Source organism: Oscillatoria salina IIICB1, from assembly GCF_020144665.1.
Taxonomy (GTDB): Bacteria; Cyanobacteriota; Cyanobacteriia; order Cyanobacteriales; family SIO1D9; genus IIICB1.
In genome coordinates this window covers 1-57671 of record NZ_JAAHBQ010000117.1, presented here as the reverse complement: position 1 = coordinate 57671, position 57671 = coordinate 1, and the positions used below count along the sequence as shown (strand labels likewise).

Below are 57671 nucleotides of genomic sequence, written 5' to 3'. Positions count from 1 at the left end.
CCGCTAGTTCCTGAAGAATTACCGAAGTACGGACGGCACATCGATAAGGTGTTGACAATTAGACCAGGAATTACCGGATTGTGGCAAGTTTCTGGACGCAATGATATTCCTTACCATCGTCGCATTCAAATTGATGTTTATTACGTGAATTCTCGGAATTGGTTGTTGGATTTATGGACGATCTTCAAAACAATTGGGGTGGTTATTTTTCCCGGCAATAACGGCGCTTATTGAGCGAGACCGATCTCGCTTGGCTGTTTGAACAAGTGATGGGTAAGGTGAAAATTGATTTACCTTACCCATCACTTGTGTTTGAGTTAGTCGGAAGATTTTCGTTGATAAATTTTCTGTGGCGATCGTAGCTGATTGATGGTACTTCAGGTTAACTTAAAAAGGAATTTACACGCCTTAAGTGTAGCAGTAGGTAAAGATACCACCAGAATAAGCGAGGAAGATTAAATATGACCCAAGTTAAACGAGCTTTGATTACTGGCATTACTGGTCAAGATGGTTCTTATTTAAGCGAGTTTTTGCTAGAACAAGGCTATGAGGTTCATGGGATCATTCGTCGGACTTCGACGTTTAATACTGACCGGATTGACCATATTTATGTCGATCCGCATAATGAGAAAGCTAAGTTGTTTCTTCATTACGGGGATTTGACTGATGGTACGACTTTACGGCGGATTTTGGAGGAAGTTAAACCAGTAGAAATTTACAACCTCGGCGCACAATCTCACGTTCGGGTTAGTTTTGATTCGCCGGAATATACGGTGGATACTGTGGCAATGGGGACGCTGCGCTTGCTGGAGGCAATTCGCGATTATCAACATCGGACTGGGATTGAGGTGCGTTTTTATCAAGCTGGTTCTTCGGAGATGTTCGGTAAGGTTCAAGAAGTTCCCCAGAAGGAAACAACTCCTTTTTATCCTCGCAGTCCTTATTCTTGTGCTAAAGTTTACGCTCACTGGCAAACGATTAATTATCGCGAATCTTATGAATTGTTTGCTTGTAATGGTATTCTTTTCAATCATGAAAGTCCTCGTCGTGGGGAGACGTTTGTCACGCGCAAGATTACTAGGGCAGTGGCGCGCATTGTCGCTGGACAGCAGAAAAAACTGTTTTTGGGGAATTTGGACTCGAAGCGCGATTGGGGCTATGCCAAGGATTATGTCCGGGCGATGTGGATGATGCTTCAGCAAGAGCAACCGGACGATTATGTGATTGCGATGGGTGAAACTCACTCGATTCGCGAATTTCTCGATTTGGCTTTTAATTACGTTAATCTTGATTGGCACGATTATGTGGAGTTTGACCCCCGTTATTTGCGCCCTGCGGAGGTGGATTTATTGATTGGTGATTCGACTAAGGCACGGGAAAAACTTGGTTGGAAACCTTCGGTAACTTTTGAGGAATTGGTTGCTTTGATGGTAGAAGCAGATTTGAATGCTTTGGGGCTTTCTTCGCCGAATGGTAAGGGTCAAGAATTGTTGAAAGATAATGCCTATATTCGTCACAATGTGGGCAGCACGGTGGATTAGGTTGAACCTCTTCGTGAAAGGGTGCATCCTAATTTCAAGGTTTAGTAACACAAAATGGCGAAAATGGCAAGAAAATGACAACTATCGATCTGAGCGAAAAACGAATTCTGGTAACAGGTGGGGCTGGATTTCTCGGTAAACAGGTAGTTAATCAGTTGGGTGAAGCAGGAGCGCAAGCAGATAAAATTACGGTACCGCGATCGCGCGATTACAATTTGACGCAAATGGATGCTTGTCAGCGAGCTGTTGAGCAACAAGATGTGGTGATTCATTTGGCTGCTCATGTCGGTGGTATTGGTTTAAACCGGGAAAAGCCAGCAGAATTATTCTACGATAACTTGATGATGGGTACGCAACTGATTCATGCTGCTTATCAAGCAGGGGTGGAAAAGTTTGTTTGTGTGGGTACGATTTGTGCTTATCCTAAGTTTACGCCTGTGCCTTTTCGGGAAGATGACCTTTGGAATGGTTACCCGGAAGAAACTAATGCACCTTATGGAATTGCGAAGAAGGCTTTATTAGTACAATTGCAAGCTTATCGTCAGCAATACGGTTTTAATGGTATCTATTTGTTACCCGTAAATTTATACGGCCCTGAAGATAATTTTGACCCTCGTAGTTCTCATGTGATTCCGGCTTTAATTAGAAAGGTACATGAAGCACAACAACGGGGAGATAAAACTTTACCGGTTTGGGGCGATGGTAGTCCAACTCGCGAGTTTTTGTATTCTACTGATGCAGCGCGGGGTATTGTCATGGCTACTAAAGCTTACAATGAATCAGAGCCAGTTAATTTGGGTACTAATTACGAGATTTCGATTAAAGATTTGGTCGAAACGATCTGTGAATTAATGGATTTTCCAGGCGAAATTGTTTGGGAAACTGATAAACCCAACGGTCAACCTCGTCGTTGTTTAGATACTCAAAGAGCAAAAGAGAAGTTTGGTTTCACCGCCGAAACTGAGTTTAAACAAGGGTTGAAGAATACGATTGACTGGTATCGTCAGCACGCTGAGTAGCTGGTGTATTGGTGATTGGGGAAAAGGCGATCGCTGTTTCACCAGAAGGCGATCGCGTTTTCCCATTTTCGACTACATCTGTTAAAACTATGAAACTACAGACCAGGCTGGAATTAGTAATAATTATTATTTTTTTACTGGGTTGGCTGGTTGCGGGAGTCGCCGCTTACACACTTGAGCAAAGAGATGCTCGACAAGAGATCGTTCATAGTGCGGAAGTGCTTTTAAGGACGGCAGTAGCAACGAGAAGATACACTTTGAATCGAGTTCAACCTTTGTTCGCCGATCGCATGGAAGAGGAGTTTTTGCCGGAAAGTGTCCCTTCTTATGCGGTTCAACAAGTGTTTAGCGACTTGAGTAAAGATTATCCAGGTTACAATTATGTCGAACGCGCTCTGAACCCAACTAATCCGAAGGACTTAGCTGAAGGATGGCAAGTTGAACTTATTCAAAGTTTTCTGGAAAACCAGGATTTGAAGGAGATTATCGGCGAGCGAATTACTCAAGGAGGAAGAGAAATTCTCTATGTCGCCCAGCCAATTCAAATTAAAACTCAAGCTTGTTTAGAATGTCATAGTACCCCGGAAGTAGCTCCACCTTCATTAATTAAAATGTATGGTTCGGCTAATGGTTTTGGCTGGAAATTAAATGAAATTGTCGGGACGAGGTTGATGAGTGTACCAACTTCGATTCCGAAACGGCAGGCACAAGATGCTATTAGTTGCTATATGTTACTGATCGGGAGTATCTTTTTAATTGCCTATACGGCGGTAAGTTTAATAGTTAGACATTGGCTGGTTAGACCTTTAGACAATATTGCTCATTTAGTTGAAGAAATTAGCTTGAGCAAGGTGGAAATGTCTCAACTTCCAGAGGAACGTGCTGATGAGTTAGGCAAGTTGAGCAAATCGATTAATCGACTATTAGTTAGTTTGAGAAAATCGCTGTCAAGGTAATTTTTCTAGGCTGGAATCTCCCATGAATGCTTATAACTTGATTCTCCTTGCTCTGACGGGTTTGCTCCTGTTTGTTTATTCTTTTTTACAGCATAATCAAGATTTAGTATCGGCAGCAGTCTTAGATTATCTGTTGGTAATTTTGCTACTTTGTGGCAGTATCGCAGTTGTTAATGTTATTTCTTTTTTAGTAGTTGAGGTTTGGTTTCCCCGGAAGCAAGGTAAGCAACCTTCAGCTTTGCTGAAATTAGTTATTTCTTTAATCCTTTACGGGGTTTGCGCGATCGCTATTTTGCTGCTGTTGGGGAAAAATATTGCGACGATCTTTACAACTTCGGCGGTGCTGTCGGCGGTGTTGGGTTTTGCTTTGCAGTCCACTTTAGGTAATTTCTTTGAAGGGGTAGCGCTGCGGATCGATCAACCATTTCAAGTAGGCGATCGCATTATTCTTGAAGATGCTGAAGGTTGGGTGGAATCGATTACTTGGCGCGCGACGACAATTCGTACTTGTGAGGGTATGCTGGTTCATATTCCTAATGGTTCAATGGCGCAAGAGCTAGTTAAAGTTATCCCTCCAGGAGGACAGGTGCGACGCTGTGTTGAGTTTATAGTTTCTGCTCGCGTCCCTCCTCAAGATGTTATTAATACTGTGGATCGAGCTTTACTAAATCAGCCTTCTGCTAATGTTAATCTCGACAAACCGCTTCGAGTTAAACTCGGCGAGTATGAATTTGCGGAAGAAGTTTTGGCTCACTATAAAGTTCTCTATTATCCGCTTAATTACTCTGATGCAAATAATTATACTGATGCAGAAATTTTGCAGCGAGTTTGGTATGCTTTGCATCGTCAAGGCTGGTTTCCGGAATACATTCCTGGTTCTTCAGAAAAGCATCTGAATTTGATTAGTTCTGTGGAATTCTTTCGTGAGTTAAGTCAGGAAAACCGAGAAATTTTAGTTGGCAATTGCCAATCTTTCCTGTTTGATGCTGGGGAACAACTTAGTTGCGCTAATCTACCTTCGTCAACAATGTTTATTGTCGCTGAAGGTTGTATCAATGTTGAACAGGAGTTAATTACTAATTTGAGCGAAAATACATTTACTGTTAAAGTATTCAGTCGCCGTCCCAAAGTGCAACCTCCTGTTCCTTTGTCTGAAGAAACTGTCGAAAAAGTTGCTTATCAATTAGCTTTCTACATTGGTCCGAGTGCTTTTGCGATTACCAACCAGGTGGCAAAAGAGGTATTTTTCCTATATTGGATTTATCAACGATTAGCAGCAGAAATTAACGATCCTCGCGCTCGCGCGGAATTTCTGAGCAACTGTCCACTTGCTCCGATAGAACAGTTGCAAAGAGGGGATTTTTTCGGCGAGATGTGTTTGTTTTTGGGTGCAGATTTCCCCGATGTCAAGATGACTGCTGCGGTAGCCACGGAACTTTTAGCGATCGATCGCCAGGCGATCGCGCTAGTGTTAAGTGAAGATGAATCTTTTCTCGCTCTCCTTAGTCACCGACTCGCTAAACATCAACAAGACTATCTCACCGAAACAATGCAAATGCCTCATTCAAATCCCCTATCAGCAAATAATTTCGCCCAACAAATTACTACATTTGCTCGCGATTACCTCAACAAATCGAGTAATTTTAACCTTGATAAAAAACCGAATTCTGGCGCTGATTAATTGTCCAATCTTCATTTTCTCCACCAATAATTAACCGCTTAATTTGCACCAATTCTTTACTAAATTCTCGTAAAGCATTAATCAAAATATCCAAAGCAATTAAATCGCTAGTTCCTAGATCGAACCAGCAGCGACCCCAAACTCCTTGATACTCAAATTCACCCATATTGTGCATTGGTGACATCATCGCGCTGCTAGCTGCGACATTATCGTATTCCATGTAGCTAATCTCAATCCCAGAATCTTGTACCTGAAGATTTTCCGCATTAAATGCTCCCAGTTTACCAATATAAAACCAAGAGTTAAAGACTTCTTCAATGTACTGTTTTTCCCTTGGTGAGGGGACAGTATCAAATTCTAACCAAATCCACAGGTCAAAAGGATTAAATTCGCGGAATTGTACTTCCATTACCTATACTTTTACTGAGAAAATCATTAAGGATTGAAACCAAGGTAACTCTTATTTTTTGAGTTAATTAATTTTGCTTGATTCTTAAATATTTTATCTAATTATACTACCTTCTGACTAATCTAATCCGATCTCAGATAAAACAAAGGGAAAGCCCACAGCTTCCCCTTAATTCTCGAGTCGGTCTGACAAATTATTCTTGGGCTGAAGGGTATACTTCACGGGCAATCATCACAGGTTTTTCTTGATATTCTGCTTCAATCTTTTCTTGGACGTCTAAATCCCAAGTTAGATCGTAGTCTCTTTCGAGATCCGCAAGTATAAAAGGACGAACTTCTCCGACAATAGTAACTACTTCGTCTTCTTGAGTAAAGTCCGAACCGGGAACGATAACTAACAAGTCTTCTCCCTCAAGTTTAAAGGAATTAGGACTGTAAACTTCATCAACTTCGCCCTGTACGGCAATGGGATAATTATAGTATTGGTCGGGATTGGCAGCGATTTCCTGTGGCTCAGGTGCTAGAGCTAGTGACTGGGCGACGATCGCGGGTTGTTCTTCGTATTCGGCATAAACTTGTGGATCGAGGTCTAAGCCGTAGCCTTGCTCGAATTCGACGATGTTAAACTGTTGGACTTCTCCGGTTACTTGCACTTCGGTGTCGTCTTCTGGCAGTATAAACGGCGCTCCAGTGGCGTTAATTACCAGTATTTCATCGCCATTAAAAAATCGGCTGTCATTCAGGGTAAAGGCGGCTTCGTCAACTTTTTGGTTAACTTCGCTTCTCACGGTGATTTCTTGACCGAGATAATCTTCGGTGTTTTCAGCCACTTCTTCGGTGGTGACATTCTCTTCGTCTTGAGTGATACCTACTTCTGGCTCATTGGTGCAAGCGGGAAGCAGGAATGCAGAGATTGCTAAGGCGATCGCGCCTGTACGAAATTTAATGTTAGTCATTTAACTACCTCTATAAAATTAGATTTACAATTACCTTGCTTCGAGGACTATTTTCAGTTCGTTTGTACCGAACCCGAAGCAAAACTCAACTTTCATTAACCACAATAAAAGCAACAGAGAGGATCTCGCTTCTATCTTTGGAGTAGCGAGATCCTCTCTCTCAGTGAAGAGATTTCTGCGGTAAGGACAAAACACTTAGACGACTTGACTCAGTTTAGATGTATTTTCCACTAGACTTTCAGCAAATTTGTCGAAACGTTGGGAAAGCTTCTCATCGACGATTTTCCCATCTTCGCTAAAAGCTTGCCAAGCTTGACCCACTGCAATCTGTTCGGGAATAACCCAAGCGTGTACCCAACGCATAATCGTGCGGAGATCGTTTAAGGCGTTACTATTCGATTGTCCTCCTAATACGCTGATTAACCCTGTCACTTTCCCCGATAATTCGTCAAAACTCATTAAGTCTAAAGCATTTTTCAGTACCCCACTCACGCTACCGTGATACTCTGGAGTCGCTAAAATTAAACCATCTGCGGCTTTGACTGTTGCTTGTAGCTGCGCAACATCTGGGTAATCGGGGTAGTCGTCACCACCATCGCACAAAGGTAGCTTCATTTCCCGCAAGTCAAGAATTTCTACCTCTGCACCTAGGGCTTCCACTCGCTGAACAGCTATTTTTAAAGCTTGATAGCTGTAGGAGTTGGGGCGCAAACTTCCCCCAATGCCAACTATTTTTACCATAGGTTATATTTCTCCATCAAAATATGGATTTAAACGATCGCTCGGTTCGAGTCTTGAATAAGTCATACTCATAACGACTACATATAAGCTAGCGTAAAAAATTACTAACTGTCAAGGGAGAGCAGGGGTAGATCGAGGTGAACTCAAGTCGGGAACTTAACGATCCTTAATAAAATCAGCTCCTAAATGCGGAAAAGCCAGGAAACAACTTGAATTTATACTCAAGCCGAACGAGCGAGCAAAAAGCATTTTATCTTTCCTTCAAATTACCCTCGTAGTAACACTTACGCCTCAAGTCAGTAATTATCATAATCTTTCACATCAATGAAGAAGAGAAAACCGAGGGTTTTTGCGGATTAACTAGTCGATCGCTCAGATAAATAGGGGAAAAATTTAGTGAAATTACTTGTTAAGTTGAGCTAAAAGATACCAAGCCCAAAAACGTATTTTAAGAAATATTTTGCTTTGCCAAAATAATAAAATATCTAGACTAGACCCTTCACAAAGTTAGCCAAGATCTACATCCAAACTTTAAGTAGAAACTTAGGAGATGTTGTTAGTATCAAAGCAGTAGAACAGAAGGAACTTCAAACCAATGACTCTTCTAAATAAATTAGTATTTACTGCTGCAACTTCCGCATTAATAGCTTTAGGAACTAGCCAATCAGCCCAAGCTTTTTCCTGGAAATATACAGCAGATAGCTTTAATGATGGTGTCACCAACGGTGTAGTTGGCAATCTCGCTGACCCAGGTTTTGAACTCTTTGGTGTAGCTTACGCTCAAGAAGGCGATCGTTTATATGTGGGAATTAATAGTAACCTTCCCCAAGGCGGCATAGCCTATAATCGCGTTCTCAATGGTACGATTGATTATGGCGACTTTTTCTTTAATTTTTCCGGTAAAGATTTTGATACCGCAATGGCTGACGGTGATTTATTTGCTGTTAATTTTGCTGAAGGAAATGACTCTAATGCACCTGGTATAGGACTTTATAGTGGAGTTGTTGCTAAGAGTGTCACGACGAACAATTCTGGATTCAACCACTTAAACCATTACAAAAATAAAGTTAGAAATGCAGGGAAAACTGCTTCTTTAGGAGATATCGATATCAATGGAAACTACTTTGATTCTTCCGCTCCGATTGGTAATGTAATCGACACTTACCAAGCCTTTGTTGGTGATGTTGAGTTGATTAATGATTTCAGTGGCTTAGGACTAGATTTTGCTAGTAACATTGGTCAAGCTGGTAGCTTCACTTATGGCTTTAGCTTTGATACTGCTAATCTTCCTAAAGGTGACTTTATTGCCCATTTGTTTGCAGAATGTGCTAACGACGGAATTGGTATTAATGGTACCATCGACAGCGAAAGCGTACCTGAGCCAGCAGCAGTAGCGAGTTTAGTGGTTGTAGGATTGGGTTTACTTAGCAGTCGTCGTCAGCGCCGTCAAGCAGAAAGCAAATAATTGAGAGCGTTTCAATTAGAAGGTAAGATCGGGGAAAAGTTCAAGATTTCCATCTACTTAGCTAACTATTCGCGAGCTAATCAAGTTCGCGAATTATTTCTATGTTGGTAAAAATATTTAATTGTCTGCTGTAGAGACATTGCATTTTAGTCTCTACAAATTTCACTAAGTGTTAACTGTTAAGAAAGTGGATGGATGGGAATTTCGATCGCGAATTCAGTCCCGACTCCTAACTCAGAGACACAACGCAGACTACCGCCATGTTTTTCGACGATAATTGAGTGAGAGATAGACAAACCTAAACCCGTGCCTTTACCGATGGGTTTAGTAGTATAAAATGGGTCAAAGATTCTGGCGATCGTTTCCGGATTCATCCCATTTCCATTATCAGCAATCCGAATTTGGACGCGGTTGCTCGGTAGAACCAAAGTTGAGATGCTAATGGTACTGGGTTTGGCTTTTATTTCGTCAGTGGTACGATCGCGAGATCGTTCTTCGAGAGCGTCAATAGCATTACCGATCAAATTCATAAAAACTTGATTTAGTTGACCTGCACAACATTCTACTTTTGGCAAGTTACCGTAATTTTTTTTAATAATTATTTCTGGGCGATCGGATTTGGCTTTGAGCCGATTTTGCAAAATCACGATCGTGCTGTCGATATTTTCGTGGAGATCGACAGCTTTCATTTCTGCTTCATCGAGACGGGAAAAAGTACGCAAAGATTGTACAATTTCTTTAATGCGCACGGCTCCTACTTTCATCGAATCCAAGACTTTCGGCAAATCTGCAACTAAAAAATCCAAGTCAGTAGCTGCAATTTCAGCTTCAATTTCTGGGGTAGGTTGAGGATAGGTATCTTGATAAAGTTCGATAATTTTCAATAAATCAGCAGTATATTCAATCGCGTGGGAAATATTGCCGTAAATAAAACTTACTGGATTATTAATTTCGTGAGCGACACCGGCAACCATTTGTCCGAGGGAGGACATTTTTTCAGTTTGTACGAGTTGAGCTTGAGTGCGTTGTAACTCGATCAAAGTTTGTTCGAGTTGTTGAGTTTTAGCTTCTGCTTGTCGAGTAGCTTCCCGGGATTGATTGTAGAGAAAAGCTTGATTAATAGCGATCGCCAATTGAGTAGCCACTGCTTGCAATAATTCTAAATCCTTGGTTTGCCAAGGTTGATTTTCGCCACAGCGCAAGCAATGTAACGAACCGAGACAACCAGATGTAGTGGCAATTGGTAAAGAAATAAAAGCTGTGGCGCCGAGAGAAGTTAATAATTCCCGGAGTGCTAAATCTCTTGCTGTGTTAATGTCATCGAGCTGATAAGTTTCTAGCTGTAATAATTTGACCGATGTTTCTCGATATAATTCGACTGGATAAGTACCTAAAACACTATTTGTTGCAGGATGTTTAGCTTCTTTAAAGATTTCCCAAACAGGTTCGACGAGTTCGTAACGATACCAGCCAAAGGCGCAAATATCGACCTGCAAATGATTATAAATTTCGCGGACAGTAGTTTCGAGAATAGTATCTAAATCGAGGGAATTACGAATCAAACAGCTTAAGCGATTGAGTAAGGCTTCTCTTTGGGCTAAGTCTCGATATCTAGCTTCAGAGCGCGCGATCGCTAATTCTCCTTGTTTGCGTTCGGTGATGTCCATTCCTGCGCCAAACAAGCGCACTACAGTACCTTCAGCGTTAAGGACAGGTTCTCCCCAACCAACGATGTATCTTAGTTCGCCATCGCTGCGATAAAAACGCAAATCAAGTTGATAAGGTTTACCTTCAGTAATCGCTTTTTCGACTTTTGCTTGAAAGATGCTACGATCTTCGGGATGATATTTTTCAATTAGTTCCGAGTAACTAGGTGCGCCTTGTTGGGGATCTAAACCAAAAATGCGGAAAAGTTCTTCACTCCAAGTAACTTGTTCTGTAGTGAGGTCATATTCCCAGTTACCAATGCGGGAGATTCTTTGGGCTTCTTCTAATTGGTGTTGGCTGTGACGCAAAGCAAATTCAGCAGCTTTGCGATCGCTAATATCGCGCTGAGTACCAATTATCCGGACGGGTTTACCTGTAAAGTCTGATTCAACTACTTTACCGCGAGCTAAAATCCATTTCCAGTCGCCCGATTTAGTCTGCATTCGATATTCGGCTTGGAAATCGGGGGAATTTCCGGCTAAATGATCTTCAAGTAAGTTGAGAACTACTTGCTTATCTTCAGGATGGAGTAATTGTTGCCAAGAATCCATGCTATTGACAATTTCTGATTGGTTGTAGCCCAAGATTTGTTTCCAGCGATCGCTTAAATACAGTTCTCCTGTAACTAAATTCCCATCCCAGAGTCCATCGTTGGCTGCTTCTAAAGCTAATTGCAAGCGTTCGGTGCTGATTTTTAAAGCTTTTTGGGCTTGATGCAGTTCGGTGATATCTTTAATCGAAGCGACAATTCCGGAAAATTTTTTGCTCCCAGGAGATAATAAAATCTGGGTATTGACCAAAATCCAGGTAATAGGACGATCGGGTTTGGCGATCCCCATAACAGCATTAGTAATTGGTTTACCTGTTTTACGGGTAACGGTAAGGGGTTGTTCTGCTTCGGAAAGGGGCGAACCGTCTTCGGCGATCGCGATTCCACCTGCGCTGAGAGTCTTCATCCCCATAATTTGTTCCCCAGTCAAACCGAGAATGCGTTCGGCGCTAGTATTACATTCGAGAATTAAGCCTTCCGTATCTTGCACTATTATCCCATCACTCATGGCACTTAAGACCGAACGATAACGTGCTTCACCTTTTGCCATCGAGACGATTAATTCATTACGTTCTTTTTCGATCTTTTTGCGATCGCTAACATCAATAAAGATTCCATCCCAAATAATCTCTCCGTTAGCTTGCTTTTCTGGTTGGGCTACGCCCGATAACCATTTCAGTTTCCCAGACTGAGTAATAATCCGCCACTGACATTGCCAAAATTGTAACGTTTCTGCGGAGATGGCGATCGTTTCTTGCAAGTTATTGATATCTTCCGGATGAACTATGTCCCAAATTAAATTGATATTTTCCTGGATTGCTTCTGGCGCTATTTCATATATTTCTTGACAACTAGGACTAATATAAGAAATTTCTTGTCTTCCGTCGAGGTGAAGTATATATTGATAAATTATTCCTGGTAAATTAGCAGTTAACTTTTGGAAACGCAGATGCTCTTCCTGATACTTGACATTTTCGGTAATATCTTTTACCAGACTGATAATCCGTTGCGCTTTGCCTTCTTCGTCGGCGATCGCCCAAGTTTTATCTTTTACTATCCGTATTTCTCCTGATGGTTTAATTATCTGATATACTGTCTCAAGTTGATTTTTTTCTTTTCCTACCCGAGCCACATAATCCCTGACGCGATTTCTTGCTTCTGGAATAATAACTTCTAATCTTAATTCTGGGTTACTATAAAATGCTTGAATTTCTCGACCGTATAATTTTTCAGCCGCTCTGTTAAGATAAACTATCTCGTTAGTATTTGCATCTATAGACCAAACTACTTCGTCCATTTCGTCGAAGATGCTGGCATACCATAATTCTTCTCCAAGAGGGATTTGACGACCAACCTCTAAAGAGTTTGTCTGGACTTGAAACATCTCACAGTCCTCAAATTTGATATTATATACAGAGACTTTGTAGTTAAGATAGCATTATTTTTTGTTTTCGGCTCTTGTTAGGGGATAACATCTGCCAATTAAGTAGGCGATAACGTTAATCTATCGATCCAGAAGTGGATAGTATGCCAATTCTGCAATTGTCCTGACGAAAGCGAAATTTAGGTTTCTTTACAATAGTTGTCTCCACATATTCGGCAAATTTTTCTCTGGCGAAAATTAATTAGTCTTACCTCGCTAAGTCCAACTTTTGCGAAACTTAAATCAAGAAAAAATAAATTGTTAGTGAAGATTTCCGATCGAGTTATTAAATAAAACTAAAAAAGAAAATATCTTTGCGCCATAGGTAAAACTGAAGCAGGTTCGCAAGTTAATAATTCGCCATTTGCCCTAACTTCGTAAGTTTCGGGATCGACTTCAATTGTTGGTAAAGCTTCATTTAATTTCAAATCTCGCTTGCTTAATTGACGGGTATTTTTAACAGCAACGGCGGTTTTTTGTAAGTTAATTTGGGTAGGAATTTCGCGCTCCAATGCTGCTTGAGAGACAAAAGTAAGAGAGGTAGCAAATCTGGCGCCGCCAAAACTAGCAAACATGGGACGTATATGAATCGGTTGCGGTGTAGGAATAGAAGCATTTGCATCGCCCATTTGCGCGTAAGCGATCGCACCTCCTTTAATCACAATTTCGGGTTTAACCCCAAAAAAGGCGGGTTTCCAGAGACACAAATCGGCTAATTTACCCGCTTCTACCGAACCGACATAATCGGAAATTCCATGAGTTATTGCCGGATTAATCGTATATTTCGCCACGTATCTTTTTGCCCGAAAATTGTCGTTTTCAATGTCTAAATCTTCAGGAGAATTAAGCTGTCCTCGCTGTACTTTCATTTTATGTGCTGTTTGCCAAGTCCGAATAATTACTTCGCCAACTCTTCCCATTGCTTGAGAATCGGAAGCAATCATACTAAATGCACCTAAATCGTGCAAAATATCTTCAGCCGCGATCGTTTCGCGACGAATTCTCGACTCAGCAAAAGCAACATCTTCAGGTATGCTTTTATCGAGGTGATGACACACCATCAGCATATCTAAATGTTCTTCTAAAGTATTTGTAGTATAAGGGCGAGTGGGATTAGTTGAAGAAGGTAAAACATTAGCTTCCCCACAAACTTTGATAATATCAGGGGCGTGTCCTCCACCTGCGCCTTCAGTGTGGTATGTATGAATAACGCGATTTTGGAAAGCGGCGATCGTATTTTCGACAAAACCTGCTTCGTTGAGTGTGTCGGTATGAATCGCTACTTGAATATCATATTCATCGGCGACTGTTAAACAAGTATCGATCGCTGCGGGAGTGGTTCCCCAATCTTCATGTAATTTTAAACCCATTACGCCCGCTTGGATTTGTTCGACTAAACCTTGAGGTTGGCTGCTGTTACCTTTTCCGAGGAAACCTAAATTGACGGGGAAAGCATCAGCCGCTTGTAACATTCGGTAGATATTCCATTCCCCAGGAGTACAAGTAGTAGCATTTGTACCCGTCGCGGGACCCGTACCACCACCAATCATAGTCGTAATTCCCGAGGCGATCGCGCATTCGATTTGTTGGGGACAAATAAAGTGAATGTGGGAGTCGATACCACCCGCAGTGAGAATCATTCCCTCTCCCGCGATCGCTTCTGTCGCAGGACCGATAATTATGTCAACATTATCTTGAATATGAGGATTTCCCGCTTTCCCAATTTTGGCGATTTTGCCGTCTTTAATGCCAATATCAGCTTTAACAATGCCCCACCAATCTAAAATTAAAGCATTAGTGATGACCAAATCCACCGCCCCATCAGCGCGAGAAATCGGCGATTGTCCCATCCCATCACGAATTACTTTACCACCGCCGAACTTAACTTCGTCACCATAAGTGGTAAAATCTCGTTCCACAGCGATAATGAGATCTGTATCCGCGAGACGAACGCAATCGCCCACCGTCGGACCAAAAGTTTCCGCATAGGCGCGGCGATCCATGCGATAACTCATTTATTTTACTCCTCACAAACAGCAACCTGCAACGAGTATGACACCACACAGTCATTAAAGCAATCTTCGGGAAAATTTGGCGATCGAGTACAAACGGTAGATTCTTGTTTTGTTTCAGACTACATTAACACCAAAATACTTTCTGTTTCGCGATCGGCAAATTTCAGGATAGTCTCAAAATTATCTCTCAAAATCTGTACAATTTTGGAAGTTGGACTATTTCCTATCCGAAGATAAATGAATTTTGGTGGATGTCCGTAAAGCAAACTACGTTGATGAAAGTCCGAATCTTTAGAAACAATCACAAAATCATTCATTTTTGCATACTCCCAGATAACAACATCATCAGTATTAGTCATTCCCAAGCTTTTAACGTGGTGGGAATCTGGATACAAATCAATAATTCTGTTAATAATCCGATCGGAAATATTTTCGTCTAGTAGCAGTTTCATAACGATGCTAAAAATAACTTTTTCTCACGATCGGCGGCAAAAGCAAGACAAGCTTTGATATCTTCTGAAGTAAGTTCAGAAAAATCTTCGAGAATTTCGGCTTCAGTCATACCACCTGCTAAATACTCTAAAATATCATACACAGTAATACGCATTCCTCGAATACACGGTTTGCCACTACGTTTTCCAGGCTCAATTGTAATAATATTTTGGTAGTCCATCGCTCGACTCAAACTAATTTTACTTTAGACAATATTAACATTATACTTTGCTCAATAAACTCAACCTCTTATCTAGCGATTGAAATTCCCCTGCCAATAGCTACAAATTATTCTGACTTTAATAACTTTTCGGCTTCGCGATTTCCTTTTTCAGTTATATCAAACCAAACTAGATCGCTACTTTATTAAGCTAGATAGCCACCATCAATAACTATTTCTGTCCCCGTAACATAACTAGATTCATCACTAGCGAGATACAAAATCGCCGCAGCAACTTCTTCTGGTTGAGCGAATCTTTTTAAAGGTATAGTAGTAGAAATCGACTCCCAAGCTTGGCTTTCTCCACCTGATTTTGCTTCTAAATCTGCCCACCAATCTTGATTTTTCCACATCGGCGTAGCTACTGCTCCCGGCACTACAGTATTAACGCGAATGTTATCATTATTTTGGGCGCATTCGAGGGCTATTGTCTTAGAAAATAAACGCACTGCTGCTTTACTAGCACAATAAGCAGAAGCATTCGCACTGGCTTTTATTCCCGAAGCTGAGGAGAGATTAATAATACTACCTCCCCCAGTTTTTCTCATCGCAGGAATTGCCGATTTTGTCCCTAAAAATACGCCATCTAAATTGATTGCTATTACCTGTCGCCATTCAGTTAAACTCATCTCAGTAACAGGTTTAGCAAAAGATATTCCAGCATTATTAACTAGGATATCAAGACAGTTCCAAGTTTGGCATATTTTCTCGATCCCGCTTTCCCAAGCTGCTGCGGAAGTCACATCCAAAGCGAAACCAATAGCTTCATTTTCTGTGTCAGCAATTTCCTTAGCGGTAGTTGCTACTTTTTCCCCATCAATATCGGTTAATGCTACTTTTGCACCTTCTTTTGCTAATAGTTGTGCTGTCGCTTTACCTATTCCGGAAGCCGCACCTGTAACTAAAGCAATTTTGCCTGCAACTCTACCGCTTTTGTTCATTTTTTTCTTAGTTAAAAATTCCAGCCGAGGCTTCTAATTTTTTCGCATTCGCCGACTAATAATTCAATATCATTTTCATAAACTGCTCTAATTTTATCAGCAATAAACTCGAAAAGTTCATCTAATTTATTCATGTTTTTGCTGGGAATTGTGAATTCACTACCATAAGGAAGCACTGCCACCAAAAAATCTTCACATTTTTTAATAATTGATAAATCTATGGTAATCGTTTCGCAAGCAGAATTAGCTGTATCTTGGGGATTTTCGTATAAAGTGAGAGAAGTTTGGAGGTGTAAATTACCATCCTCATAAAAGCGTATCTCTCCCGTAGCGATCGCGCAACCAAAGTACATACTCATACGATGTACCAGGAAATCGGCAAAATCTTGACAAGAATGCTTATATTTGACGGCTTCCTTCCTAGCATTAGCAAAAACTTGACAAAGTTCCTCATATTTAGACATTTAAACCCCCCTCAATTCTCAGAAAAATCCCGACATAATTATATTATTAAATGCGTCACTTTTATATCAATAATTTCGGCAGAGGGTAACAGCGAGATTTACATCTTAAAAATTGGCTCTTCAGTTGATTTTAACCGATATCTCAGCAGTTTTTGCAATTTAGGACTAGCTTGCTCTAGCACTTCTGGGCGCACTTCGTATAAATTATCTTCGAGAGGATGGATAAATTTGGGCGTATAGTTACCCAGGATTGACACCCTTGGCTCTTGAGTAGTATTAGTTGAGGTATCATGCCAACAAAGACCATGAGAAATGACTACCGAGCCGGCTTTTCCAGTAATTTTCTCAGCTATTTGGTGAAATTGTTTGATGTCCGGTTTGCAAGATAATTTCTGACTACCAGGGGCAAAAAAGGGCGCACCATTGTCTTCAGTAAAGTCTTCAACTAACCAAATAGTTTGTACTTCTAAGATGGGATGAGCGGGAAAAGGTGGCTCCATCGCCCAATAAGGATAATCTACATGAACTCCCATATTTGTAGCACCAGGATGGAGAATATGAGCCGAAAAACCACCGAGAGTTATTTCTGAACCTAAAATAGTTTCAACTACTTCGAGAACTCGCGGATGTTGTACCATTAATTCAAAGATTTCACCTTTGAAAATTAAACCATAAATTCGTTCCCGATGTTTACCTTCGGTGAGGAGAGTTCCTGTTTTGCGGGCTATTTCAGCCTGTTGCAGAAGCCGCGATCGCGCGTTTTCTGCCTCTTCCTTAGTTATGACTTCAGGAAGCAACACATAACCCTGACCTTCAACAATTTCCTTGACAATTGACCCCGTATTTGCTAAGTCTATCATTCGTCTAACTTACCATTAATTTTACCATTTAAACCATAGACTTCCCGACTGCCAACAAAAGGAACTAACTCCACTTCTTTTTCATCACCAGGTTCAAAACGGACTGCGGTTCCTGCGGGAATATTTAAGTGCATTCCTTTAGTAGTTTCACGAGTAAAATTTAAGGCTTCATTTGCTTCGTAAAAGTGAAAATGAGAACCCACCTGAATTGGGCGATCGCCAGTATTTCCTACTAACACTTTCACCGTTGGACGACCAGCATTTAATTCTATTTCGCCCTCAGCAATAAACATTTCTCCGGGAATCATTTTGAAATTTTCCTCCTAAAAATGACAACAACAAAACTTTTTAACGAATAGGATCGTGAACTGTAACTAACTTAGTTCCATCAGGGAAAGTCGCTTCTACCTGCACTTCTTTCACCATTTCCGGTATACCTTCCATCACATCATTTCTCTTAAGTAAAGTTGTCCCATAACTCATCAATTCAGCTACAGTTCTTCCTTCTCTCGCTCCTTCTAAAATTGCCGCCGAAATATAGGCTACGGCTTCCGGGTAATTCAATTTCAACCCTTTTTCTTTGCGTCTTTCTGCTAGTAAAGCTGCCGTAAAAATTAGTAATTTGTCTTTTTCTTGTGGTGTCAGTTGCATTTTTAGTCAGACTCGATAGTAGAAGCTAAAAAAAATTAGTTTGTCAACACTTTAAGATTAATCAGGAAAGGGCTAAAGCCCTTACTACGAACAAAAATTTCTCTGAAAGTGGTTAATTAATCAGGGCATTGCCAAACTTCAAGCTATTTCTTGTAATTATCAGTAATTATCTTTTCTAGTTCGATAATTAGCGGTGGTAAATCGACGGTAGCAGTTCGCCAAATTTCATCTAAATTAATCTCAAAATAGGCATCAATAAAGTTAGCCCTCATTTGGAGAATTTTTCGCCAAGAAATTTGAGGAAAAGCATATTGACGATGAGTAGTAATCCTCGAAGCTGCTTCACCGAGAATTTCCAAATCTTTCAGCAAAGCTAAGGTTAACATCCGATCGTAATCTAGATCGGTTCTGCTGCGATTATAAGTGAAAGAGACAGCTTCTTGGGCTGCATCCAACATATGATTCAAGGCGGTTCCTTCGTCGATAAACATAAGTTTTACAGTTGCCAAATACGTGGTTTGATAGGAGGACGTTCTAACTTATAGAGACGTAGCAAATGCCAAACCTCCCTAAACCAGTGTCTCACTTCTGCGATCGCCGATCCACGGTAGCGACATAATAATCCTTCTCCTTGGGTAGTCGTAACTCCTGCATCGCTTGCCGTCTCTGGGTTCCAAAGATTTCTTGCTTTCGTAACAATTTCTTCAGTTACGGGTTTTCCTAGCCAAATTAACGTCCCGACGATGGGTTTCCCGGCTAAACCGTGAGGATGATGAAACGTTGCTTCGCTTCCCGGTAGCCACTGTCTGTCAATCCACAAAGGCTGTCCATTTTGCCAAACTTCGGTATGACTTCGCCATTCTCCCTGGACAAATTTCTCACCTCTCGCAGTACGTCCAAAACGCACAATTTCCCATCCTAACCAACAAGCTTCTGCTGCTAATTCTACCCGTAAATCTTGGCGATAATTTGCTCGATTAAAAACAATTGTTTCTTGAGGCAACCATTCTAAAACAGCACCAGCTTCTAAATTTATTTTAATACTTTGTCTCGCTTGTTGTCCGTTACTACGATAAATTTTACTAGCCGCCGCCGTAGTAATTAAACTCTGAGAATTACCTTCTAAATGGATGTTTTGGCTGAGCCTATCTCCGCCGACAATTCCACCAGCAGTGTGTAAAATTATGCTGTGACAAATTTGTTTTCCTTCCGGATAAAACGGGCGTTGCACTTTCAAAGGTGCTTGTTGTTGAGAATAAGTTACTAAAGTAGTATCTTCGCGTTTGCTATAAACTAAGTTTAAACTTCCGTGCCAGTTTTTCCGAGAATTTATCTCATTGTTTTGATTCATCTTTTTGCCAAAATAACATAATCGTCAATAACATAATTAGCATCAAATCCTAAGTTTAAATATTTTCGCTTTAAAGGATTCATATACTTTAAATCTGGTAAGTTTTGTCTAGCAAAGTTATAAAAATTAGTTCCACATATAGGTATCCGGCGATCTGTTGAAGTAAGATATTTATACCACTCTAACTGTAACCCCAACTCAGTCAGAAACATTTGAATCAAGTCTTGTTCTCGGTAAATATCTTCAGTTTGGGGAATATTATAGCTGTTAAATAACTTTCTTCCTTGAACAATTAATAAAACATATCCTTCTTGTGCCAGTTTTTCTTGAAAAACGCTTTGATAAATTTTGTTAGCTTTTATTCGTCTTTCATGGTCGTAAAAAAAACAGTGAGAAATCACAATAAAATCAAAAAAGTTATTAGGAATTTTATTTTGGTTACTAGCATAATCGAAAATGTCTGCTGTATCAAAACGAAAGTAAGCATTGGTAGCTTTTTGCTGAGGTTCAATATAGTGTCGCCAAAATTGAAGTCCTCTGAATTGTAGCTGGGGTTGTTGTTCTAAAGAATAATAAGAAATATGGGTTTGTGGTAAATTTTCAAAACTACTCATACTTTGTAATAACAAAGCGAGTCCATAAGCGACTGTACCCGGACCCGCAGCTATATCGAGAATTCTCATATTTTTGGGTAATAAACCTGTTTCATAAATGAGAAACCATGCTAGATAACTACAGTAAACATTTTCTAAAAAATATTTCATTAAATACACATGAGGACTCAAACTGAGATCGTATTTAGGATCTCCACCTCGCTTCAGTTGTTCTAAATCTTGAATAGCTTTATTCAATTTGTTTTTTAAAGCATCTGGTTTTCTTTTCTGAAAATCTGCTAGTAAAAATTGAGCTAAGTTATCTTCAAAATCATCAAAAACCTTTGCTTCGATACCAGTACATTGTAAAATAGCTTTGTCATGTTCGATAAATTTGAAACTATTACGAATAAACTGGATAAAATTTTGATCGGGAATTAAATAGTTGTCTTCTTGGAGAGTTGCTTGTAAACGATTACCTACTGCGGCTAATTCTCGCTGATAAAAAGCTAAACTTTGCTCAGTTTTAAGCTGTTTTTTATAGAGTTTTTGTAACAGAGAAAGTTTTGCACCAGAAGTTTCAATTATTTGTAAAATTTGTTGTGCTTGTCGTTCATTTCCGCGTTTGAGTGCTGCTTGAAATTGCCGCGATCGCCACCAGTTCACTAAAATATTACTCATAGGTGAAACCTTCTTTACCTTCCTTAATCTCAACCCCAGTCAACAACTCGTGTAACTGTTGCTTAAACTGGTGATAACTTTGTTGTTCGTTATCATACCACCAAGCATACTTTTTTGTTAATGTCAAGGCTTCTTGACGAGTCGAAGCAATTAGCGATCGCCCTTGATTCTGGGCGTGAAATTCCTGGATGACTACGCGATCGGCAACAGCTAAACTATTAATAAAATCAGCTTGTTCCTCTGGAAAAGTAGGAAGCAAAGGCGTCACAGTAACCGAAATTTTAGGTACATAACCTTTCCAAGGATCGATTTGCTGCTTAATCTTTTTTACCGCGTGTAATCTGGCTTTAATACTTGGCGACATCGGTTCAAAATCTTTCCTCACTCGTTCGCTTCCCGTGAGAATACTCATATTAATTCGCAAATGTTTAATTCTTTGTAACAAATCGATATCTCTAGTAATCATCGGACTGCGAGTTTGAATAACTAATTTTGGCTTGTATATTATCATAATTTCTAGCAACTGTCTGGTTAATTTTTCTTGAGCTTCGATAGGTTGATAAGGGTCAGTCACACTACTCATATAAATGCTAGGAGAACGAGAATTTGACTGATACCATTTGACTAATTCTTTTTCCAATAACTCAGCAGCATTAGCTTTAACAATCACCCATTTCCCCCAATCATCGCGCATTTTAGAATTAGGACTAAAAGCCGCAGCATAACAATAACTACATCCATATTGACAACCGCGATAAGGATTTAAAGTAAAGTCATAAACATTAATAAAACCCGTTGCTTTACTCAAAATCGATTGAGAATTCTTAGCATAAATATTTGCCTGAGCAAACTTTTCCCGAACTGCAAAATCATACTTACCTGAAGAATAACCTTCATAGAGAAGTTTTCCCATCATTAAAACCTCAAAACTACTATTAGTAATATTTTAAACTGAAGCGAAATTATTTACTTATTTTTAGATAATGATTATCATTATTTTAAAAAATAGCGATCGGGGTTTTTGTAGTCAAAGTTACAATTTGCTCGCCAACAAATAAGGCAAAATGCGCCTATCTACAGGCTGAAATAACGCCAAATTAGTTAGTGAGGAGTGCAAAAGATGCCAGAAGTTCTTTTCAAAGTTGACCTGACTAAACCGATGACAGAACAGGAAGTAGTCGGTCATAATCGTTGGCATCCCGATATACCAGCCATTGCTTCTGTCAATCCGGGAGATATATTTAGGATTGAGTGCAAAGATTGGACGGACGGACAAATTAAAAATAACGATAGTCCTGACGATATTCGCGACGTAGATTTAACAGTAGTTCATGTTCTCAGTGGACCTATTCATGTTAATGGTGCGGAGCCAGGAGATATCTTAGTAGTAGATCTCTTAGATATTGGCGCTTTACAAGGAGATGAATGGGGTTTCACGGGAATTTTTGCGCGAGACAATGGCGGTGGTTTTCTAACAGATCATTTCCCGAAAGCAGCGAAAGCAATTTGGGATTTACAAGGCATTTATACCAGTTCTCGCCATATCCCAGGAGTGCGTTTTGCGGGGATTACTCACCCTGGTTTAATCGGTTGTGCGCCTTCAGCAGAATTATTATCTATGTGGAACAAACGGGAAGCAGAATTAGTTAAAAAAGGAGGTCCAGCCTGGAAACCAGAAATTCCTCCTTTAGCCGCTTTGCCTAATCCAGAAAATGCGATTTTAGGTTCTTTAAAAGGGGCAGAATTTAAGCGAGTTGCGGCGGAAGCGGCGAGGACAGTTCCACCTCGCGAACATGGCGGAAACTGCGATATTAAGAACCTTTCCAAAGGTTCGCGGATTTATTTTCCGGTCTATGTTGATGGGGCAAAACTATCAATGGGAGATATTCATTTTTCCCAAGGAGACGGCGAAATTTCTTTCTGCGGTGCGATCGAAATGTCTGGTTATATCGATTTGCACGTCGATATAATTAAAGGTGGTGTCGAAAAATATGGTTTAATTAACCCAATTTTTAAACCGGGTCCTGTTGAACCTCGCTACTCAGAATATTTGGTCTTTGAAGGAATTTCTGTTGACGAATTTAGCGGCGAGCAATATTATTTAGATGCTCATGTTGCTTATCGTCGGGCTTGTTTAAATGCGATTGAATATTTGAAGAAGTTTGGATTTACTGGCGAACAAGCTTATCTATTAATTAGTTCTGCGCCAGTGGAAGGTCGAATTAGCGGTATAGTTGACATACCCAATGCTTGTTGTACTTTAGCTATTCCGACGGAAATTTTCGAGAAAAGTATTTTACCAACTTAAACCACAGATAAACACGGATGAACACGGATATCTTATCTGCGTTTATCTGTGTTTATCTGTGGTTATCAACAAAAATTGGAGTAAAAAATTATGCCTTTATACGAATTTCGTTGCGAAAGTTGCGGGAATTTTGAAGTTTGGCGATCGCTAGCTGAATATGACAATCCTACTTATTGTCCCACCTGCGAAGCTGCTGCCAAGCGGATTTTTTCGCCACCAAATATAAATTTAAATTCTGGTGGTGTAAAACGTAGGGAAATCAAGGAACCAGAACTAATTAAACGTGAGGTTAAAGCTAAAAAAACTAGCTATAAAAGTCAAGCTTGCGGACGACCTTGGATGATTAGTCATTGAATCACCAGCGCATTCTAGTAAAATAGTATTTTCCCCAACAAATTTCTAGGATGCTAACAAGCGCAATCTTAATTTTACTACTAGGCTATTTTAGCGGTCAGTTGGTGCGCCGTTTCGGTGCGCCACCCTTGATTGGGATGATTTTAGCTGGTATTCTCTTAGGACGAGAAGTTGGAGATTTACTCGCTTCCCAAGTTTATGAATTAGCTGATGATTTGCGTACCTTTGCGGTAATGGTAATCTTGATGCGGGCTGGTTTGGGCTTGGATCGCGAAAAGCTAGTTCAGCAGGGAAGTGTGGCGATTCGCTTAGGTTTGCTTCCGGCAATGACTGAAGCTGTGGTTGTGGCGATCGCGGCTATCTTCCTCTTCAATTTTGATTTTCTCACAGGTTTGCTCCTTGGTTGCGTCGTGGGTGCAGAATCTCCTGCGGTTATCGTCCCCGGAATGTTGCGTCTGAAAAGTTTAGGTTGGGGTGTAACTAAAGGAATTCCTGATGTTATTCTCACCGGAAGTGCTTTATCTGATGTCTTAATTCTGCTACTTTTTAGTTTATTACTCAATTTTTTATCTCAGTCAAATTTTGACAGCAACGCCTTACAATTATTACCAATTCAAGTAGCAATTCAAATAATTTTTGGGATCATAATTGGTTATTTAGCCGCCCGTTTACTTGACTGGCTTTTGCAGCAAAAAACTTGGGCGCAAAATGTAGTCCAAGAAGTTTTAATTGCTGCTTGTTTAGCCTTGTTTCTCGTTATTTTTGCCGAAATTTTACCTTACTTTTCTGGCTATTTAGCAACAATGGCGCTAGGATTTTTTCTCATAGAATTAGATGCGCCTTTAGCCCGCAGATTACGCTTGGGCTTCAACACTCTCTGGGTAATTGCGGAAATTGTTTTGTTTGTTTTACTCGGCGCAAGTGTACAACTAAAAGTCTTAGAAAATGTGCTATTACCAGGCTTATTGCTGTTGACAATTGGCTTAATTTGTGGTAGAAGTATTGGCTGGTATCTCTCCACATTAGGAAGTAATTGGAATTGGCGAGAACGACTATTTTTACTACCAGGAAATTCCGCCAAAGCCACAGTACAAGCGGCAATTGGGGCAATTCCCTTAAGTTTAGGAATCGCAGGAGGAGAGATAATTTTAGCGATCGCCGCCCTTTCTATTTTAACCACAGCCCCGTTAGGTGCTTGGGCAATTCCCACTTTTGCACCCAAATTATTAGCCAAAGGTGAAGTCGATCCCACCAAAGTTACTGTCACAGCCCGAACATTATTACTAACTGCCGTCGATACTTCTCCTTTAGCTGAAAAAGTATTAAAAAAAGCAGCAGATTTAGCTCGAAAAAGTAATGGTGAAGCAATAATTTTACACGTAATTAGTAGCAGTAACGACTTAGAAATTGAGCAACTAAAAAAACAAACCAAGCGCTTACTTGCCGACATTCACCATCAATTTATTACCGTCAATGGTTCCGTTGCCGAAACAATTGTCAGCACCGCCGAAGAATATCAAGTCACCGATATAATTATGGGCAAACGCGGACATCAACCGTGGGAAAAGGTGTTAGTTGGTTCGGTTTCCCAAGCAGTTTTAGAAACAAGTTCAATTCCCGTAATTTTAGTTGAAAATAAAGTTTGTTCAGTGAATTAAATTGTTTTTAGGTAGAAAAGATTATATTTTTGCTATAATTATAGTCAAAGAAACTTTCAATATACTATGGCAGAAATATCTATTTACTTATCAGATGAATTGCTAGAGTATCTCGATAAAAAAGTCGAAAATCCAAGTGCGCTAATTGAAAAACTCCTGAAACAATGGCAAAAGCAGCAAGAAGATGCCAAACTTGCAGAAGCTTGTGCGCTAGTTGATGAACTTGAATTAGGATGGGAAAGTGAATGGGAGAAAGCGGCAATTACCGATTGGGAAGCATCTGGGTGGTAAATTTTGACCCATCTATAGCTAGTGAAATTCGCAAAACTCGTCCAGCTTTAGTTATTTCTGGTACTGTATTTAATACTCAACGCACGAAGGTAACAGTATTGCCTTTTACGTCTGTAAAAGTTAGCGATCGCCGCCTGTCACCTGCGGTAGTCAAAGTACCCTCATCAACGCAAAATAATTTGTCCGTTGATAGTTTATTAGTATGCGTGGAACCGATGACTTTTGATAAAGTGCGTTTAGTGAAATATTTAGGTGAACTTGAATCCGAATTATTACAGCAAGTTCAAAATATTTTACGTCAATACTTAAGCTTGGAATAGAGAAATATTCTAAACAGCCAAAAATCTTTGAATTACTTCTTGAGATAATTCGCTAGTATCGCCAGAAGCAACAATTCCACCTTTTTGCATTGCGTAATATTTATCAGCTTGGCGGACAAAATGTAGGTGTTGTTCGACTAATAAAACCGAAATTCCGGTAGCCGCAATAATTCGCTTCACAGCCGCTTCAATTTCGAGAATAATTGAAGGTTGAATCCCCTCGGTAGGTTCATCAAGCAGAAGTAATTGCGGTTTTCCCATCAAAGCCCGCGCGATCGCCAATTGTTGTTGTTGTCCCCCACTCAAATCGCCTCCCATGCGAGATAACATCGTTTTCAATACCGGAAACAACTCAAAAATCTCATCAGGAATTTCTGATTTCACGCGATCGCGTCTCGCTTCTAAACCCAGCAATAAATTCTCCTTCACCGTCACACGCGGAATAATATCTCGTCCTTGGGGTACATAACCAATACCCAATCTCGCACGGCGATCGGGCGATAAACTATTAATAGGAATACCTGCAAAATCAATAATTCCAATTCGCGGTTTGAGCAACCCAATAATACTTTTCAACAAAGTAGTTTTCCCCACACCATTGCGTCCAATTAAGCAAACCATTTTTCCTTTTGGAACGCTTAAATCAACATCTCGCAAAATGTGACTCTCGCCATAATAAACATTTAAGCCACTAATTTGTAACATTAAATCCGTTGCTGCTGGTGAGGTTAATTCACTTACTGAAGTCATAATTTATTCCTTTGAAAACTGCAAAATTTAGTTAAAAATACTCTGTTTCTCGTACTAATTAGTTATGACCATCTTCTGGTGACTCTCCCAAATAAACTTCAATCACACGAGGATCGTTTTGTACCTCATCCATATTTCCTTCGCACAAAACCGAACCCTGATGCAAAACCGTAACTTTTCGCGCAATTTGCCGCACAAATTCCATATCATGTTCGATTACAATAATTGAATGACTTTCCGCCAAAGCTAACAGCAAATTACCGACATTTTCAGTTTCTTCGTCAGTCAAACCAGCCACAGGTTCATCTACTAATAATAAATCCGGCGATTGCGCGACTAACATTCCAATTTCTAAACGTTGCTTTTCACCATGAGACAAATATTGTGCTTTAATCTCCGCTTTTGTTTCTAAACCAATTGTTTCTAATAAACCTGCTACACTACGCTTTTCCGCAGCAGCAGCGCTACCAAATAAAGTTTGGAAAACATTTTTTTGGCGATTAGAAATCAAATCCAAATTTTCTCTTACTGTCAGATTAAGATAAACTCGCGGTGTTTGAAATTTACGCCCAATTCCCAAACGAGCAATTTTGTGTTCTGATAAACGGCGTAAATTTTGCCCTTTAAATAATACTTGTCCTTCGGTTGGCTGTACTTTTCCTGTAATGATGTCTAAAAAGGTAGTTTTTCCTGCACCATTTGGACCGATAACTACTCGTAATTCGCCAGTATCCATACTGAAGTTAAGGTTATTTATCGCTTTGAAACCGTCAAAACTGACAGTTACATTTTCGGTTTTGAGAATTTGTTCGCCCATTTTTTTTAATCTTAGTAATACTTAGTTCGTAGTGAGCGCTTTAGCGCCTCTTTTCCGGGCTTTAGCCCTGACTACAAACTTTGAGTTCGTAGTGAGCGCTTTAGCGCTACTTTTTCGGGCTTTAGCCCTAACTACAAACTTTGAGTTCGTAGTGAGCGCTTTAGCGCTACTTTTTCGGGCTTTAGCCCTAACTACAAACTTTGAGTTCGTAGTGAGCGCTTTAGCGCCTCTTTTCCGGGCTTTAGCCCTAACTACAAACTTTGAGTTCGTAGTGAGCGCTTTAGCGCTACTTTTTCGGGCTTTAGCCCTAACTACAAACTAATTTATTAGGAACCAATTTCTTCTCTTTCTCGCTGTACTTCCGGGTTTTCCTCAATACTAGGATAAGTAATAAGTCTTTTCTCCATTCCCAGTAACGATCGCATTTTCCCCCAACCTATTTCACGCAACCAGCCAACGATTCCCTCTGGAAGCACTGTCACGACAATTAAAAATAGCGCACCTTGGAAAAATAACCAAACTTCGGGAAATTGTTCGCTTAACAAAGTCCGGGCAAAATTAACTAATACCGCTCCTAAAATTGCTCCTACTAACGTTGCTCTGCCTCCTACAGCCACCCAAATCACCATTTCGATTGAAAAAGCCACTTCCATTGCATTCGGCGTAATAATGCCCGTTTGCACCGTATAAAGCGCCCCCGAAATTCCGGCGATCGCGCCCGAAATTGCAAATACTAATACTTTGAATCCCGTGGGATCGTAACCGGAAAAACGCACCCTGGTTTCATCATCACGAATTGCCACTAATAAACGCCCAAAACGTCCGCTTGTCAACCAACGACAAAGGGCATAAACTGCAATTAATGACAAAATCGTCACTTCATAAAAAGCTATTTGCGCCCCATCGGAACCTGCAAGCACGCCAAAAATAGTTTCGGTATCAGTTTTCAGACCATTTGTGCCATTAATTAACTTCTGTTGTCCGTTAAAGAAATTAAAGAAAACTAATAAAGCCGCTTGGGTTAAAATCGAAAAATAAACCCCTTTAATGCGATTACGAAATACCAAATAACCTAGCAATCCGGCGACAATTCCCGGAATAACAATCAGGGCAATTAAAGTAAAGGGAAACGAGTAAAAAGGTTGCCAAAACCCAGGCAATTCATTAACACCATAAAGCGTAAAAAATTCCGGCAGTTGTCCTTCAGGTTGCAAATTAATGTGCATTGCCAAAGCATAACCACCTAGGGCAAAAAAGATTCCATGTCCTAAACTTAATAAGCCCGTATAACCCCAAATTAAATCAATTCCGAGAGCAACAATTGCTAAAGCTAAAAATCTACCCAACAATTTGAGGCGAAAAGCTGGCAGCAATGCTGGCATTAATAAAGCTAGCAAAAGCGCGATCGCTGCAACTATTGCCGCTTCTACCAGTAGATTTTGTTTCTTTTTATACTTCATAAATTTTCAACCTAAGCATCCGCCATGCGTCCTTTCTGAGGGAAAATTCCCGCAGGTCGGAACTGTAAAAAGGCGATAATTAAAGCAAATACCATAACCTTTGCCATACTTGCTGTAGCAAAAAATTCAAAAAACCCAACCAACGGCTGAAGAGATGCTACTGGTGCGAGTAATAACGCGATCGTTCCCGAACCAATTAAATAACTAATTGTCCCGATCGCTAAAGCTGCTAAAATTGTCCCCAGCAAATTCCCTACACCACCGACAACCACTACCATAAACGTATCGACAATGTAATTTTGTCCGGTATTCGGTCCAACAGAACCCAAAAAACTAATCGCACAACCAGCAATTCCTGCTAACCCAGAACCGAGTGCAAATGTTAGCGCATCTACCTTTTCTGTGGGAATTCCCAAACAAGCACTCATGCTGCGATTTTGAGTTACCGCGCGAATTCGCAAACCCCAATTAGAACGATTTAAAAACCAATAAACTCCCAATAAACAAAGAATTGTCAAAATTATAATTAACAAGCGAGTATAAGCTAATTGAAAACCCGCGATCGGCAATCCACCGCGCAGCCATTCCGGGGCAGTAACGTCAACATTTCTCGCACTAAACCAAGGTCTTGTTAAAACTTCATTATCAGTTTTGCCAATTAAAAACCCGCTTAAAATACCAATTCCCAGCGAGTAAATCAACATAATTACACTTGCCCATTTTTTAATTCTTTGCCAATCTGAGTAACGGCGTAAAGCCCAGAGAGAACCAAAAAATAACAGACAAAATACACCAATCCCAATAATCATCACCCAATTAACACTACGAACAAATTGCCGCAAAATCAAACTTACGCCCCAAGTCGCTAACAAAGTTTCCAAAGGTCGTCCGTAGAGAAAGCGAATTACACCTTTTTCTAAAGCTAAACCTACTAAAGCCGCGACTAAAAAAGCAACAGGAATAGCAAAGAAAATATAAAGACTAAACCAGGGTTCGCCGAAACCTTTGAACGCATTTTGGACAACAAAAGTTGCGTATGCTCCTAGCATCATTAACTCACCGTGAGCGAGATTAATTACACCCATCAAACCAAAAACAATAGCCAGTCCCAAAGCGGCAATTAGCAGCACTGAACCGATACTAAGACCATTAACAATAGATTCGAGTAATAGTGACACGATTAACTTGTAAAAAACTATGAGTAAGATTTGAGGGTGAGCATTGCCCACCCTGATTTTTAACTTTCTTCAACCTTGTATTTACCACCCTTATTCGGGTCAGTCCAGTCACAGGCATAGCCTTTTGTTTCTGGCACGTATTGATTCCAAGGAATTGGATCTATCGGACCATCAGTAGCCCAAACAATATCAAATAAACCATCATCACGAACTTGACCAATTCTGACAGTTTGAGAAATATGATGGTTCGGTTGCATTGTTACTGTACCTTGGGGAGCATCAAAACTTTGACCAATAGCTGCTTGACGTACCTTATTTAAGTCATCAGCCGTTCCCGCTTTTTCTACCGCCTGCTTCCACAAATAAATCATGTTGTAAGCAGATTCCATCGGGTCGTTAGTTACCCGATCTTCGCCGTACTTAGCTTTAAAATTCTGGACAAATTCTTCGTTTTTGGGAGTATCAATCGTTTGGAAATAATTCCAAGCTGCATAGTGATCTTTCAGGTATTCGACACCAATTTGCTTAACTTCTTCTTCGGCGATACTAACTGACATTACAGGATATTTGTCAGGTCCGAGTCCCGCACCTTGCATTTGTTTAAAGAAAGCAACGTTGCTGTCGCCGTTGAGGGTATTAAAGATTACACCGCCATCAGGTAAAGCTGTTTTAATTTTGGTGATAATTGCCGTAACTTCGGTATTACCAAGTGGCAAGTAATCTTCGCCGACAATTTCGCCACCTTCAGCCTTGACTTGTTCTTTAATAATTGTGTTAGCTGTGCGAGGGAAAACGTAGTCCGAACCGACTAAAAAGAACTGGGTGCCTTTATTTTCCATCAACCACGTAACCGCAGGCTCAATTTGTTGGTTTGGTGCTGCGCCAGTGTAGAAAATATTTTTAGAACATTCTTGACCTTCGTATTGGACGGGATACCAAAGCAAGTGATCTTTGGATTCAAATACAGGTAGAACTGCTTTTCTACTCGCTGAAGTCCAACAACCGAAAACAGTAACGACGTTATCTTGGTCGATCAGTTTGGTTGCTTTTTCTGCAAATGTGGGCCAATCTGAAGCGCCATCTTCGACAACCATCTCGATTTGCTTACCGAGTACACCGCCAGCTTCGTTAATTTGCTCGATCGCTAATTTTTCGGCATCGACTACGGTGGTTTCGCTGATTGCCATTGTCCCACTTAGGGAGTGCAAAATACCTACTTTGATCGTGTCTCCGCTACTAGCTGCTGTGGGGCCTTCTTCATCTTGACCTGCTGCGGTCGGTTCTGTGGTTTCGCTATCCGAACAAGCTTTCAGTAACAGGCTAGTTCCAAAGGCTGCGGAACCGTAAATTAAAAATTTCCGTCTGCCTAATTGTCCTGGCATAGTAATTTTTTATATACCTCCCTTACATAGCTGAATCTGCCCTACGTGAGATTCAGACAGTCAAAGAGAGATGTTATATCGATAGTCTCAAGGAAATTGTGTTTTTCGATACACAATGGTTACTGAGAGCTAAGTTCCTAGATGAAGTTTTATAAAGTCTCGGACGATCGCTAATCCTTGTTGAGTTTTCAAATTAGTGAACACAAAGGGTTTGTCTGGGCGCATTTTTTTGGCATCTCGTTCCATAATGCTTAAATCTGCGCCGACGAGAGGGGCGAGGTCAATTTTATTGATTACCAGTAAGTCGGATTTGGTAATCCCTGGACCGCCTTTGCGGGGGATTTTATCGCCTGCGGCGACATCGATGACATAAATGGTTAAATCGACTAATTCGGGCGAAAATGTGGCTGCGAGGTTGTCTCCACCGCTTTCGAGGAAGACTAAATCTAAGTTTTGGAAACGCTTTTCCAGTTGCGCGATCGCCACAAGATTCATGGAAGCATCTTCGCGGATTGCCGTGTGGGGACAACCTCCCGTTTCTACTCCCAGAATGCGATCGCCTGACAAAGCTTCGGATCTCACTAAAAATTGCGCGTCTTCCTGAGTATATATATCGTTCGTGACTACCGCAATTTGATACTCATCGCGCAAACTTTTACATAATGCGTCTAATAGCGCCGTTTTCCCCGATCCCACAGGTCCAGCTATACCCACTCGTAACTTACTCATAATCTCATCTTGGTTGCTTAGAAACATAATCGCCCAGGCGATCGCTCCGATCTCATTAAGAAATATTACAAGTTTGGAACTCCCGCCAAAAATCTCTCGCTGGGAGGAGAACAGTATGTAGAAGCACTCAATTGCAGTGAGGTAACTTTCGATGAAAACACAACCAGTTAGCAATTTCTTAGCTAGTTTGATAGTTAGTTTAGGGCTGAGTAACTTTCCCCTCCTAGCCCCAAATACACTTGCTTTTGTCGTTCCCTCTCAATCGGAAAACCAAACCAATCTCCAACTAGCCCAAGTCAACTATTCCCGATGTACTAGCGGACCCAACCGTGGTAGTTATTGCTTTCGACGTGGTAACAGAGGTCCATTAATTTACGAATTAATCGAAGACTTACGACGTGCCGGTTATTACAACGTCGGTAACGATAGTTATTATGGTCCTGTCGCAGAAAGAGCAGTACGTGATTTTCAACGAGATGTTGGCTTAACTCCCGATGGAATTGCCGGTCCGCAAACGAGAAATTTACTCAAAGATTCTCGGTATTGGAGAGATCGCGACGGTCAAGTTTAGGACGTAGACTAAAGGCATTATCGTAATCTAATCTGTATGAATTGAGCGACATTCTAACTCTGGCTGACCACTTAAGCGTAAAGAGGATAGCGCTGGGGGTATAAAATCAGTTAGACTATTAAACAGAATTCGAGTTTATGAACTTACAGTTTGAGTGGGATGACCAAAAAGCTTCACTAAACTTCAAAAAGCACGGTATTGACTTTGAAGAAGCCAAAACTGTTTTTAAAGATCCCCTAGCCTATATCTTTGATGATGAGTGGCATTCTGTCGGCGAAAAACGAGAAATTATTATTGGACATGATGACAAAAATCACCTTGTCTTAGTTTGCTATACCGAAAAAAACCAAATAATTCGTATTATCAGCGCACGTTTGGCAACCAAAAAAGAACGTCAAGATTATGAAAAATACAGGCAATTTTGATCCTAACAAAAATTCTGAAGACGAATTACTTCCTGAATATAATTTTGATTATACTAAAGCTCGTCCCAACCGTTTTGTTATTTCTAAAGATGAAAATTCTGTAACTGTTACATTACAAGCCGATGTTGCTGAAGTTTTCAAGACTTCTGAAGAAGTAAACAAAGCACTTCGAGCTATTCTATCGGCTATTCCTAAAAAATGAATCGATGAGAGCTTAGGGCGAATTAAACTAATTTCCCCCAGAGTGACAGAAGAGAGATAATTTAATGAAGAATTAGTACAAAGAGAAAATATAACTCATGCGGGGTTGGAAAGTTATCGAAAGAAAAATTGAACAGAGTGTATCATTAGCTCAAGCCCATATCATCATAGAGGATGCAGGTTTTACTGAGTATTTTACAAATTCTGAACATACTATCTTTAAGCGAGCCGGAAAACAGTTAGCAATCGATGGAAAAAACTTCTCGCTTGAAGTTACACTCGCCAAGATGAATGTCGGACTTTTTTTTAGAATTAGATATGATACTTTTGTTTTGTTTGACACTGGCGATCTCGAAAAGCTTGCAGATGAACTCGTAGCCAAACTTAAAGTCTAGTGTTTTCCAAGCATGGTAAACCTTTGATTTACTCAGTTTTCAGTTCTCTGCTGCACTGGAATCATAACTTCAGTGAACTGTGACAGCACCATATCCACTGATACTGATGATACTGATAATTTCACCTGTAGATGCAATCTGCTCTGGGGATAGGTACTGCGATCGCTCCGGGATCATTCTTCTTCGCTTGCTCTTAATTCCTCTGTGATTACAGTTTGACTACTTTTACCCGAAGGAATTCCTCGGACTTTCAAAACATCAGTTAACGTAGGACAATAACTAGGCAAACCGAATGTAGTTGGATGTACGGGATGGCGATAAGTAAAATGACGATAACGGAAACAAAAGCGATCCCAGGCTGCCATTTGGATATTAAACACCGCAATTAAGAAATTTGCCAACCAATCAGTTAAAGGAATGCGGAAGTATATCTTTTTGCCAAAATAAGCACAAAGTTCTTCGATTGCTTCGTTAACTGTAATTGAGGGATTACCTAAAATAACTTTAGTAATTTCCCGGACGTTTTCTTTTTCGTCGAGGAAATCTTTTGCTTCTGGATGTTCGATTAAATGAACGACTACTTTCGCAATATCCCTAGCATGGATAAAGTGGAAACTTCCCTCAGCTTTGAACCAGCGAATTAAGTTAATCCACTTTACCACTCCTGGCAAACCAGAAGAAAGATGAGAATAAGGTTTATTCTCGTCTCCACCGAAAACTAAAGTTGGAAAAAGGGCGGTAATTTTCGGTGCAAGTTGCAGTCGAGACAAACGACAAAAACAGTCATATTTAGAACGAATGTAGTCTGTCCCTAACTGCTTTGCTTCAGTTAATAAACGATTATCTCGATCCAAAATTGAAGCTGTAGAGAAATAAATCGCTTGTTCGCAAATCAAAGGATCGAGTAACTCTAGTAAGCGTACAGTTTTCGCAACATTAATATCAAAAACTTCCGCCGAACCACCCCAAGCGGTTGCTGCTAGAATCGCCACGTTAATTGTTTTCAGCAAATCGTTAAAACGGTCGATCGCCCGCAGATCTGCTTCTAAAATTGTTACACCTGGACGTGCTTCATAGTCAAACTTCAAGCGATCGCGATTCCTCACCAACAAGAATAACTCGTGTTCGGTTTCTTGAACGATCGCTTCGGCGATGTAATGACCAATACAGCCAGTAGCACCTGTCAATAAAATCCGCTTGGGGGTCATGGGATTTTCGCTTTGAGAGTTTTGCTTTTGGATCTTGCTTGAACGGAAAAGGTTCCCTTTAGTCACCTATTTTAGGCGCTAAAAGCCAGGAGTTTATCCGCTTGTTTGGCGGTTTCAAAGAAGAAAGCCACATTTTCTTCAGGTGTTCCCGGTAACACGCCATGACCGAGGTTCAGGATATGACCGCGAGATCCGGCTTTACGAATGGTATCAATAATTCGCTCCCGGATAAATTCCTTTGAGCCAAATAATACGCCAGGGTCGATATTTCCTTGTACTTTCATATCTTTACCGAGACGCTCTCTGGCTTCTGCCATATCTACTGTCCAGTCTACACTGACAAAATCAACTCCCGATCTACCCATTCTTTCTAACACGCCTGCACTACCACTAATGTAGAGAATTAAGGGTGTATCTGGGTGAGTTTCCTTTACCTTCTTGACAACTTGCAGTTGATATGGTAAAGCAAAAATTTCGTAATCTTGAGGACAAAGTTGACCAGCCCAAGAGTCAAACATTTGCACGATCTGCGCTCCGCAGTCAATTTGGTAGCAAACGTAAGTAGCGATCGCCTCAGCCAATTTCCCTAAAAACTGATGCAGCATTTTCGGCTCAGAAAACGCCATACTCTTAATAATCGCGTAATTTTTCGAGCTTTTACCTTCGATCGCGTAAGCTGCTAATGTCCAAGGTGCGCCGACAAAACCTAATACCGCCGCTTGGTTGCCAACTTCCTCGCGCAAAGCCGTTAAAATTTTCTTAATAAACGGTAGAGACTCGTCTGGCTCTAGAGGATGCAATTGGTCAATTTGTTCCTGACTCCGGATTGGCGGTTGAATCATCGGTCCCTTACTTTCGACGATATCAAAAGGAATACCGATTCCTGGTAAAGGAGTCAAAATATCAGAAAACATAATCACCCCATCCGGTTGAAACGCCTTCCAGGGTTGCAAGGAAATTTCGATCGCAATCTCAGCATTTTCCGATCGCTCGCGGAAACTGGGATATTTCTCGCGCAAATCGCGATAAACCTGCATATAACGACCCGCTTGTCGCATCATCCACACTGGAGGACGCTCTAACTCCTCATTACGAGCCGCACGTAAGAGATATGGTATCTGGGTTGTCCCAGTCATATGAACTTCACCTTGTTATAGAGAGATTTTTAAGTGCATTTGCTAGCTTATCATTGCTTAATTGCTCTTTGTAGATTGTGGTTATTTATTCGTAATGCTTTCCTGAGACTGAAAAGCTAAAATACCTTGAGATCCATCCAAAGTAACAAATTGTCCCACTGGAAGAGCCGCATTTGCGCCCTCATGACCGAAAGCCAAATCTGAGACAATGGGAATATTAAGATCGATGAGGCGATCGCTTAACACTTCTTCTACAGTCCAACTGGGTATTCCTTCGGGAGCGCAACACCGACTAAAACGTCCCAAAGCAATACCTTTTACCCCCGCAAACGCCCCAGACATCCGCCACTGAGTTAACATTCGGTCAATGCGATAAGGAGCCTCTGTCACGTCTTCTAAAGCCAGAATAACGCCTTCCAGGTTAGGTTGAAGAGGTGTATTTAACAAATGAGTCGCTACAGTTAAATTAGCTGGTAACAAGATCCCAGTCGCTACATCACCACCCCAACCATTACCAGTCAAAGGAGCCACTGAACGACCTTCTACGCAGTCAAACAGTCGTTCAATTGACCATTGAGGCTCCCTACTCAAAGTAGTTAAAACCGGCGCGTGTAAGCTAGAAATACCCGCTTTCGCTAAACTCCACAGCAATGCTGTGACATCAGAAAAGCCGATTAGCCATTTGGTGATTGGGGACTGGGGACTGGGGACTGGTGACTGGGGACTGGTGACTGGGGACTGGGGACTGGGGACTGGTGACTGGGGACTGGTGACTGGGGACTGGGGACTGGGGACTGGTGATTGGTGACTGGGGACTGGGGACTGGTGATTGGTGATTGGTGATTGGTGATTGGGGTTTGTAGAGACGTTGCATGCAACCTCTCTACTTCCTTGTCCGCAAATTCCTTCACTCTCAACATCCCAACGCCAATTTTCCAGCAACCTCGTGCTACCATAACCACCTCTAGCACAAAGAATACCTTTACATTCCGGGTCAAACCAAGCCTCAGCTAACGCTTCACGGCGTTGGCTATCTTTTCCTGCCAAATAGCCGCAACGTGCATCCCAATGACTAGCGTATTCGATTTGGTAGCCGCGATCGCGCCAAATTTTTACTCCCTTCTCAAACGCTTCCAACTCGCGCAAAGTTCCGCTAGGAGTAATAACTCGTAACCTATCTCCTGGTTTTAGCGGTGGTGGTAACTGACATTTATTTGTCGGTTTTCCTGTCATTAAATTTCCTCAACTGTGAGCAAAATTTAGGATAGCAGTTGAAACCACAGATCAACGCAGATGAACACAGATATTGATTTTTGTCAATCATTTCTGAACGTATTTATCTTGAAAAATTAACTCTAAACGTCGTTGAGATGCAGCTAAAGCTTCTGCGGGGCTTTCTTTCCCTAGAAGAGAAGCTTCAATTGCACGTCCGAAGTTTTCTGAGAGACGAGTATAACCGGGAATGATAGGACGCGATCGCGCCCAGTCCATTTGCTGCAAAAATACATTTAGCATGGGATTTTCTTGCACAAATTTTTGATATTCTGCACTTTTTTGGGCTTTTTTATTAATCGGTAAATATCCTGTCCCCAAAGCCCAAGCTGTTTGAAATTCTTCACTCAAAACATAGGACAAAAACTCAATTGCTGCTTGTTCTCTTTCCGGAGTAGTTTTAAAGACAAATAAGTTTTCTCCACCCACAACTGCGGCACGTTCTTTTTTGGCAGGAATAGGAAAAACACCATAATCTATATTAGTTTGCTGTAATTGTCCTAAAGTCCAAGGTCCTGTTACTTGCATGGCTGCTTTTCCCGTAAGGAAATTATCCATTTCATAACCTCTTTCTGGTGCAGATAAAATTGCTAAATTATCTCCTACTAAATCTGCCCCAAATTGTAAGGCAGAAATGGTACCTTCATTAACTAAATTCGGCTGATTTCCGGAAGTTAATTCGCCACCCGCACTAAAGACAAAGGGTAGCCACGCAAACACAGTCCATTCTCCTTTTCCTAAAGATAAAAATAATCCATATTGGTCGATTAAACCATCTTTATCGAAATCCTGAGTTAATTTTTCTGCTACTTTCCGTAATTCTGCCCAAGTTTGCGGCAACTCAGTAATTCCTGCTTTCTCAAACAAAGAAGGACGATAAAATATTGCTGCATTATTAGTAGCTAAAGGAATCGACCACAAATGATCGTTCAATTCCATAGATTCAAACAAAACTGGGTCAATTTCAGCTTTTAGAGGAGAATTATTTAGCCAATCATCAAGGGGTTTGATCGCCTGTAATTCTACTAGTTGACCTGTTAATTGCGGTGTAAACCAAAGAATGTCCGGTGGCACATTTCCTACTACTGCTGTGAGAATTTTCGGTAATTGTCCATCTGGTTGTCCGATATATAATGCTTCTAATTCTATGTGGGGATGATTTTGATTAAACTTAGCAACTAATTCATTAAAAACATCTCTATTTGCAGGTGGATTTATTCCATGCCACATGGTAATCTTAATTATATCGCTGTCAGTTCGAGAATTAGTCTGACAGCCAGTTGAAAACAGCAAAGTTAAGCTGAGAAAAATTGCTAGCAAGCGGGATAATAGTGAATTCATAAATTTTAAATGTTGATTTCAGGCGACTATTTTATATTTTATCTTAGCGTTCATGTACAGTTTTTAGTCAATCAGTTATCTAGCGGATAAAATTTCCGCACTACCAAAATGCTTTAAGATTATTGTAATGCGCGTATCGCTTCGATTTTCATCGCTTGTTTCGATCGTGGCTAGTTATCAAGACATGAATTTTATATTAGTTCTTTGCTAAAGCTAAAAAAAGATATTTCGTTCAAAAATACAATTTTAACTACAAACTAATATAAATTTGGTTTTGATTATAACTTCATATCTACCAAGTCTAAACTGTAACTTTTCTTGATTAAAAACGAGTAGCGACTACAACAATTTTGCCTTTACTGACAATAAGTTTTCTATCTTAGGAGGAGATTTGTGATTTTTTTAATTATCTGGTGTAGAGACGTTGCATTTTAGTCTCTCTAAATTTTACGAATGATTTACCATTGCTATAGTTGGCAAAATGCCACACTTCAAAAAGACTTTAATGTTTCTAGGTTAGCTGGCTGGTTTTCAATTGTGATTAATTATGAGGATTTGGGATAAGTTCAATTGAGTTTTTTGCTAAAATTTCATCCCTAAAAAATATATCTATCTTAGGAGATAAAACAATAACCGAATTAATCTGTCTCTAGATCCATTAAAATTTCACTAGAGAAGCGCGAGAATGCAAAAGTCACTAAAAAAAGTGATTTTTGTATTCTCCATTACAAACATTTCGCGCTTAATATGATTAAGAAAATTTTCCGTTTCGTTTTACCAATCTGCCTAATTTGCTTATTATTTGTGGGAGTAGGCGTACCTTCAGCTTCAGCAAATCCTAACATGAGCGGCTCTCAAGCTCTCATTGCTTTAGAAAATACTTTTGAAGGGATTGGTGATAAAATTCAAGGTAAGACTAACGAAGCCGCAGGTAAAGCCCAGAGAAACTTCGGCACAACTTCCAATCAAGTTGAAGGTGCATTAAGAGAAGCTAAAGGTAAAGCGCAACAAGCTGCTGGTGAAGCGAAAATTAATTTCGATCGCACTGGGGACAAGATTGAAAATTCTCTCGATCGCGCCGAAGATCGCGCTGAAAATACTGGCGAAAACTTAGTCGAAAAAGTTAAAGATTTCTTCGATTAAATCTTTCAATTCAGCATATCTCACTTCCTGAGATAAATTAAATCTAGATAGCCCCAGATTATCATTCTGTGGGCTAACTTTGCCTAACTTGATTAAACCAGATTTCAAAGCGATCGCCTAACGCGGCTAAAGAATATTCTGCCTCAGCTTGCTGACGACAAGCATAGCGATCGATTTCATTTATACGCTGAATTGCCTCTACTAGCCCCGTGACGCTGCCCGGTTCAACCAAAAAGCCTGTTTTGCCATCGCGAACGATTTCGGCAGGTCCACCGAGACGATAGGCAATAACCGGAACTCCGCAAGCAAAAGCTTCAATGACGACATTACCAAAAGCTTCTACCCAACGAGGAGTCATCAACATCGCCCGACATTGACCTAATTCCCGTTGTAACTCTACAGTAGACAAAAATCCGCCATATTCTACAGGTGCATCAGGATAATCTTGACAAATTTGCTGCCAGTAATCTCGATCCTGCATTTTGCCAAAAATCCGTAGCGGAATTCCAGTAATTTTCGCGGCTGCAACCGCATCTTCAAGGGCTTTCTCTGGTGCAATTCTACCCAACCAAGCCAAAGATTCTCCTGGTTGGGGACAAAATTGATACAAATCCAAATCGATGCCACTGCCTAAAATATGACAAGACTCAGCAAAAGGAAAAGTAGCCGCTTGAGAGAGAGTATAAACCGCGATCGCCTCGGGAAATTTCTGCGCCACATCTGTCATAATTCGATCCAGCGCCACACTCATTGAACCCATACTGATAAAATGAGCGATCGGACAGCGAAAAAATGGTGTTAGGTAAAAGGGCAACCAATCGTAAGCAAAATTAACAATTAAATCGTAATTTGTCTGTTCCTGGCGAACATACTCGCACATATTCGCCAATACTGAATTATCCGGCAAACAAATCGGAAGATCTCGTCCTTGACTTTGCGCTGGAACTTGCAAATTTCCGGCAATTCCCACAATCCTAATATCGCCCAAAACTGAACCCACAGGCGCAACCACTTGCACTTCATGTCCGCGTTTTCGCATTTCTTGAGCAACATTTTGCAGTGTTAATTCTACACCACCACCTTGTCCCGAACCGAGACAACCTACAGGTGTTGATAAAAATAGTAGTTTCATTAGTTAGTATTTGGGAATTGGTGACTGGGGACTGGGGACTGGTGACTGGGGACTGGGGACTGGTGACTGGGGACTGGGGACTGGGGACTGGGGACTGGGGACTGGTGACTGGTGACTGGGGACTGGTGACTGGGTTCAGTGAACAGTTATCAGTTATCAGTTATCAGTTTATACTCCTTGTCTCCCTAATCCCTAATCCCTAATCCCTAATCCCTAATCCCTAATCCCCAATCCCCAATCCCCAATCCCTAATCCCTAATCCCTAATCCCTAATCCCTAATTATTAGGCGGATTTTGTCCCATTGACAAGCGATCTAAATTAGAATCAGAAGCAGGCATTTGAAGCTGATTCAGCCGAGAAAGCGCCCATTCTGCCGTTTCTTGAACTTCTGGATCGGGATCGTCAGCAGCATTGCACAACATACGACTAACTTGAGAAATTAACTCGTAAACTCTGGTTAAATCGCGAATCGCGTTTTTCCGTACTTCTGGGTTATCGTCTTGCAGGGAAATAGCTAAAGCCCGATTCAGGGGTTTGAGAGTACGGTTGCTAATTTGGGCGATCGCTTCCAAAATTAAACTACGTTCTTGGGAATCACAGTCAATCATTAACTCAACTAAAGGCTGCATTGCGCGAGAATCGGCACGTTGGGCTAATTCCCAAATTGCTTTACGTCGCTTGTTAGGATCTGGTTGACGCAAGTCTTTAATCAACTCGTCAATAATATCAATTTTGGCGAGACGAGAAGTTTTGCGGATTTCCGGAAGAGAGTTTTCAAGATTATTTGACTCGCTTTTACCATCTTCGGAAGTAGAAACTGCTAAATTAGCGCCATTGTGGTAATTTTTGTCTAAATCTAAGCGATCTTCATTAGTTACTTGTTCTTCCTCTAATTGGTTGGTTAATTCGGGATCGTCAGTAAACTCGTCAGTTAAATTATCTTCGGGTAAAACGGATCTAAGATTTCGCCTTGCTTTCTTCTTACCCTTGAACATTCCCAGTAAAAATACTATACCTACTCCTAAGCTAGCGACGATCGCAAAAAATACGCCGAATAAAAATAAGGTTCGTTTGCTAAATAAAGGTTTTTCTTCTTCAACGGGAGAAGTATCTGATTCTGCTGGGGTAGGAGTTGATTTTACTTCAACTGCGTCTAACTTTTGCCAAGTACCTGAGCCGACAATACCATCAGCAGCTAAAGCTTGGCTTCGTTGAAATTCTTCTACAGCTAACCTGGTACTTTCGTTGTATACACCATCAATTTCGCCCTCGAAGTAACCTAACTGTTTGAGTTTAGTTTGCAGTTGTTCGACTTCTGCACCCTGACTGCCGGGAATCAGGGTAGGCTTAGGAGTAGTAGCGTTGTCTTCTAACTGAGCAATTTCGTAATCTCCTGGGTACGAGAGAGAAAATGCTAACCGAGTAGATAAATTTTCTGTGACAGTTAGACAAGTAAAGCAGGCAGCTAGAAACAGAGGTAAGCGATCGCGCATCATAAACTTATTCAGGGCTGATAACTTGGCAGCCAGTGTGACGCAAAGTTTTGGTTAGATCGGTAATTTTTTCTCGGCTGAGTTGAGCCTTTTTTCCGACTAACCCACTCTTGTTATAAATCGTAACGGCATCAAAGGCAGATGCAAGCCCTGATTTTTTTTCACTGTTTCTAGCTTAGCGACTATTGCGATCGAAACGTAAGTTTCCTTAACTGATACTTCTGCTGGTGGAGTCGGTAATTTTCAGAGATACTTGTTTGGCGATCGCCGAGCGATCGGTTTTTTGGCTGTTACTGGTTTCGGCGTTTTCTTCCCTAACTTCCTTGTGCCACCATTGTCCGATTCTTTCGCGCTGATTAATCAAAAGTATACTTACCAGAGTTAGGCATACTCCGACCCATTGAATTTCACTGAGGACTTCTGCTAAAAATAAATTGCCGAAAATTAGCGCAAAAACTGGTGTGAGGAAGGTTAGAGAAGTAAAGCTAGTGAGATTACCTGACGAAGCAATGTAGAAAAATAAGCCATAGGCGATCGCGCTACCAAATACTGTGGCGTAAGTCAGTCCTAACCAACCATTCAAATCCAGATTTGCCCATTGGTTTGATTCTCCTATACCAGAAAATATGAATAAAGGCAACCCCCCAACGATCATGTGCCAGCCTGTGGCTGTCACGGGATCGGCATAACGAGTCACAAACCGAATCATAATTGTTCCCACTGCCATTGACAGCGATGCTAGCAGCATTAACCACTCGCCGTTACTAAACAAGGCTTCCCAGTTAAAAGAGATGTTGAGAAAGTCACCTTGAAGCAGATTAACGATCCAGCGATCGGGGAAACCAATTAAACTAATTCCCAAAACTCCTGTCAGTAAACCGATTCCGCCCCAGATTCCGATAATTTCGCCAAATAGCCAACTGGAGAGAATAGCGATCGCGATCGGTTGGGAGTCAATCATCACCGAACCTAAACCAGCCCCGGTTCTCACTAAACCCTCAGCGAGAAATCCTTGGAACATTACCCCGTCTACCAAGGCAAATAAACTAATCCACAACCATGCTTTCCAGCCTTGAGGCTGAGGACGACCGAGAATCATTCCCACAGCTAATACTAACAATCCGGCTGGCAGCAAGCGTATTCCTGCCATAAATAAGGGTGTCGTGTTCGGAATCACTCCTTTCATCGCTACCATTGCCGTTCCCCAAAGGAAAAAAGGCGTAATTAGTATCAACGGATACAGATACTTTTTAAATTTTGTTATATTTGATTCCATCAAGATTATGTGTATCTAAAATCTAGTTAAGTAAATCTTGTTGCTGTTTTCTTTACTTAACTTAATTTTAATCAATTGTGTATTTTTGTAAACAGATCTGGCGATCGCTTGAGGATTGGGGACTGGGTTCACTATTCGCCGCTCGCTGGTCACTGAAAAACCCAATCCCCAACCAGGCAAAGTATATTAAGAATAAGCACAATCACCGAAAAAGCTCCGAGAAGCCTTGCCCTAAAGGGGTGAGGTCGTTTACAAGGATAAGCTAACTCATAGCGAAATAACTTAGTCTGTTAAAAACCAAATGGTCTGGCCCTTTAAAACAAAAAAAGCCAAGCAAATAGCTCGGATAGAAATCACAGGAGCGATCGCCTCCGAAACCCGTAAACGAGTCCTCAAAGCTCTAAAAGTCGTCGAAGAGAGGAAATATCCCGCTCTACTGTTAAGAATTGACTCTCCTGGTGGTACAGTCGGAGACTCGCAAGAAATTTACTACGCCCTCAAGCGTCTGCGAGAAAAAATCAAAATAGTCGCTAGTTTCGGCAACATCTCCGCCTCTGGAGGAGTTTACATCGGTATGGGGGCAGAACACATCGTCGCCAATCCCGGTACAATTACTGGCAGCATCGGCGTAATTTTGCGAGGAAATAATCTTGAACGTCTCTTAGATAAAATCGGCGTTTCCTTCAAAGTAATCAAATCCGGTCCTTACAAAGACATTCTCGCCTTCGATCGCGATCCCACCCCAGAAGAAATGAACATTCTCCAACAACTGATTGATACAAGTTATCAACAATTCGTCCAAACTGTCGCTGAAGGACGTAATTTAGCTGTAGAAACAGTCAGAAGTTTTGCCGACGGGAGAATTTTTACAGGCGAACAAGCTCTAGAATTAGGAGTTGTCGATCGTTTAGGAACAGAAGAAGATGCTCGTTGTTGGGCAGCAGAACTAGCAGGACTAGACCCAGAAAAAAGTAAATGCGAAACTATTGAAGAGAAAAAGAATCCCCTGATGCGCTTAATCTCGGGTCAAAGCCCAAAAAAATCGGGGATAGAAGCAGCAAGAGATTGGTTAGAATTTGAACTGGCTACAAGTGGTCAACCATTGTGGCTTTATCGACCCTAGGAGGAGAATCTTTGCGGAGGATGCAAGCAGTGGAGTGGAAAGTGCAGGCGATTCGTGGGGCGACGACTGCTGAAGAAAACACAATCGAAGCCATTCGAGAAGCAGTTAGCGAGCTACTCGAAGAAGTGGAGTTACGCAATCAACTCGATCCGGAAGATATTATTAGTGCAGTTTTTACCACTACCCGCGATCTAGATGCGATTTTTCCTGCCGCGATCGCCAGGGAACGTCCTCGTTGGGATAATGTTGCTTTACTCGATGTTCAGCAAATGCACGTTGAGGGTAGCTTAGAGCGTTGTATTAGAATTATGCTCCACGTTAATACCCCAACCCCGAAACTCAAGCTAAATCATCCCTACTTACGCAAAGCTAAAAATCTCCGTCCTGATTGGAGTCTGTCTCAAATCAGTTAGTAGGGGCAATCCCCCCGTGGTTGCCCCTCTTGAGAAAACAAGGAAGAAGGGGAAGAGGGGGGACAAGGAAGAAGGGGAAGACAAGGAAGAAGGGGGGACAAGGGGGAATTAGAGTATGAACTGATAACTGATAACTCCTAACTGTTCACTGTTCACTGAACCCAGTCCCCAATCCCTAATCCCCGATCGCCTGTTTAGATTTTTTCCGATGGAAGCGAATTCCTAGAAAAATATCGTAGACAAAACCACAAAAATCCTTAAATTTGAGCAATCCTAGAGATTGATGACAGCCCTTGCTATCTAATAAAGGTTTAGTCGCGCGGTAAGCCGATTGATACTTATACCAAGGAATTGAAGGCCAAAGATGGTGAATTAAATGATAATTTTGTCCCAGGATGAGTAGATTGAGGATCGCAGAAGCATAAACTCTCGCATTTTTCCAGCGATCGCGCTCTTGAAAAGGGCGGTGTGGTAAATAATCAAAAAATAAACCCAGAGTCAATCCCACCACCAAAGCTGGCACAAACCAATAGTTAACCACATAATCAAAAAAGCCGAACTGCAAAGACAAATAAACAATACCAGCTAAAAACAATCGGCTTAAAAACCATTCCAGTAACTCATATTTCCGCCACAAAGCCCTCTTAAAGAAAAATACTTCGTGATAAAAAAAACGAGGGGCAATCAGCCACAAAGGACCACCAGTGGAAACAAAATGATCCGGATCGTTTTCCGGATCGTTAACGTGGGCATGATGTTGTAAGTGAACCCGCGTAAATACCGGAAAAGCAAATCCCAAAATTAACGCACTACCATGCCCTAAAAGAGCATTAATAATTCGGTTGCGGTGGGCAGCATTATGAGAAGCATCGTGAATTACCGAACCTGATAAATGTAAAGCCAAGACATTCAGCCAAAAGCAGCACCAACTTTGCCAGTTCCAAAGGTAGTAACCGCAGATGGACAATACTATTAGCATCAAAGCTACCAAAAACATTACCACCGTTGGATTCCAACCACCGGGCGGTTTAAGAAAATCTTTGGGAACTGTCATTGGCACTTGAGCCTCTGACATCGTTGTTTTTGCTCCTTACTTACGCTCTATTGGCGTAGTATACGATACATTACGATCTCGATAAAGATTTGTAACATAATCTAATTTAATGGTTTAAGTGGTTTTCAAGTAACTTTTTTATATTTAAACCTTAACCCTTGACAAAACTCTGGTTACTTTGTCCAAAAAAGCCAAAATAAAGTCTAATTAGAGTTAGATATAGTAGCAGGTTGAGGAACATCTGCTGCCAAAAAATTCTCAGCTTTGAGAATTTGATAAAGTTGAGTTTCTGTTTCCAGCAAGCAAGCATGACCGCTATATTTGAGAACAAAAATTCTTGCATCAGGAAGTTTACTAGCTAACCGTTTAGCCTCAGCGATCGAAGGTAAAACCCGATCGGCACCACCAGCAATTAACAACACAGGTTGAGTCAAACGCCGCAAATGATTTTCATCCACGCGGAAATCTTTAAGTAAAGAGATGCGCCATTGTACCGTATGAGGTGGTACAGAACGCATTGCTTCTAACAATTCTCGGCGCTCGCGAGATGCAGTTCGTGCCAAAGTTACAAAAAAAGGTAAAATTGCCAAAGCCGAAAAGCGGTAAAAGCATTCCGGTATTAAACGTAGATATTGCGCCCCCCAACGCAACCAGGGGCGTTGACTGAAAGAAGACGCAGGATTAACGAGAATAATGCGATCGAATAATTTTGGTTCTCGAACCGCTACTTTTAGAGCTAGACAGCCTCCAAAGGACTCACCACACAGATAAACTGAACGTTGTGACTCTTTACCAATTTCTTTTTTAATTAGTTCTACCACTTGAGCCGAAAGAGTATCCCAGTCAGTCAAATCGTCTGAAGGTATCGCCAAACAGCGAATATCGAAAGATTCCTGTAAACTTTCAGTTTGACACCGCAATAATTCACCCGTACCATCCATTCCCGGCAAAAATACGAACAGTGGATAGTGGGGATTAAGATTTTTCGGCGTGAGAAAACAAGGATAACTCTTAAGTTTAGGCATTTTTATCAGTGAAAATTCAACTATCAGGGATTGGTGATTGGGGACTGGTGATTGGGGACTGGTGATTGGGGACTGGGGACTGGTGATTGGGGACTGGTGATTGGGGACTGGTGATTGGGGACTGGTGATTGGGGATTGGGGACTGGGAAACTGTTAACTGTTAACTGTTAACTGGTAACTGGTAACTGGTAACTGGTAACTGGTAACTGATAACTGATAACTGGTAACTGGTAACTGGTAACCGATCAATTGCAACCAACAGCAAGTAATTCAGTAATTTGGGAACGACAATATTTCGTCAAGTGAGTAATCACCTGCTTTGCTTGTTTACCTTGATATTGTTCGCGTTGTGTGGGTGTAATCCAATAAGGATGACCGATAAGAACATTGACGCTTTGGTAAGTTACCATTGGATGCCAACCAGATTGGTCAAAAAGCGGTTCTGAGGGGTCAAATAGGCGTAAGAAACGCAGTGGAACTGCTTTAGTGACATTTTCTTCGTAAGAAGCGATCGCCACTGGTAAAACTGCTAAATTACATACATCAGTCCGGAAAGCTAAGTGAGCAAAGCCACGATGAAACTTACCTACTTTCTCTGGTTGAGTTAGCTTGATCATTGGTTGCGCTCCTTCAGGAAACACTGCAACCCATTCGTGAGATTTGAGTAACTCAGTTGCTTGCTTGAAAAAACTTTGTTGCCGTTGTTCTCGCTCTTCCAAAGGAAAGCAGCCAAGCAGGTGGACAAATTCCCGCATTACTGGAACTTGACCCATATAGTGATGACAAGCAGTGCGAAGCGGATGACCTAATGCTTTCATCAACACGGAGGCATCCATAAAGCTGCGATGATTACTCACTACCACCACAGCCGTATTCTGAGGAATGCGGTTTTCGTGGTAAACAAACATCCGCATTTCCATCGCTGCTAGCAGTAAGTTAGAGATTTGGAGGGGACTATCAGAAGACATTCGTGTTTTTAGTTGGATTCGCAGCAGTGTTGGTCGAGCTAACTAAAACTTAATATTACTTTACTTTACTTGACAAATGTCTTAGGGTAGATAAAGTAAAAAATCTTACTGTAGCAGTTATCAGTACTGAGACATTGACACGATACAATTGGGGGATTTGCGAAACAAGACATTGATCGCCACAAACTTATCCGTAATTTTTCTCTTGAAAATTATCATCGATTCCTTAAGGAAAAATTAATCCACCAGTAGACATACCTAACGCTCGCAATTCCTCCTATACTAATTTGGGGAGTTTGACCAGGGCAATTCTCCTACTAAAATAAAGTCGAAGTTCCTAAATGCTATACTTCTTAATTCGCCAAGACAAATTTTTCTATTTATTAAGACCCATACCTAACCTAGTATGAATAAACATAAATTTGCCTTAACAACACCTTTGTACTACGTTAACGACGTACCTCATATCGGTAGTGCTTATACAACAATGGTGGCAGATGTAGTAGCTCGTTGGCAGCGACTACAAGGTCAGGAAGTATTATTAATCACTGGTACAGACGAACACGGGCAAAAAATCCAGCGTACCGCAGAAGAGTTGGGAGTACCTCCACAAGAACATTGCGATCGCATCGCAGCAAGTTTTGCCGGATTATGGGAGAAACTGAATATTCAATACGATCGCTTCAGCCGCACCACTGCACCTCGTCACGAAGCGATCGTTAAAGAATTTTTTCAGCGTGTTTGGGATCGAGGAGATATCTACCTAGATCGACAAAAAGGCTGGTATTGCGTTGCTTGTGAAGAATTTAAAGAAAAACGAGAACTAATCGACCAAACTTATTGCCAGTTACATCCTAATAAGCAAGTCGAATGGCGCGACGAAGAAAATTACTTCTTCCGCTTATCAAAATATCAACAAGACTTAGAACAACTTTACCAAGAGCGTCCAGACTTTATTCAACCAGAAAGTCGGCGCAACGAAGTCCTAAATTTTGTTAAGCAAGGACTGCAAGATTTTTCTATTTCTCGTCTCAACCTTAATTGGGGTTTTCCTGTACCAACCAATCCCAAACATACAATTTACGTTTGGTTTGATGCTCTCCTAGGTTACGTTACCGCCCTTCTCGAACCCGATAGCGAACCAACTCTAGAAAATGCCTTATCTCAATGGTGGCCGATTAATTTACACTTAATCGGTAAAGATATCTTACGCTTTCACGCCGTTTATTGGCCGGCAATGCTAATATCAGCCGGAATTGAACTGCCCGGACAAGTATTTGGTCATGGTTTTTTGACCAAAGACGGACAGAAAATGGGTAAGAGTCTTGGTAATACTCTCGATCCTGTGGAATTAGTCAATAAATACGGTGCTGATGCAGTACGCTACTATTTCCTCAAAGAGATAGAATTTGGACGAGACGGGGATTTTAACGAAACCCGTTTTGTTGGCGTTCTCAATGCTGACCTCGCCAATGACTTAGGTAATTTACTCAACCGTACTTTAGGCATGGCAAAAAAATATTGTCAAAGTAAGGTACCAGAACTGACAGCATCGGAAATTAGCAGCGACAATATCCTGCAAAAAATAGGTAATGATTTAGGTGAAATCGTTGCCAAAGAATACAACTCTCTGCGCTTTAGTCAAGCTTGTGAAGAAATCTTAAAATTGGTTCGTCTTAGTAACAAATACATCGACGAACAAGCACCCTGGCGTTTATACAAGCAAGGCAATCAGGCAGAAGTAGAACAAATCTTGTATGCAGTATTAGAATCTGTTAGACTAGCAGCTTACCTCCTTTCACCCATCATTCCCAACTTAAGTACTGACATTTATCAACAGTTAGGTTTGGGGATCGACTTCAACAACCAAACTCTCCTTCAACATCAAGCACCCTTTAATCACCACGGAAAATGGGGAATTCTCCCAGCTAGTCAAGCCTTAGAGCAAGCGCAACCAATCTTTACCAAGTTGGAACTACCTGATGAAGAGTATTAGTCATTAAAATAATCAGAACTCCCTGGCGATCGACTAAATTGGTATATAGACTATAGACTGCGACTTGAGTTGGGCTAAAAATCCTTAACTCCTTGGTCTCTAGAAGCTAGTGTCCATTGGTAAAAAGTTCTTAATTTAAGTTTTATGACTTAAATTAAGCTGGATGATTCAGTCCCTACTGAGTCAAAATTTAAAATAGTACAAAACTTAAAAAGCAAATTTTTTTAATAAAAAACGAGGGATCGGAAAAATGTTTGATAACTTTGGAAACGACCCGGTATTTTCCCCAGAACAGGTATTGGAAAACCGAGGTCGCGTTGCTATTTTCATCGATGGCTCAAATTTATTTTATGCAGCCCTACAATTAGGTATCGAAATCGATTACACCAAATTATTGTATCGTCTCACCGCTAAGTCGAGATTGCTGCGATCGTTTTTCTATACAGGTGTTGACCGCACAAATGAAAAGCAACAAGGCTTTCTTTTGTGGATGCGTCGCAATGGTTATCGGGTAATTGCTAAAGATTTAGTTCAGCTACCTGATGGCTCGAAAAAAGCCAATCTGGATGTGGAAATTGCTGTGGATATGATGGCTTTAGTGAAATCTTATGATACGGCGGTTCTGGTTAGCGGCGATGGCGATCTTGCTTATGCTGTTGATGCAGTTAGTTATAGGGGTTCGAGGGTGGAAGTAGTGAGTTTGCGCTCGATGACTAGCGATAGTTTGATTAACGTTGCCGATCGCTATATCGATCTCAACGAAATTAAAGAGGACATCCAAAAAACTACGAAACCTCATGACAATAGCTACCGCAGCTTTTCTAGTGTCAGTATCGAGTATGAAGAAAAACCAAGATAGTTTGCTTTCGATACTGTTGATGTCGTCACTTGAGGAGACAATGGGCGATGTACTTTAGCTTGGCTAAATTATCAAGTAAACTTTGGGCAACTAAAGCAGCAAGTTTCTTTTTAGTCTTCTTGCTGCTGGTAATTACTGCTTGTCAACCAAAAAGTAAAACCGAGCAAAAACTTGAACAAGAAATAACGTCTACTAAAGAAGAAAGTCTGTCTGAAGGGGGATTAGTTTTAGATAATGCTAGTTTAGAACAGGCAGACGAGGAGGGGGATACTCTCTGGAAAATTAAGGCAGAACGAGCAGTTTATGATGAAGACAATAAAATCGCCAAAATCGAGCAGATTGAGGGGTCTTTGTTTCAAGAAGGAGAGGTAGTCTTACAGGTAAGAGCTAATTCAGGAGAAATCGATCGAGAAGGTACAAAAATTTCTTTGCAAAATCAAATAGTTGCCGTCGATCCCCGTAATGGAGCAGTAATTCGCGGTGAGGAAGTTCAATGGTTGCCGAAAGAAGATTTATTAATTGTTAACGATCGATTGAGCGGTAGTAACCAAAAATTTTCAGCATCGGCAAATTCGGGACGATATTTAACTAAAAAGCAACATTTAGAGTTAGTTGGTGACATTGAAGCAACAGCGAAGGAACTATCACTTAAAATGAAGTCGGATCGACTCACTTGGCTGGTGAAAGATGAACGGGTTGTTGGTTCTAGTCCAATTCAAATCGATCGTTTTCAAGAAGCAACAATAACTGACCGTGTTGTTGCTGATAATTCTGAGGTTGATTTGAATACTAAAATCGTGCAGTTACGCAATAATGTAGAGCTAAAATCAATTGAAACTGGTGAAAAGGCTCAACCATTACAAATTGCTACTAATTCAGCTATTTGGAATCTAGATGCAGAAACTGTGATGGCAGATAAACCTCTGCGAATTGTTTATCCTACGGAAAAAATTACTCTTACCGCTAATCGAGGTTTAGTGGATTTGAAACAAGAAGTCGCTCGTTTGAGTGATGGTGTTGAAGGAGTGAGTACCGATAATCAGGCTAATCTGGTTGCGAGTCAGCTTACTTGGGATATACCTACTCAAAGAATTCAAGCGATGGGTAATGTCTTTTATCGACAAGCAGATCCGCCGTTTAGTGTTTCTGGTCCAAGGGCTATAGGTAAGCTTCAGGATCAAAGTATCGTGGTTAGCGGTGGGAATACTGGTACTAGAGTTGTTACAGAAATTATTCCAGAAGAAAGGTGATTGATTGGGGATTGGGGACTGGGGACTGGGGATTGGGGTTATCAGTGAACAGTTATCAGTAGTGAACAGTTTATCCCCCTTGTCCCCCTTGTCCCCCTTGTCTCCCTTGTCTCCCTTGTCTCCCCCTCTTTCCAGTCTCCCAATCCCCAATCCCCAGTCCCCAATCCCTCATTCTTCTTGAGAGATCAGATTGCGAGAGGGGTCGCCGAAAAATTCTGGTTTGGAAGTAACGGCGGTTTGAGTGAGTGGTACAACTTTCCATTCTTGGGCGAGACTTTGTAAAAGTTGGTCTTGTTGGGCGCGAAATTCTAGGAGTGAACCACCTTGATTGAGGATAGCAAACCAAATTTGACCGCGATCGCCTGTCGGCATTACTCCCACTAGAGCGCTCACTGCATTGAGGGTTCCTGTTTTGACGGCTGTGCCATTGGGGATTTTACGGGCAACCATTGTGCCTTTTTTGTCTCTACCAGCAACGGGAAAAAGGTCGGTAACTTGTATCGGTTGAGATTTCAATTTGTTGTCAATCGCAATGAGCATGGCTACTGAAGCGCGAGGAGAAATGCGGTTCTCTACTCCCAAACCAGAACCATTAATTAACTGAATTTCATTTTCTGGTACGTCAGCAGCTTGAGCGGCTAACTGAGAGACAATCTTCGCACCCCCAAGCAGATCGGCTAACATTTGCGCCATATGATTGTTACTGTAGACATTCATCTGCTTGAGAATTTGTGTCAAATCCATCGACTGATGACGCAAAAGTAACTTAGCATTTTCGGGAAAATTTTCTTGTACTTTAATTGAACCAGCGATCGCCACTTGAGGACGAGGAGTTTCTTTCGGCATCAAAGCGTGTTGAATAATTATTCCCCGATTCCAGGTAGCCGAATTTAAGCCTTGACGTAGCTGTTGCGCGGCGATCTGGGGCTTACTTTCATAGTTCATGTAAAAATCAGGAGTAACGATCAAATTCCCCGTCACCTTGCGGATACCCATTTTATTCAAAGCATTACCAAGCGCGATCGCTTCTTCCCAAACAAACAAAGGATCGCCACTACCGCTAACAATCAAATCTCCCTGTAAAACACCATTTTTAATTTCTCCCGTCCCATAAATACCAGTTTCAAAGCGATGTTCGGGACTCCACTTCTCCAAAGAAGCCAGCGTAGTCGCAATTTTCGTAATCGAAGCCGCCGAAATTGGTACTGTTCCTTGATGAGTTGCTAACTTAGTTAAACCTGACTGTATCCAAATCCCCTGATTTTCCGCAGGTAATCCCTTGGCGGATAGATCCTTTAAATATTGTTGCAAAATCTTGTCTGTGGCTGGATCTGGTTCAGGAGGTAAAGTAAACACAGCAGCATTCTGCCAGTTAGAAAGCTGGATAGTTTCTAAATTAGCTGGTTGTCCTAGAACCTTTAATGACAAACCTACTAAACTAAAAGCAATTCCTTCGAGCATGACTAATTTCCTCCACCGGGCTTAATTTTAAATAGCAGAGTGACCTAATGACAACCGATCCCATTGGGGATTGGTGATTGGGGACTGGGGACTGGGGACTGGGGACTGGGGGAAGACAAGGGAGAGGGGGAGGATAAACTGATAACTGATAACTGATAACTGATAACTGCTCACTGATAACTGCTCACTGTTCACTGAACCCAATACCTAATCCCCAGACTACTGACTTTTTTAGACTGACAAGTGACTAATAAGTAATGTTGAGTTTCTTGCGTCTGGTAAAATCTTTAAGGCTTCTATCTATTTGATCAATGGGATCGACTCGCGCAAAAATTGCAGTTGACGCTATGGGAGGAGACTATGCTCCCGCCGAAATCGTTGCTGGAGCGCTCAGAGCCTCCGAAGAGCTTGATGTAGAGGTTTTGTTGGTGGGCGATCCTCAACAGATCGAATCCTCACTCAAGCAGCACACCAGTTCTCATCAGTTAGAAATCGTTCCGGCTGAGGGTTTAATTGCGATGCACGAAGAGCCTTTAACGGGCATTCGACGCAAGCCCAAGGCTTCGATTAACGTAGCAATGGATTTAGTCAAGCAGAAACGGGCAGAAGCGGTAGTTTCCGCAGGTCACTCGGGTGCTGCTATGGCGGCGGCATTGCTTCGTTTAGGTCGGATTACAGGAATTGACCGTCCGGCAATTGGTGCGGTATTTCCTACCTTACTAGCAGGTAAATCCGTCATCGTTCTTGATGTCGGGGCTAATGTTGACTGTCGTCCGAAATTTTTGGAACAGTTTGCTCTGATGGGAACGGTTTACAGTAAGTACGTTATGGGTGTTGAGGAACCGAAAGTAGGTTTACTCAATATTGGGGAGGAAGCTTCTAAAGGCAATGACCTAGCGCTCCGCACGTACCAGCTACTAGAAGAAAATGACCAAATTCCTTTTATTGGCAATGCCGAGGGTAGGGATATGCTTTCGGGTAACTTTGACGTGATTGTCTGCGACGGTTTCGTAGGTAATGTGGTACTAAAGTTTGCTGAAGCAATTGGGGATGTTCTCTTGCAAATTTTGCGGGAAGAATTGCCTCAAGGTATTCGGGGTCAGCTAGGTAGTGCTTTGCTGAAACCGAATTTACGGCGGCTGAAGCAACGAATTGACCACGCAGAACACGGAGGTGGCTTGCTTTTGGGTGTTGCAGGAGTTTGTATTATCAGCCACGGCTCTTCTCAAGCTCCAACCATTTATAATGCTATCCGCCTGGCGAAAGAAGCGATAGATAATCGGGTACTAGAACGCATTCAGTCTTATTATGACGGGCTTAGTGCCTCAAAAACTGCCCAATCTGGTCAATAGTTACCTGATGGTTAGAGTGGGAGGCAATTGGCATCTTAAAGCATCGCCGCAGCCGTTACAAGTTAATGGCAGTAAGGCTGCGGCAACTAAACTAGTTTCGATAAAATCCAAATTGCGGTCATTATTTCCAAAGTAGCTCACAGAGCAAGGGAGAAAAGCTTTGAAACATATAGGGGCGGGCATAGCGATCGCCGGAATTGGTTCGGCGACGGGTAATTTAATTGTTGATAATCACCTTCTCAGCCAAATTGTGGAAACGAACGATGAGTGGATTTCTACTCGGACTGGGATTAAAGAAAGACGCTTGGTAAATAGCGATGGCTGCGCCGACCTTGCGGTAAGCTCGTTGGCGGAAATTGCTGCTCAAGCGGCGCAGGCGGCTTTGGCAATGGCGGAAATTTCGGCAACAGATGTGGATTTGATTATTCTGACTACTTCGACGCCAGATGATTTGTTTGGTAGTGCCTGTCAAATTCAAGCTTTAATTGGCGCTAAAGGGGCGGTTGCTTTCGATCTGACAGCCGCTTGTTCTGGGTTTGTTTTTGGCTTGGTGACAGCCGCTCAATTTATTCGTACGGGGGTGTATCGGAATGTTTTACTCATCGGAGCGGATATTCTTTCTCGTTGGGTGGATTGGTCCGATCGCTCTACTTGCGTTTTGTTTGGTGATGGTGCTGGGGCAGTTGTTTTACAAGCTAATTCGGTAGATCGTTTACTCGGTTTTGAACTGCGTAGCGATGGTAGCCAAAATAATTGTCTAAACTTGGCTTACAAATCACAACCTAAGTCTCTTGTCAAGGATATTGCGGTTGGTTCTGGTGGTTATCAGTCAATTACCATGAATGGGCGAGAAGTTTACCGTTTTGCGGTGGCTAAGGTACCAGAAGTAATTGAAAAAGCTCTGTATCGGGCTAATCTTTTGACTGAGGATGTGGATTGGTTACTTTTGCATCAAGCTAATCAAAGGATTATGGATGCAGTTGCTCAACGCCTCAAGCTACCGCCAGAAAAAATAATTAGTAATCTAGCTAAATATGGCAATACCTCTGCCGCTTCTATTCCCCTAGCCCTTGATGAGGCAGTCCGTGCAGGTAAAATTCAATCGGGAGATATCATCGCTACTTCCGGTTTTGGGGCTGGTTTGACTTGGGGGGCGGCGATCTTACGCTGGGGTAAATAGGATCTCGCACCAACATTTTTTTAGCAAAAATAATTAGAAACGACAGATAAGAAATTACAAATGACCAAAACAGCATGGGTATTTCCCGGACAGGGTTCGCAAACAGCAGGTATGGGAGGAGATTTAATCGATATTCCGGCTGTTAAACGTAAATTTGACCTAGCCGAGCAAATTTTAGGTTGGTCTGTGGATGGGGTTTGCCAAAGTGATTCAGATAAATTATCTCGTACTCTCTATACCCAGCCTTGTCTTTATGTAGTTGAATGCGCGATCTCCGATCTTTTGCGCGAAAATGGACAACTACCCGATTTGGTGGCTGGTCATAGTTTGGGTGAGTATGTTGCTCTTTATACGGCTCAGGTGTACGATTTTGAGCCAGGGCTGCTTTTGGTTAAGCGTCGTGCTGAATTGATGGCTGCTGCTGCTGGTGGCAAAATGGTCGCTTTGGTTGGCTTCGATCGCGAAAAATTACAACAAGCTATTGACAATACCGATGGTGTTGTGCTAGCCAATGACAACAGCGAGACACAAGTAGTAATTTCTGGTACGCCAGAAGCAGTAGATGCAGTAGTTGAGCAGGTGAAAACTAAGCGTGCTGTAGCTTTGAAGGTTTCAGGTGCTTTTCATTCACCTCTGATGGCAGCAGCAGCCGCCGAATTTGAAACAGAACTAGAGTCTGTGGCTTTTCAAGATGCTCAGATGCCTGTAATCTCTAATGTGGAGCCAGTGCCGACTGTGAAGGCGGCTGAGTTGAAAACTCGCTTGGTGCGACAAATGACGGGTTCGGTACGCTGGCGCGAAATTATGCAGCGTTTGGCAGCAGAAGGCATCGAACAAGTTTTAGAAGTTGGTCCGGGAAAAGTATTGACAGGATTGCTAAAACGTGCATATAAAGAAATAGAATTGAAAAATGTTACAAATATAACAGACGTGAAAAACTGTTTAAGTCCTTAGTTGAATAGCGATCGCGACCAATTACGTTTACTATTAGGAAAATTTGGAGGTAGATAGCTGATGCCTGTCAATGACCAAATAAGTAATTTTGCGGATCTGGGTGTAGTGGGTGCTACCCCAACATCGCGAAACGAGAATTTAGCGATCGCACAACCAAACGATTTCTTTAGCTTCACACTAAACGAAAATAGCTTATTCAATTTAAGTTTAACTGGTTTAAGTGACGCTGCTGGCATAGAAATTATCGCTGATAGCAACGATAATAGCATAATCGATTCTGACGAGATCCTCGATACTAGACAAACCGATATCGGTGAGGATCTCGAACTAAATCTTTCCCTAACACCAGAAAGTTATTTTATCAACGTTTTTTCCCCTAATAACGACAGCGAAACTAATTACAATCTATCTGTATCAGCTACTGCACAAAATAACACTGCACCAACAACAATTGGAATTGAAAATCTCAATTTAGCCACC

The 57671-nt window shown here is 41.3% G+C and carries 57 protein-coding genes and 1 pseudogene (1 of these 58 running past the window's edge); 25 read left to right on the top strand and 33 right to left on the bottom strand.

From position 1 onward, the window contains the following. The 5 genes from G3T18_RS23245 to G3T18_RS23225 all read left to right on the top strand — a co-directional run. A protein-coding gene (locus G3T18_RS23245) for a sugar transferase (RefSeq protein WP_224412978.1) crosses the window boundary here: on the top strand, positions 1–234 show its 3' portion. The gene continues 498 nt to the left of window position 1, outside the view; only the last 234 of its 732 coding nucleotides appear in the window; its start codon lies beyond the left edge, outside the window; the stop codon is at positions 232–234. A 227-nt stretch (positions 235–461) separates the two neighbouring features. Continuing rightward, a complete protein-coding gene (gene gmd / locus G3T18_RS23240; RefSeq protein WP_224412977.1) occupies positions 462–1541 on the top strand; it encodes a GDP-mannose 4,6-dehydratase in 1080 nt (359 codons plus the stop codon). 74 nt (positions 1542–1615) lie between these two features. After that, a complete protein-coding gene (locus tag G3T18_RS23235; RefSeq protein ID WP_224412976.1) occupies positions 1616–2560 on the top strand; it encodes a GDP-L-fucose synthase family protein in 945 nt (314 codons plus the stop codon). A gap of 11 nt (positions 2561–2571) precedes the next feature. After that, positions 2572–3516: a c-type heme family protein gene (locus tag G3T18_RS23230; protein WP_224412975.1), complete on the top strand. Its 945-nt coding sequence runs from the start codon at positions 2572–2574 to the stop codon at positions 3514–3516. A 22-nt stretch (positions 3517–3538) separates the two neighbouring features. Further along, positions 3539–5197 (top strand): mechanosensitive ion channel domain-containing protein, encoded by a 1659-nt coding sequence (locus G3T18_RS23225; protein WP_224412974.1) that lies wholly within the window; start codon positions 3539–3541, stop codon positions 5195–5197. Here the strand turns inward: G3T18_RS23225 and G3T18_RS23220 are convergent. From G3T18_RS23220 to G3T18_RS23210, 3 genes are all read right to left on the bottom strand, one after another. After that, positions 5160–5606 (bottom strand): DUF3531 family protein, encoded by a 447-nt coding sequence (locus tag G3T18_RS23220; RefSeq protein WP_224412973.1) that lies wholly within the window; start codon positions 5604–5606, stop codon positions 5160–5162. The genes G3T18_RS23225 and G3T18_RS23220 overlap by 38 nt on opposite strands. A 193-nt stretch (positions 5607–5799) precedes the next feature. Continuing rightward, positions 5800–6561 (bottom strand): hypothetical protein, encoded by a 762-nt coding sequence (locus G3T18_RS23215; protein ID WP_224412972.1) that lies wholly within the window; start codon positions 6559–6561, stop codon positions 5800–5802. Positions 6562–6756: 195 nt separating this feature from the next. Continuing rightward, positions 6757–7302, bottom strand: coding sequence for an NADPH-dependent FMN reductase (locus G3T18_RS23210; protein WP_224412971.1), 546 nt, complete (start codon positions 7300–7302; stop codon positions 6757–6759). Between the two features lie 595 nt (positions 7303–7897). On the opposite strand from G3T18_RS23210, the gene G3T18_RS23205 reads away from it, so the two are divergent. Next, the gene (locus G3T18_RS23205; RefSeq protein ID WP_224412970.1) at positions 7898–8767 is read left to right on the top strand and encodes an XDD3 family exosortase-dependent surface protein; all 870 of its coding nucleotides are present in this window, start codon (positions 7898–7900) and stop codon (positions 8765–8767) included. A 179-nt stretch (positions 8768–8946) separates the two neighbouring features. Here G3T18_RS23205 and G3T18_RS23200 read toward each other — a convergent pair whose 3' ends face one another. From G3T18_RS23200 to G3T18_RS23140, 13 genes are all read right to left on the bottom strand, one after another. After that, the gene (locus G3T18_RS23200) at positions 8947–12408 is read right to left on the bottom strand and encodes a PAS domain-containing protein (RefSeq protein ID WP_224412969.1); all 3462 of its coding nucleotides are present in this window, start codon (positions 12406–12408) and stop codon (positions 8947–8949) included. A 335-nt stretch (positions 12409–12743) separates the two neighbouring features. After that, positions 12744–14462, bottom strand: coding sequence for an urease subunit alpha (ureC, locus tag G3T18_RS23195; protein ID WP_224412968.1), 1719 nt, complete (start codon positions 14460–14462; stop codon positions 12744–12746). 119 nt (positions 14463–14581) lie between these two features. Beyond that, positions 14582–14914: a DUF5615 family PIN-like protein gene (locus G3T18_RS23190; RefSeq protein WP_224412967.1), complete on the bottom strand. Its 333-nt coding sequence runs from the start codon at positions 14912–14914 to the stop codon at positions 14582–14584. Continuing rightward, on the bottom strand, positions 14911–15135 hold the full coding sequence (locus G3T18_RS23185) for a DUF433 domain-containing protein (RefSeq protein ID WP_224412966.1): 225 nt from the start codon (positions 15133–15135) through the stop codon (positions 14911–14913). Before G3T18_RS23185 ends, G3T18_RS23190 begins: the two co-directional genes overlap by 4 nt. 185 nt (positions 15136–15320) lie before the next feature. Then, on the bottom strand, positions 15321–16115 hold the full coding sequence (locus G3T18_RS23180; protein WP_224412965.1) for an SDR family NAD(P)-dependent oxidoreductase: 795 nt from the start codon (positions 16113–16115) through the stop codon (positions 15321–15323). Positions 16116–16126: 11 nt separating this feature from the next. Next, on the bottom strand, positions 16127–16579 hold the full coding sequence (locus G3T18_RS23175; RefSeq protein WP_224412964.1) for a hypothetical protein: 453 nt from the start codon (positions 16577–16579) through the stop codon (positions 16127–16129). A 98-nt stretch (positions 16580–16677) separates the two neighbouring features. Then, a complete protein-coding gene (locus G3T18_RS23170) occupies positions 16678–17439 on the bottom strand; it encodes a phytanoyl-CoA dioxygenase family protein (RefSeq protein ID WP_224412963.1) in 762 nt (253 codons plus the stop codon). After that, positions 17436–17747, bottom strand: a complete 312-nt coding sequence (locus G3T18_RS23165) for an urease subunit beta (RefSeq protein WP_224412962.1) — start codon at positions 17745–17747, stop codon at positions 17436–17438. Before G3T18_RS23165 ends, G3T18_RS23170 begins: the two co-directional genes overlap by 4 nt. A gap of 40 nt (positions 17748–17787) precedes the next feature. After that, positions 17788–18090: an urease subunit gamma gene (gene ureA / locus G3T18_RS23160; RefSeq protein ID WP_224412961.1), complete on the bottom strand. Its 303-nt coding sequence runs from the start codon at positions 18088–18090 to the stop codon at positions 17788–17790. Between the two features lie 143 nt (positions 18091–18233). Continuing rightward, positions 18234–18581, bottom strand: coding sequence for a HepT-like ribonuclease domain-containing protein (locus G3T18_RS23155; protein ID WP_224412960.1), 348 nt, complete (start codon positions 18579–18581; stop codon positions 18234–18236). A gap of 5 nt (positions 18582–18586) precedes the next feature. After that, the gene (locus tag G3T18_RS23150; protein WP_224412959.1) at positions 18587–19441 is read right to left on the bottom strand and encodes an urease accessory protein UreD; all 855 of its coding nucleotides are present in this window, start codon (positions 19439–19441) and stop codon (positions 18587–18589) included. Beyond that, entirely contained in the window at positions 19438–20715 is a 1278-nt protein-coding gene (locus tag G3T18_RS23145) for a photosystem II assembly protein (RefSeq protein WP_224412958.1), read from the bottom strand. Before G3T18_RS23145 ends, G3T18_RS23150 begins: the two co-directional genes overlap by 4 nt. After that, positions 20708–21631 carry an SPL family radical SAM protein gene (locus tag G3T18_RS23140; protein WP_224412957.1) on the bottom strand — a complete coding sequence of 308 codons (924 nt, stop codon included), beginning with the start codon at positions 21629–21631 and terminating at the stop codon, positions 20708–20710. Before G3T18_RS23140 ends, G3T18_RS23145 begins: the two co-directional genes overlap by 8 nt. Positions 21632–21835: 204 nt before the next feature. Here G3T18_RS23140 and fmdA point away from each other — a divergent pair, with 204 nt between their 5' ends. From fmdA to G3T18_RS23115, 5 genes are all read left to right on the top strand, one after another. Then, positions 21836–23023, top strand: coding sequence for a formamidase (gene fmdA, locus G3T18_RS23135; protein ID WP_224412956.1), 1188 nt, complete (start codon positions 21836–21838; stop codon positions 23021–23023). A gap of 90 nt (positions 23024–23113) precedes the next feature. Continuing rightward, a complete protein-coding gene (locus G3T18_RS23130; RefSeq protein ID WP_224412955.1) occupies positions 23114–23377 on the top strand; it encodes an FmdB family zinc ribbon protein in 264 nt (87 codons plus the stop codon). 50 nt (positions 23378–23427) lie between these two features. After that, positions 23428–25035, top strand: coding sequence for a cation:proton antiporter (locus G3T18_RS23125; protein WP_224412954.1), 1608 nt, complete (start codon positions 23428–23430; stop codon positions 25033–25035). Positions 25036–25101: 66 nt separating this feature from the next. After that, complete coding sequence (locus tag G3T18_RS23120) at positions 25102–25326, top strand: hypothetical protein (protein WP_224412953.1); 225 nt, start codon at positions 25102–25104, stop codon at positions 25324–25326. Then, positions 25320–25646, top strand: coding sequence for a type II toxin-antitoxin system PemK/MazF family toxin (locus tag G3T18_RS23115; protein ID WP_318014026.1), 327 nt, complete (start codon positions 25320–25322; stop codon positions 25644–25646). The genes G3T18_RS23120 and G3T18_RS23115 overlap by 7 nt, the downstream gene beginning before the upstream one ends. Positions 25647–25655: 9 nt before the next feature. On the opposite strand, the gene urtE is transcribed toward G3T18_RS23115, so the two are convergent. From urtE to ureG, 6 genes are all read right to left on the bottom strand, one after another. Then, on the bottom strand, positions 25656–26351 hold the full coding sequence (gene urtE / locus G3T18_RS23110) for an urea ABC transporter ATP-binding subunit UrtE (RefSeq protein ID WP_224413065.1): 696 nt from the start codon (positions 26349–26351) through the stop codon (positions 25656–25658). 103 nt (positions 26352–26454) lie between these two features. Further along, a complete protein-coding gene (gene urtD, locus G3T18_RS23105) occupies positions 26455–27213 on the bottom strand; it encodes an urea ABC transporter ATP-binding protein UrtD (RefSeq protein ID WP_224412951.1) in 759 nt (252 codons plus the stop codon). Positions 27214–27539: 326 nt separating this feature from the next. Next, the gene (gene urtC, locus G3T18_RS23100; RefSeq protein WP_224412950.1) at positions 27540–28673 is read right to left on the bottom strand and encodes an urea ABC transporter permease subunit UrtC; all 1134 of its coding nucleotides are present in this window, start codon (positions 28671–28673) and stop codon (positions 27540–27542) included. Positions 28674–28684: 11 nt separating this feature from the next. Beyond that, the gene (locus G3T18_RS23095; protein ID WP_318014025.1) at positions 28685–29851 is read right to left on the bottom strand and encodes an ABC transporter permease subunit; all 1167 of its coding nucleotides are present in this window, start codon (positions 29849–29851) and stop codon (positions 28685–28687) included. A gap of 59 nt (positions 29852–29910) precedes the next feature. Beyond that, complete coding sequence (gene urtA, locus G3T18_RS23090) at positions 29911–31233, bottom strand: urea ABC transporter substrate-binding protein (protein WP_224412949.1); 1323 nt, start codon at positions 31231–31233, stop codon at positions 29911–29913. A gap of 129 nt (positions 31234–31362) precedes the next feature. Further along, positions 31363–31962, bottom strand: coding sequence for an urease accessory protein UreG (gene ureG / locus G3T18_RS23085; protein WP_224413063.1), 600 nt, complete (start codon positions 31960–31962; stop codon positions 31363–31365). A 151-nt stretch (positions 31963–32113) separates the two neighbouring features. On the opposite strand from ureG, the gene G3T18_RS23080 reads away from it, so the two are divergent. The 4 genes from G3T18_RS23080 (at position 32114) to G3T18_RS23065 (ending at position 33554) form a co-directional block, all read left to right on the top strand. Continuing rightward, entirely contained in the window at positions 32114–32533 is a 420-nt protein-coding gene (locus G3T18_RS23080; protein ID WP_224412948.1) for a peptidoglycan-binding domain-containing protein, read from the top strand. Between the two features lie 137 nt (positions 32534–32670). Next, positions 32671–32958 (top strand): BrnT family toxin, encoded by a 288-nt coding sequence (locus G3T18_RS23075; RefSeq protein ID WP_224412947.1) that lies wholly within the window; start codon positions 32671–32673, stop codon positions 32956–32958. Further along, entirely contained in the window at positions 32936–33160 is a 225-nt protein-coding gene (locus G3T18_RS23070) for a hypothetical protein (RefSeq protein ID WP_224412946.1), read from the top strand. The genes G3T18_RS23075 and G3T18_RS23070 overlap by 23 nt, the downstream gene beginning before the upstream one ends. A 97-nt stretch (positions 33161–33257) precedes the next feature. Beyond that, positions 33258–33554 carry a hypothetical protein gene (locus G3T18_RS23065; RefSeq protein ID WP_224412945.1) on the top strand — a complete coding sequence of 99 codons (297 nt, stop codon included), beginning with the start codon at positions 33258–33260 and terminating at the stop codon, positions 33552–33554. Positions 33555–33727: 173 nt separating this feature from the next. Here the strand turns inward: G3T18_RS23065 and G3T18_RS23060 are convergent, their stop codons facing one another. The 4 genes from G3T18_RS23060 to G3T18_RS23045 form a co-directional block, all read right to left on the bottom strand. Beyond that, the gene (locus G3T18_RS23060) at positions 33728–34762 is read right to left on the bottom strand and encodes an NAD-dependent epimerase/dehydratase family protein (RefSeq protein WP_224412944.1); all 1035 of its coding nucleotides are present in this window, start codon (positions 34760–34762) and stop codon (positions 33728–33730) included. Positions 34763–34833: 71 nt separating this feature from the next. Continuing rightward, the gene (gene hemE, locus G3T18_RS23055; protein WP_224412943.1) at positions 34834–35898 is read right to left on the bottom strand and encodes a uroporphyrinogen decarboxylase; all 1065 of its coding nucleotides are present in this window, start codon (positions 35896–35898) and stop codon (positions 34834–34836) included. Between the two features lie 81 nt (positions 35899–35979). Next, positions 35980–37131 (bottom strand): S66 peptidase family protein, encoded by a 1152-nt coding sequence (locus tag G3T18_RS23050; RefSeq protein WP_224412942.1) that lies wholly within the window; start codon positions 37129–37131, stop codon positions 35980–35982. 87 nt (positions 37132–37218) lie between these two features. Next, positions 37219–38511 carry an ABC transporter substrate-binding protein gene (locus G3T18_RS23045; RefSeq protein ID WP_224412941.1) on the bottom strand — a complete coding sequence of 431 codons (1293 nt, stop codon included), beginning with the start codon at positions 38509–38511 and terminating at the stop codon, positions 37219–37221. A 747-nt stretch (positions 38512–39258) separates the two neighbouring features. Here G3T18_RS23045 and G3T18_RS23040 point away from each other — a divergent pair. Next, positions 39259–39654 carry a CsbD family protein gene (locus G3T18_RS23040; RefSeq protein WP_224412940.1) on the top strand — a complete coding sequence of 132 codons (396 nt, stop codon included), beginning with the start codon at positions 39259–39261 and terminating at the stop codon, positions 39652–39654. Positions 39655–39727: 73 nt separating this feature from the next. Here the strand turns inward: G3T18_RS23040 and G3T18_RS23035 are convergent, their stop codons facing one another. The 3 genes from G3T18_RS23035 to G3T18_RS23025 form a co-directional block, all read right to left on the bottom strand. Next, positions 39728–40786 carry a glycosyltransferase family 4 protein gene (locus G3T18_RS23035; RefSeq protein ID WP_224412939.1) on the bottom strand — a complete coding sequence of 353 codons (1059 nt, stop codon included), beginning with the start codon at positions 40784–40786 and terminating at the stop codon, positions 39728–39730. Between the two features lie 276 nt (positions 40787–41062). After that, positions 41063–42283 (bottom strand): peptidoglycan-binding protein, encoded by a 1221-nt coding sequence (locus G3T18_RS23030; protein WP_224412938.1) that lies wholly within the window; start codon positions 42281–42283, stop codon positions 41063–41065. 205 nt (positions 42284–42488) lie between these two features. Further along, entirely contained in the window at positions 42489–43556 is a 1068-nt protein-coding gene (locus G3T18_RS23025; protein ID WP_224412937.1) for a DMT family transporter, read from the bottom strand. 301 nt (positions 43557–43857) lie between these two features. Here G3T18_RS23025 and sppA point away from each other — a divergent pair, with 301 nt between their 5' ends. After that, positions 43858–44679: a signal peptide peptidase SppA gene (sppA, locus tag G3T18_RS23020; protein WP_224412936.1), complete on the top strand. Its 822-nt coding sequence runs from the start codon at positions 43858–43860 to the stop codon at positions 44677–44679. A gap of 29 nt (positions 44680–44708) precedes the next feature. After that, the gene (aroH, locus tag G3T18_RS23015; protein WP_224413062.1) at positions 44709–45092 is read left to right on the top strand and encodes a chorismate mutase; all 384 of its coding nucleotides are present in this window, start codon (positions 44709–44711) and stop codon (positions 45090–45092) included. 175 nt (positions 45093–45267) lie between these two features. Here aroH and crtR read toward each other — a convergent pair whose 3' ends face one another. The 3 genes from crtR to G3T18_RS23000 all read right to left on the bottom strand — a co-directional run bounded on the left by crtR (position 45268) and on the right by G3T18_RS23000 (position 48139). Next, positions 45268–46167 (bottom strand): beta-carotene hydroxylase, encoded by a 900-nt coding sequence (gene crtR, locus G3T18_RS23010; RefSeq protein ID WP_224412935.1) that lies wholly within the window; start codon positions 46165–46167, stop codon positions 45268–45270. A 182-nt stretch (positions 46168–46349) separates the two neighbouring features. After that, complete coding sequence (locus tag G3T18_RS23005) at positions 46350–47171, bottom strand: alpha/beta fold hydrolase (RefSeq protein WP_224412934.1); 822 nt, start codon at positions 47169–47171, stop codon at positions 46350–46352. 245 nt (positions 47172–47416) lie between these two features. Then, positions 47417–48139, bottom strand: a complete 723-nt coding sequence (locus G3T18_RS23000) for a lysophospholipid acyltransferase family protein (RefSeq protein WP_224412933.1) — start codon at positions 48137–48139, stop codon at positions 47417–47419. A 406-nt stretch (positions 48140–48545) separates the two neighbouring features. Here G3T18_RS23000 and metG point away from each other — a divergent pair, with 406 nt between their 5' ends. The 3 genes from metG (at position 48546) to lptC (ending at position 52244) form a co-directional block, all read left to right on the top strand. After that, positions 48546–50135: a methionine--tRNA ligase gene (metG, locus tag G3T18_RS22995; protein WP_224412932.1), complete on the top strand. Its 1590-nt coding sequence runs from the start codon at positions 48546–48548 to the stop codon at positions 50133–50135. A gap of 250 nt (positions 50136–50385) precedes the next feature. Continuing rightward, positions 50386–50994 (top strand): LabA-like NYN domain-containing protein, encoded by a 609-nt coding sequence (locus tag G3T18_RS22990; protein WP_224412931.1) that lies wholly within the window; start codon positions 50386–50388, stop codon positions 50992–50994. A gap of 47 nt (positions 50995–51041) precedes the next feature. Further along, entirely contained in the window at positions 51042–52244 is a 1203-nt protein-coding gene (lptC, locus tag G3T18_RS22985; RefSeq protein WP_224412930.1) for an LPS export ABC transporter periplasmic protein LptC, read from the top strand. 168 nt (positions 52245–52412) lie between these two features. On the opposite strand, the gene G3T18_RS22980 is transcribed toward lptC, so the two are convergent. Continuing rightward, positions 52413–53705 carry a D-alanyl-D-alanine carboxypeptidase gene (locus G3T18_RS22980; RefSeq protein ID WP_224412929.1) on the bottom strand — a complete coding sequence of 431 codons (1293 nt, stop codon included), beginning with the start codon at positions 53703–53705 and terminating at the stop codon, positions 52413–52415. A 311-nt stretch (positions 53706–54016) separates the two neighbouring features. Here G3T18_RS22980 and plsX point away from each other — a divergent pair, with 311 nt between their 5' ends. From plsX to G3T18_RS22960, 4 genes and pseudogenes are all read left to right on the top strand, one after another. Beyond that, the gene (plsX, locus tag G3T18_RS22975; protein WP_224412928.1) at positions 54017–55057 is read left to right on the top strand and encodes a phosphate acyltransferase PlsX; all 1041 of its coding nucleotides are present in this window, start codon (positions 54017–54019) and stop codon (positions 55055–55057) included. 160 nt (positions 55058–55217) lie between these two features. Further along, positions 55218–56237: a beta-ketoacyl-ACP synthase III gene (locus G3T18_RS22970; protein ID WP_263480552.1), complete on the top strand. Its 1020-nt coding sequence runs from the start codon at positions 55218–55220 to the stop codon at positions 56235–56237. A gap of 60 nt (positions 56238–56297) precedes the next feature. Further along, the gene (gene fabD / locus G3T18_RS22965; RefSeq protein ID WP_224412927.1) at positions 56298–57191 is read left to right on the top strand and encodes an ACP S-malonyltransferase; all 894 of its coding nucleotides are present in this window, start codon (positions 56298–56300) and stop codon (positions 57189–57191) included. Positions 57192–57251: 60 nt separating this feature from the next. Beyond that, positions 57252–57671: pseudogene (locus tag G3T18_RS22960) on the top strand (hypothetical protein); the annotation flags it as partial.

Coding starts and splice junctions, on each gene's coding strand:
- gmd (WP_224412977.1), top strand. CDS start 462: ATGACCCAAGTTAAACGAGCTTTGATTACTGGCATTACTGGTCAAGAT.
- G3T18_RS23235 (WP_224412976.1), top strand. CDS start 1,616: ATGACAACTATCGATCTGAGCGAAAAACGAATTCTGGTAACAGGTGGG.
- G3T18_RS23225 (WP_224412974.1), top strand. CDS start 3,539: ATGAATGCTTATAACTTGATTCTCCTTGCTCTGACGGGTTTGCTCCTG.
- G3T18_RS23220 (WP_224412973.1), bottom strand. CDS start 5,606: ATGGAAGTACAATTCCGCGAATTTAATCCTTTTGACCTGTGGATTTGG.
- G3T18_RS23215 (WP_224412972.1), bottom strand. CDS start 6,561: ATGACTAACATTAAATTTCGTACAGGCGCGATCGCCTTAGCAATCTCT.
- G3T18_RS23210 (WP_224412971.1), bottom strand. CDS start 7,302: ATGGTAAAAATAGTTGGCATTGGGGGAAGTTTGCGCCCCAACTCCTAC.
- G3T18_RS23205 (WP_224412970.1), top strand. CDS start 7,898: ATGACTCTTCTAAATAAATTAGTATTTACTGCTGCAACTTCCGCATTA.
- G3T18_RS23200 (WP_224412969.1), bottom strand. CDS start 12,408: ATGTTTCAAGTCCAGACAAACTCTTTAGAGGTTGGTCGTCAAATCCCT.
- ureC (WP_224412968.1), bottom strand. CDS start 14,462: ATGAGTTATCGCATGGATCGCCGCGCCTATGCGGAAACTTTTGGTCCG.
- G3T18_RS23190 (WP_224412967.1), bottom strand. CDS start 14,914: ATGAAACTGCTACTAGACGAAAATATTTCCGATCGGATTATTAACAGA.
- G3T18_RS23185 (WP_224412966.1), bottom strand. CDS start 15,135: ATGGACTACCAAAATATTATTACAATTGAGCCTGGAAAACGTAGTGGC.
- G3T18_RS23180 (WP_224412965.1), bottom strand. CDS start 16,115: ATGAACAAAAGCGGTAGAGTTGCAGGCAAAATTGCTTTAGTTACAGGT.
- G3T18_RS23175 (WP_224412964.1), bottom strand. CDS start 16,579: ATGTCTAAATATGAGGAACTTTGTCAAGTTTTTGCTAATGCTAGGAAG.
- G3T18_RS23170 (WP_224412963.1), bottom strand. CDS start 17,439: ATGATAGACTTAGCAAATACGGGGTCAATTGTCAAGGAAATTGTTGAA.
- G3T18_RS23165 (WP_224412962.1), bottom strand. CDS start 17,747: ATGATTCCCGGAGAAATGTTTATTGCTGAGGGCGAAATAGAATTAAAT.
- ureA (WP_224412961.1), bottom strand. CDS start 18,090: ATGCAACTGACACCACAAGAAAAAGACAAATTACTAATTTTTACGGCA.
- G3T18_RS23155 (WP_224412960.1), bottom strand. CDS start 18,581: ATGTTTATCGACGAAGGAACCGCCTTGAATCATATGTTGGATGCAGCC.
- G3T18_RS23150 (WP_224412959.1), bottom strand. CDS start 19,441: ATGAATCAAAACAATGAGATAAATTCTCGGAAAAACTGGCACGGAAGT.
- G3T18_RS23145 (WP_224412958.1), bottom strand. CDS start 20,715: ATGAGTAATATTTTAGTGAACTGGTGGCGATCGCGGCAATTTCAAGCA.
- G3T18_RS23140 (WP_224412957.1), bottom strand. CDS start 21,631: ATGATGGGAAAACTTCTCTATGAAGGTTATTCTTCAGGTAAGTATGAT.
- fmdA (WP_224412956.1), top strand. CDS start 21,836: ATGCCAGAAGTTCTTTTCAAAGTTGACCTGACTAAACCGATGACAGAA.
- G3T18_RS23130 (WP_224412955.1), top strand. CDS start 23,114: ATGCCTTTATACGAATTTCGTTGCGAAAGTTGCGGGAATTTTGAAGTT.
- G3T18_RS23125 (WP_224412954.1), top strand. CDS start 23,428: ATGCTAACAAGCGCAATCTTAATTTTACTACTAGGCTATTTTAGCGGT.
- G3T18_RS23120 (WP_224412953.1), top strand. CDS start 25,102: ATGGCAGAAATATCTATTTACTTATCAGATGAATTGCTAGAGTATCTC.
- urtE (WP_224413065.1), bottom strand. CDS start 26,351: ATGTTACAAATTAGTGGCTTAAATGTTTATTATGGCGAGAGTCACATT.
- urtD (WP_224412951.1), bottom strand. CDS start 27,213: ATGGGCGAACAAATTCTCAAAACCGAAAATGTAACTGTCAGTTTTGAC.
- urtC (WP_224412950.1), bottom strand. CDS start 28,673: ATGAAGTATAAAAAGAAACAAAATCTACTGGTAGAAGCGGCAATAGTT.
- urtA (WP_224412949.1), bottom strand. CDS start 31,233: ATGCCAGGACAATTAGGCAGACGGAAATTTTTAATTTACGGTTCCGCA.
- ureG (WP_224413063.1), bottom strand. CDS start 31,962: ATGAGTAAGTTACGAGTGGGTATAGCTGGACCTGTGGGATCGGGGAAA.
- G3T18_RS23080 (WP_224412948.1), top strand. CDS start 32,114: ATGAAAACACAACCAGTTAGCAATTTCTTAGCTAGTTTGATAGTTAGT.
- G3T18_RS23075 (WP_224412947.1), top strand. CDS start 32,671: ATGAACTTACAGTTTGAGTGGGATGACCAAAAAGCTTCACTAAACTTC.
- G3T18_RS23070 (WP_224412946.1), top strand. CDS start 32,936: ATGAAAAATACAGGCAATTTTGATCCTAACAAAAATTCTGAAGACGAA.
- G3T18_RS23065 (WP_224412945.1), top strand. CDS start 33,258: ATGCGGGGTTGGAAAGTTATCGAAAGAAAAATTGAACAGAGTGTATCA.
- G3T18_RS23060 (WP_224412944.1), bottom strand. CDS start 34,762: ATGACCCCCAAGCGGATTTTATTGACAGGTGCTACTGGCTGTATTGGT.
- hemE (WP_224412943.1), bottom strand. CDS start 35,898: ATGACTGGGACAACCCAGATACCATATCTCTTACGTGCGGCTCGTAAT.
- G3T18_RS23050 (WP_224412942.1), bottom strand. CDS start 37,131: ATGACAGGAAAACCGACAAATAAATGTCAGTTACCACCACCGCTAAAA.
- G3T18_RS23045 (WP_224412941.1), bottom strand. CDS start 38,511: ATGAATTCACTATTATCCCGCTTGCTAGCAATTTTTCTCAGCTTAACT.
- G3T18_RS23040 (WP_224412940.1), top strand. CDS start 39,259: ATGATTAAGAAAATTTTCCGTTTCGTTTTACCAATCTGCCTAATTTGC.
- G3T18_RS23035 (WP_224412939.1), bottom strand. CDS start 40,786: ATGAAACTACTATTTTTATCAACACCTGTAGGTTGTCTCGGTTCGGGA.
- G3T18_RS23030 (WP_224412938.1), bottom strand. CDS start 42,283: ATGATGCGCGATCGCTTACCTCTGTTTCTAGCTGCCTGCTTTACTTGT.
- G3T18_RS23025 (WP_224412937.1), bottom strand. CDS start 43,556: ATGGAATCAAATATAACAAAATTTAAAAAGTATCTGTATCCGTTGATA.
- sppA (WP_224412936.1), top strand. CDS start 43,858: ATGGTCTGGCCCTTTAAAACAAAAAAAGCCAAGCAAATAGCTCGGATA.
- crtR (WP_224412935.1), bottom strand. CDS start 46,167: ATGTCAGAGGCTCAAGTGCCAATGACAGTTCCCAAAGATTTTCTTAAA.
- G3T18_RS23005 (WP_224412934.1), bottom strand. CDS start 47,171: ATGCCTAAACTTAAGAGTTATCCTTGTTTTCTCACGCCGAAAAATCTT.
- G3T18_RS23000 (WP_224412933.1), bottom strand. CDS start 48,139: ATGTCTTCTGATAGTCCCCTCCAAATCTCTAACTTACTGCTAGCAGCG.
- metG (WP_224412932.1), top strand. CDS start 48,546: ATGAATAAACATAAATTTGCCTTAACAACACCTTTGTACTACGTTAAC.
- G3T18_RS22990 (WP_224412931.1), top strand. CDS start 50,386: ATGTTTGATAACTTTGGAAACGACCCGGTATTTTCCCCAGAACAGGTA.
- lptC (WP_224412930.1), top strand. CDS start 51,042: ATGTACTTTAGCTTGGCTAAATTATCAAGTAAACTTTGGGCAACTAAA.
- G3T18_RS22980 (WP_224412929.1), bottom strand. CDS start 53,705: ATGCTCGAAGGAATTGCTTTTAGTTTAGTAGGTTTGTCATTAAAGGTT.
- plsX (WP_224412928.1), top strand. CDS start 54,017: ATGGGATCGACTCGCGCAAAAATTGCAGTTGACGCTATGGGAGGAGAC.
- fabD (WP_224412927.1), top strand. CDS start 56,298: ATGACCAAAACAGCATGGGTATTTCCCGGACAGGGTTCGCAAACAGCA.